Source organism: Ureaplasma urealyticum serovar 8 str. ATCC 27618 (assembly GCF_000169535.1).
GTDB classification, from domain to species: domain Bacteria; phylum Bacillota_I; class Bacilli_A; order Mycoplasmatales; family Mycoplasmoidaceae; genus Ureaplasma; species Ureaplasma urealyticum.
In genome coordinates this window covers 173,014-230,684 of sequence record NZ_AAYN02000002.1, presented here as the reverse complement: position 1 = coordinate 230,684, position 57,671 = coordinate 173,014, and the positions used below count along the sequence as shown (strand labels likewise).

Genomic DNA, 57,671 nt, shown 5'->3' with positions numbered 1-57,671 from the left:
TCCCTGTTTTGTCAAAAGCAATTGCATTAACTTTTTTAATCTTTTCAAAAATATTACTATTATTAAATGTAATCCCACTTTTAGCACCATGCCCTGCGCCAATTAAAACTGCTAAAGGAACTGCAATACCAAATGCACATGGACATGATATAACTAGAACAGAAACTGCTACATATGCTGCCTTTTCATATAAATTAGAATCATTATTAGATCCATGAAGATTTAAAAAAGCAATTGGTAACTCTTGAATACTTGGCACAAAAGCTTGTAATAAAAAAGCTAAAATGGCCATTAATAAGATAAATGGAGTAAATCATAATGAAATCTTATCAGCAACAACTTGAATTTTTGGTTTGCTGCTAGCAATTTGATTAACACCATTAATAATTTTTTTAATTGTTGAATCATTATAAAGTTTAGTAATTTTAAAAATAAAATTATCTCCAACATTAATTGATCCAGCAATAATATCATTATTAATTGTTTTTAGAATTGGACGAGCTTCGCCAGTTAATGAAGATTCATCAACTTCAGCAATTTGTGAATATAATACGCCATCTAATGGAACAATTTCACCTTTTTTAACAAGTGCGTATTCGTTAATTTCAGCTTGAAAAACAACTTTTTCACTAACTTGTTTTGTGTTCAAATCATAACTATTATATTTTTTGACTTGTAAATCATTTAAAGATTGTAAATCTTGATTTGCTTTTAGTTTAATACGATCACTAACTAATTGACCAACACTCATTGTTGCTATAATCATGCAAGCTGTTTCAAAAAAACCATGTAGTTTAGGTTCATAAATAATTGTGTTAGAAATTAAACTATAAGTACTATATATGAAAGCAACACATGTTGAAATAACAACAAGTAAAGACATTCCAGGTTTTTTTCATTTAAAAACTTCAAAAAAAGCACCTTTAAAAAAACTAAAACCTAAGCCAAAGACAATGAAAATACTTAAAGCAAAAACAATTCATCCATATATAAAATAACCATCAAGACCTAAAATTAAATTACTTTTGAACATAAATAGCATTTCAAAAACCATTAAAGGAATACTAATTAGAAGTGCTATTGATGTTTTCATCAAAGAAATTAAATATCTTCTTTTATTAATAGGTAGTAATTGAAATTTTTTAATTAAATTATTTTTTAACATTTTTTAGTATGTGTATTTTTCTAAAATATTTGTTTTGAAACCATTTTTATTGATTTCTTTAATTACATCTTGATCAGCAATTTTATTTTCTTCAAATTCAAAAGCAAATTCTGAATTTAAAATATTTACACTAATATTTTGTGCGCCAATCTTTTCAAGTACATTATATAAATTTGAAGAACATGACCCGCAATGTAAGTCACTAGATGTTAATAGCATATAAGTCATAAATAAAACCTCCAAGTAAAATAATTGGTACACTAATATTAAAACACAAAAATATAAATTTGTTCCATTTTTTTCACTTTTTATGTAAAATTTTTGGAACACTTATTTTTTAGATAAATAAAAAACTAGGTCAATACCTAGTTTTTGCTAATGATTTATTAACGACTGGTAATGTGCACATTACCAAAGTTCTGCACAATATTTATACCATGTTCAATATTTCGTTCAATATGACGATACATTAAAATTAATTTAATATAATTTGAATTTTCATCTAATAGTTTTGATTGATCATGTAAGGACTGAATTAAATTTTTATTGATTTTCATAATTGATTTAGAACGTAAATCTTTAATATGTTCAATTGTATTAACACTAAATTCATTTTTATCAAAAAAATCATATAAATCAGAAAGAATTTGATTAGAAATCTCAAAGCTAGTTAAAAAAATATTTTTTTGTTCTTCATCAAATTCAGTTTCTAAAAAGTATTCACAAATAATTTCAGAGTGATCAGAAATTCTTTCTAAATCTTTAATAGAATTAATTCCTGCAATAAAAAAACGTAAATAACTAGCACGTGGTTGGTCACGTTGAATAATTCACATAATTTCTTCTAACATATCAGCGTATGTTGTATTAACTTTTTTTTCTAAAAAACAAGCTTTTTCATATGTTTCTTTATATGATGATTGATCGTTTTTTAATAAATCACAAATCAATTTTTGATTATCAATTACCATTTGAAAAAAGTTTTTAAAATCATTTAGTAAATCACATTGTGATTCCTTCATTAAAAAATAATTAGTAGCCATAAATATATCACCAGTTCTTTTTATTAACCAATCTTTCCAGAAATATAATCTTTTGTTCTTTTATTTTTAGGATGGATAAAAATAGTTTTTGTTTCTCCTGCTTCTTCAATTCATCCTTGATAAAAAAACACAGTTTCATCACTTATTCGCTGGGCTTGTGCCATTGAGTGAGTCACAATAATAATAGAATATTTCTTTTTTAATTCTAATATTAATTCTTCAATTTTAGCTGTTGCAATTGGATCTAAAGCACTTGTTGGTTCATCCATTAACAACACCTCTGGCTCTAAAGCAATTGCTCGCGCAATACATAAACGTTGTTGCTGACCACCTGATAAAGCGTTCCCAGCTTTATCTAAATCATCTTTAACTTCATCTCATAAAGCTGCACTTTTTAATGATTTTTCAACAATTTTTTCTAAAATTTTACGATCGTTAATTCCATTATTTCGTGGACCATATGCAATATTATCAAAAATACTCATTTCAAATGGTGTTGGTTTTTGAAAAACCATCCCGATTCGTGTTCTTAATTCTAATGATGATATTTTTTTTGAACGTGTATTAGTTCCTAAAAAATAAATTTCACCTTCGTGACTAGTCCCTTCTATTAAATCGTTTAATTGATTTAAATTTCTTAAAAAAGTTGATTTACCACAACCACTTGGGCCAATAAATGCTGTTACTTTATTTCTTTTAATATCCAAATTTAAATCATGTAGAACATGTTTTGTTCGATTCATATATCAAAAATTAAAGTTTCGAATTTCAAAAACATTTGCGTCATTAAAATCTTCTTTTAGCAAATCAACTTGCGTTTTTTTCTTATTTAAAAATTGCTTTAATTCAGCTTTTTTTTGTTTTGGAAGTTTTAGTCAAGCAAAAGCTCTTTGGTATTTATTTAATTTTTGAAATTCATCATAAATTGCTTTAGCATCCAATTCATTTAAATTAGTTTTTTGATTTAAAGGAACAATTGTTTGAATTTCTTTATTGTCTTTTTGATCATTCATATTTTTATCCCCTAACTTTTAATAACTCTTTTTGAATTTGTTCATCATCAACATAACGAATTTCATATAACTTTAAACCAATTTTAGCAACTTTATTTACTGATTCATTATATCCCATGATTTTGGCTTGATTATGTGTTAAATAAAGATGTTTTTGATAAATTTGTGGTTTGAAAACTTTAATATCACGCATGTAAGGTGCGCGAAGATAATTTTTTAAAATTTTAAACCATTTTTTAATATCATGTTTAATAAATTCAAAATAAGGAACAATAACGTGAGCAATGATGATTAATGCAATAACTAATCATAAAGTAATAAAAGCAGATTCGTACATTACATTATGAGCAATATTTGTATTATTTTCATATAATTGAGCATAAATACGTGTTGTTAATGTTTGTCCAGGATTTAAAATTGTTATGCTTTGAGCTGATGATAAACCTGCTGTTAGATACAATGGTGCAGTTTCAGCTACAATTCGACCAATTGTTAATACAATCGCAGAAATAATTCCTTTTTTTGCTTGTGGTAAAACTAATTTAACAATCGTTTCTCACTTTGAACATCCTAATCCATAAGCATTTTCACGAATGCTCATTGGTACTGCTTTTAAAGATTGTTGAATTGAACGTGTAAATGTTGGAAGGACTACTAAAGTAATTGTTAAAGCACCCGCTAATAGTGATTTACCAATATTACCCATTGAAGTAAAACCAAAAATTTCAATAAAAATAACTAAACCAAACATCCCAAAAATAATCGAAGGCGTTGATCCAAATGAATCAATAAAAAATAATAAAACTTTTTTTGGTCATTTATTTTTAGCATATTCATTAATATAAATTGCGACAAACAATGAAAATGGTAAGCCAATTAAAATTGCGACAATAATAATTATTAAAGTATTAATTGTTGCTTGTCCAGTTGTGTTTTTTGTATAAGCTACTACTGTTGATGTTGGTAAATTAATTGCTTTAATTCCATTAACTAAAATATCTAGTGAAATTCAAGCTAAAAAAGCAAAAGCAACCATAAACGCTAATGATTCAAAAAATAATTTGTGAATAGTATATAAACGTTTTAGTTTTCGATTTTGAATACGATCTGTAATATAGTTATTTAAGTTATCCAAATTGTTTACATGTAATTTATATTGGGAACGATGCGTAATTTTCTCATATAAAATTTTTAATTGATCTGGTATAAAACAAACTATATAAGCTAAACTTTTTTCTAATTTAATAAATCAAGCATATGTTTTCTTTGAACGTTTTCTTGTTAAATAAGTTACAAGGCCATTTAAAATCATAATCGCTACAAATAAAACGATCCCATAAACATATAGTAATCCTCTTAAACCTTCGCCACCATTTTCAGCGAACATGTTAGCTGAAATTACAGCACCTAATGGACGAAGAGCAGAGTGCATAATTTGTAAAAAACCAGTACCAAAAATGTTTTGGTAACCTTGATCACTTAAAATCATACTAATGGCCATTGTTTCGCCGATCGCACGACCTAAAGCAATAATAATGGCAATAATGATACCACCACGAGCTTCTTTTTTAAAAATCTTATAAATTGAACGTGTATAAGAACTTCCCATTCCTATCCCATTTTCAATTAAACGCATATCAATACCATCATATGTGCTTAGCGTTAAAGAAATAATTGTCGGAATAATAATAAACGCTAACATAAACATTGACGTAGTAATGTTTTGAACAGTATCAATGTGGAAAACAAACGAAATTGCAGGACCTAAAGACTGAATAGCAAATAATCCAAAAATAACTGAAGGAATCCCAGCTAATGCTAAAATCGTGACTCTAAAAAATTTTTGTAATCTTTTGTTTTTAATTCTAAACTTAATAAAAGTAGCTGTTTTAATACCAATTGGAGCAGCAATTATAATTGCACCAAACGAAACAAGCAAAGTAATTGCTAATGGAAATCAAACTGATGAACCAACAGCATAATCAGCTAAGTTAAAATTCTTGCTTCAAAAAATGTTTTTTAATCCATAAGCTTCAAAGCCAGGTATTGAACGAATAATAATAAAAACAACTAAACCAATAAAACAAATAGAAAATAATCAAGCAAAACTAATAACTAACGTTTTAGCTAGTTTATCTTTTATTTTTTTGTTAAAAATGATTTTTTTAGTCTGTTGCGAATTAAGATTTAAAATACTCATTATGCTGATTTTGCTCCTAATATATTAATTCTATTCGATTCTATTAATTCAAAATCACTTACAAAAAAATTGTTTTTTGCGCTTTGATTGTTAATGGCTTCTTGAAAAGATTGTTCATCTTTATAAGGTTTTAAGAACATTGAATTTTTTTGTTCAAAAGTAAGGGGAATAAACCCTGATTCTTGAATGATTTTTTCAACTTTTTTATTGGTTAATAATCATCAAACGAATTCTTTAGTATTTTTAATTCCTTGCATATTTAAACTAAAAACTAAATTAAAAGGTCGATATCATCCATAAGTTTTAGCAACATTAATAATTTCTTGTTTGTTTTCATTAATTTCAAAAGGTAAATAATTTTTTAAATCTTTATTTTGTAAATAAGCAATCTTATATCCTTTAGCAATAATTTGATCATAATTTTTAAGAATAAAACCTGTTGATAAATAAGTTATTGATCCATCTACATTATCTTTAGAAATATTTGTTCAAGCTTGAGTATTTGATTCTTCAGTACTTCTTATTAATTTGCCATAAGTACCAGCTTCAATAACCTTATAAATATCATGATATTTTTTTTTAAATTCTTTTTTAGAAATTAATGGATTAGAAGTCAAAAAAGCCTCGGCTGTCCCTGAGGCATTTGCTCCACCTGTACGTGAATAAGCTAAAATTGGTGTTTTTGGTAATTGGGGATCAAGATCATAATAACTTACTTGTTCATTCCCAGTAAAAGCTTTAAACAATTTAATAATATTGTCTTTTGTTAAAACTAATTCATGATTAGTTTTATTGAGTTTATAAATAATGCCTATACCATCTCAAGCAATTGTATAAGTTTTCAATTGATTTTGTTTTCACCTATCATAAACTACATGACTTTTTTCAACACTTTGTTGCTCAAAATCAATATTTGGACTACGTGAACTTACGCCTATATTAGTTCTTTGTTCAACAGCTTCAATTATTCCTAACGAAGAACCTCCAGCATTAGAAATAATATCTTGTTTATGATGTTTTTCAGATAAGGCCTGAATTAAGGGTAATACTGATGAACTACCATTTGCATAAACAATTGGAATTTGTTTATAATCAATTGATATTGCAGCAATAACACCAGCAACACCAACCACTCCTAAGCTAGCGCATAAGATTTTATATCTTAACCTCATTAATTCCTCAACTACTATTAAATGTTAGTCTTATAAATTATATAAAAAAAGCTTAATTATTTTAATAATTACAAAGAATTAAAGATTTTATTGTTTTTCTACAATGATTCTTGCAAAAATTGGTTTTGAATCATTAACTTTGTGGTAGTTTAATATATCATAAGATGCTAAACTAGCTAAAGTTAAGAAAGATTCATCAAAATTTAATTGTTCAACTGCTTTTTTACTTCCTTCAATTAAAATTGGTGATAATAAAGTAGTAGTTACTTGAATAACTTTTACTAAATGAACTAAAAGTGAATCTAATTCTTGCTCTTGTTGATTTTTAGCTAATTCTCAAGGTTTATTATCCTCAACATATTTATTTGCTTCAACTAAAATTTCTTGAATGCAATTAAGTGCTTTATCAATACTATATTTATTAATATTTTCTTGAACTAATTCAATATTTTTATTAATTAAATTTTCTAATTTTTCATCATTTTTTAAAACACAACCAACATATTTTGGAACTATATTATTTCGATATTTTTTTAACATTCCCAATGTTCTTGAAATCATGTTACCATAGCTATTTGCTAATTGAGTATTATAAGTTTCAATCAAATTATCTTCACTAAAAATAGCATCTCTAAATAAACTTAAATCAGCCATTAAATAATAACGAAGTGCATCCACACCATAAGTATCAATTAAAACATTAGGATCAATTACATTACCTAATGATTTAGACATTTTACCTTCTTTTGTAATGATTCATCCATGTGATAAAATTGTTGATGGAAAACGAATTTGTAAATCATTTAAAAAGATTGGTCAATAAATGCAATGAAAACGTGCAATTTCCTTTGATAATAAATGAACAATTTCAGTTTCATTATCACATCAATATTTTTGAAATAATTCATCATTATTTGATAAATAACCAGTTGCAGTTAAATAGTTCATTAATGCATCTAATCAAACATAAATCACATGTTTTGGATTTTCAGCAATAGGAATCCCTCAATCAAAAGTAGTACGTGAAATACTTAAATCTTCTAAATTATTTAAGAAGTTATTAATCATTTCATTTGCACGTTCATTTGGAATAATAAAGTTTGGATGGTTTTGATAGTAAGTTTTTAAAAATGGTGCTTGATCACTCATTTTATAAAAATATGATTCTTCAGACTTAGTTTCTAATTTATGACCCATGCGGCACAACATTATATTATCTTGACTTTTAATAATTTCAGCAGGATTATAATTTTCTTCGCATGATACACAATAATAACCTGTCCATTGGCCTAAATAAATTTTGCCTTGTTTATATAAGTAACTAAAAACTTTTTGTACAGACTCTTCATGATCCATTTGCGTTGTACGAATAAATTTTGAAAAACTAATATGTAATCGTTTTCATAAATTTAAAAAAATAATTGAATTACGATCGACCAAAGCTTTGGGAGAAATGTTTTCTTCAAAAGCTTTTTGTTGGATTTTTTGACCATGCTCATCCATTCCTGTTAAAAAGAAAACATCGTATCCAAACAAGCGTTTATAACGTGCTAAAACATCAGCAATGATCGTTGTATAAGCATGACCAATATGAGGATTTCCAGAAGAATAGTAAATGGGAGTAGAGATAAAAAATTTCTTTTGTTTTAACATATTTTTCTCCTTAAAATTTTTAATTATTATTTTTAAATTTTTGTTGGTTTTGGTTTAATTTAAACTCTTGTTCGTTATTTTGGGGAACATAATATTTTTTGTTTGCTAATTCACGTGGCAAATATTGTTGATTAACATAGTTATTTTTAAAATCGTGTGGATATTTATAACCATGAACACCTAATTTTATTGCTGATGCATAATGAGCATCACGAATATGATTTGGAATTGAATATTGTTTGCCATTAGCAGCATCTTCAAATGCTTTATGATAAGCAAGATACACAGAGTTTGATTTATTTGATAAACAAATTTGTAAAACTAAATTAGCTAAAATTACTTGATTTTCTGGATATCCTAAAAATCGACAAGAATTAATTCCTTGATCAACACGTAAACATAGATTAGGATTAGCTAAACCTATATCTTCATGAACACAAACACTAATTCTTCGATAAATCGCTTCAAAATCACCTATGATTATTAAACGTGCTAAATAATATAAAGCTGCATCACAATCACTTCCACGCATTGATTTATGAAAAGCTGATTTTAAGTCATGAATTTCATCGCCATCACTCGCTCCTAATGCATATGATTCTTGCATAATTCGTTTTAATAATACATAATCAACTTTATGTTCTTTATATAATAAGTGAATAATTTCTAGCGTATTAATAACAGCTCGTAAATCACCATTAGTTTTAGTAATTAATAAATTAAAAGCTTGTGGTTCAAAAACTTCTTCAACATTAATCAAAGTTTTAATTCGTTCACTAATTTGTGAACTCGTTAATGGTTTTAATGATAATAGTTGGCAACGACTTCTTAAAGCAGGGTTAATAACAAAAAATGGATTTTCAGTTGTTGTCGCAAATAATTTAATTTTATTTGCTTCAATAATTGGTAATAAAATATCTTGTTTATCTTTATTTAATCGATGAATTTCATCAATAATGATAATAAAGTTATTTAAATCTAATGCTTGTTCAATGATTTGCATTAATTGCTTTTTTGAATCAACAACAGGATTAAAAAAAGCAAATGGAACCTTTAAATCTTGTGCTAAAACTTTAGCAAGCGATGATTTTCCTACACCTGGGGGGCCATAGAAAATTAAATTGAATACTTGATGGTGATTAACCATTTTTCTAATTATACCAATTTCATCTAATAAATCTTTTTGACCAACAATGTCATCAATACTATGAGGATTTTTTAGAGTTTTAATTAATTTATCTAGCATACTATTTTTGGTTAACCATTAATTTATATAGCTCTTTACTATCAAAACCAGAAGTCTTACTTACTTCTTTGCAAGCATCTTTTAATTTAAAGTTTTGTTTAATTAAAGTACGAATTTCATTTAAACATTCATTAATATCATTGTTTTTAATAACATCAAAATTCGTTTTATTATCAATAACAATTACAAATTCACCTTTTTCAGTAATTGGAGGTAATTGTGAAAGATAACCATAGTAGTGGCTTTCATTTTTCTTTGTTAATTCACGACCAATAAAAACTAAAACATCTCCTCATGTTTCATAAACATCCATTAAAGTTGTTTGTAGGCGATGTACAGCTTCATAAATAACAAAAGTTGTTTGTAAATTTTTGTATTGTTTTAATTTCTCAACGCGTTGTTTTTGTGTTTTACCTAAAAAACCTAAAAACATAAAATCTTGTGAACACATTCCACTAGCAACTAAAGCATGCATTAAACTCGATGGTCCATTAATAACTTGAACTCCAATATTTTGGCGATGACATTCATTAATTAATTTATAGCCAGGATCTGAAATTGTTGGATAACCCGCATCACTAACTAAAGCAGTTGGGTATTTTTTAATATAATTAATGGCTTCATTTAATTTTTCAACTTCATTAAAATTATGAAAACTAACAAGTTTTTTATAATCATAGATATTTAATAAATGTAATAGTTTAGATGTCATCCGTGTATCTTCGCATAAAATAACATAAGCTTCATTTAAAGATTTAATAACACGTTCACTAGCTTCTTCAAGATTACCAATAGGTGTAGCAATGATAGATAAGATATATTCTTTATCACATAATTTCATAAGTTAAAATTCCTTAATAATAGCTTTAATTTGTTCTAATGTTTTTTGCATCATATTTAATCTTTTAAATAATTGTTTATGATTACAATAACTAATATTTAAATAATCACAAAGCATTAAACGCATTTTTTTATTATTTAAATTAAGTGTTAAATATTCTAATCAACTAATTGATTCAATTGGATTAATAATAAAAGTTGCTTGTGATTTTAAAGCTTTTAATAAAGCATCGTTATTAGCTTCTGCAATTCCAATTTTTTTAGCATTATCTAACATACTATCTTTACTAATAAAACATTGCTTTGTGATACCATATTTTAAATAATTAGTAATTGTTTTACGAATTTTTTCACCTTGATAATCAGGATCTAAAAACAAAATAACCCCTTTTGATAATTGTGCTTGTTTAATTAAAGCTAAAGTTTTTTTACTAATTTCTGATCCATTAGTAGTAATAATTTGTGCATTAACTAATTGATCAATTTTTTGGGCATCTGTTTTACCTTCAACAACAATAACTTCTTGAATAATTGGTTTATTCATTAATTACTTATTATTCTTTTTAGTAAATAAGAATTTTGAATTCTCATCATGAACAAATGACATTGAACCAGCACCTTTTGAATAAATTTCAATACATTTAGCAATTGCTGGAGCAATACTTACGATTTCAAGACCTTCAAAAGGTTCGTTTTCAATTGTATCAGCGATGCAAACTTTATTGATAATTTTATCTTTAATTGCTTGTTCAAAACGTTCGCGAGCATTGTTATTAAATAAACCATGCGTTGCAATAATTGTTATTGATTTAGCACCCTTTTCACGCACAATTTTAGCAGCTCCTAAAATTGTTCCACCAGTATCAATCATATCATCAACAATTACGCAATCACGTCCTTGAACATCACCTAAAACATTATTAATTTCAACTTGATTTTTGCCAGATCGACGTTTATCAACAATTGCTAATGTCGCACCAGTAGCTATTGAAATTTCACGTGCACGTTTTACACCACCATAATCTGGTGAAACAATCGTTATATTTGATGAATCTTTATAAGCATCAAAATAATGTTTCATTAAAACTCACACAGCTTCTAGTGAATCAAAGGGAATATCAAAGAAGCCTTGTGTTTGTAAAGAGTGGATATCTCAAGTTAATACACTTGTTGCTCCTGCACTCTCAATCATCTTAGCAACTAAACGTGCTGTAATTGGTTCGCGTGGTTTAGCTTTTCGATCTTGACGAGCATATCCATAATAAGGAATTACAACACTAATTGCTTTAGCACTAGCTCGTTTAATTGAATCAATCGCAATTAATAATTCCATTAAACTATCATTAACAGGTTTTGATGTTGATTGAATAATAATTACACGACGTCCACGCACTGGTACTTGAGGAGCTACAATGAACTCACCATCAGCAAATTTATCAATTCTAATTGGTGATAATTCAATTTTAAGTAAATTAGCAATTTTATTAGCTAATTGATGGGAATTCGATAAACTAAATAATAATATATCATGATTTTTTGGCATTGACTTTTACCTACTTTAATTACCTTATTTCAAATTACTATAAACTTTTGTAAACAATTGACCAACTTGATATTGTTCGTTAAGTTCAACAATTCCTTGTGAATTAAAACCTTCAATATTTAATTCTTTTTGTGAACATAACATCCCAAACGAATCATAGTTCATTAATTTTGACTTTTTAATCTCATTGCCATTTGGCATTAATAAATTAGGTGTTGCGACAACTGTTTTTAAACCAACACGTGCATTTTGAGCGCCGCATACAATTTGTACTTGTTGATTACCAATATCAACTAAACAAACATGTAAATGCGTGTTAGGAATTAAATTAGCTTCTAAAATTACACCAACAATAAAACCTTTAAAATCATCATTTGGCACTAATTTTGTTTTTGTTAAATTGCTTAATTTTTGCATTAATTCTAAACTAGGATATAAATACCCCTCGCTTAAATTTTCTAGATATTTACTTGCATTTCATAAATTAAATCCAATTAATTCTTTATTGCGATAAAAAAGCAATAAGTCATCATTTAAAAATACTTGATGATCATATTGCTCATTATTTTTTAAAAATATTAACGTATCATTTAAACTTGTTCTATTATAATAAATATACATTTCAACTCCAATTTTTTAAAGAGATGGATCCTCTTTATTAATAAATTATAATATTAAATTAAGCTTATCTAACTTTTAATCATAGTTAATAATGAAGTTTTTATTATAATTTTTAAATAAGTTTTAGTTAACTAGAGGTAAATACATGAAAACAGCAATTTTAATCGATACTGGCGCTAATGTTTTAGATATTAAAGATGATAATGTGTATTTTGTACCCATTCAATTAATTGTTAAAGAACATCAAGTTGAACAACAATTAAAAGATGTTATTGATGTTAGTCAAGAACAATTAAAACAAATATTAATTAATAAAACAAGTATTCATACTTCATTACCTTCACCAGGCTTTGTTATGAATAAATTAGACGAGTTATTTACAAAATACGATCGTGTTGTTATTTTAACGTTATCAAGTGGTTTATCAAGTTATTTTGAGTCTTTAAGTATTATTAAAGAAGATTATAAAGACAAGCATCTAGTATGTATTGACTCACGTTCTGTTTCCATTGGTATTTTATGATTAGTTGATGAAATCAATTCGCTACTAAAAAATAATCCAAGTGATGAAGAATTAATAGCATTAGTTAAAGAACGTTCACAAAAAATTATTGGTGGTGTTATTGTCAATAATTTAGATCAATTAATTGCGGGCGGGCGTGTTAAGAAAACTAAAGGAATCATAGCAAAAGCATTACGTTTAAAATTAATTGTTCGTTGAAATGGTCAATTAGATTTTATGGATAAAACACCAAATTTATCAATCGCTATCGATAAACTATTAGATATTATTAATGACCAAAATCAATGACGTACTAATGGTATTAAAAACATTGTTATTCTTACTGATTTAGAAAACGAATCACAAATCAATTCACTAAAAACATCATTACAAGAAAAAATCCAGCAAGATGTTGAAATTAAAGTTTCATATCTACCTGGATGTATTTATGCCCATGTTGGTTTAAATAATTTTGCTATTTTAATTGAAGCTAACTAAATTTTTATTTTAAATAATTAATATGACACAAAAAAATCTGATGCTAATTAAAAAGTCATCAGATTTTTATATCCTATTGTTTATTATGATTTAATTATTATTTATTTGCTTTTGGTACTGGTGGTAAAGGAGTTGGATTTTCTTTATTATCTTCTTTTGTAACGCTTAATGCTACTTGTTTTTGTTCATCACTTAAAGCAATTTCTTTACCATTAAGTGTTAATTTAGCGACAGTGTATTTTTGCCCTTGTGCTAAATTACTAATTTCAACATTAATTTTTTTAGTTGTTTTATCTAATACTGCTTTTGCTAAAGTTGGAGCAATAACATCTTTAGTATCAGATGCATCAACTTTTTTAGTAGATAATTCAACACTAATTTCAACTTTTGCTTCATCAGCTAATTCTAATGTACTTAATTCAAAACTTAAAGTTGATTTTGCATCAACAACTTTTGAAAATACAACTGTTTTAACAAGTAAATTGTCCTTCTTTTCAACTGCTGGTTTGCTTGGTGTTGTTTGTACTTCACCTTTTTTGTTAATTTTAACAAATTTTAAATTTTCGTTTACAACAACAAAACCGTGTGTTTTTAAAATTGAATCACTTGGTAAAATAATAATACTTTCACCAAGTTCTGGCTTACGGACTAATTTAATGTAGAATGTTTTTGTTTGTTTATTAAATATAATACCATCATTTACTTTAGCGTTAAAAACTTGTGAGTTTTTTGTTTTATCAACTGGTGTAATTGAAGTTGCAAAGCTAATTTTTTCTAATTGTGCTTTTTCACTATCTTTTAGTTTGTCATAGTTAGTGATTTCATATGCTACATAGTAATTATTATTTTCGTCTTCAACTAATTTATCGCTTAATTTAGATTGTACGTTTGAACCATAACATGAAGCTACTGATGCAATAACACTCACACCAATTAAAGCACTACCTATTGTTAATGCTCAAAATTTCTTATTTTTTAATATCTTCATCTTGTTTTCTCCTATTTTTGGATTATTTACTCTTTAATAAAAATAGAATACAATAAAAACATATAAATAAAACGTAAATGTGTGCAACACATCTACGTAAATATTATAGTGCTTTTGTGTAATTTTTTAATAAAAGGGTTTAGTATTGTTTTTTATACATTTCTTCACCGTAAGCAATCACTTCTTCAACGTCTTTTAATCCAGTTCCAGCAGGAATTAGGTTTCCTAAAATAACGTTTTCTTTTAGACCAATTAACATGTCTTTTTGTGAACGTGCAGCAGCATCGGTTAAGATTTTCTTTGTATCTTGGAATGAAGCAGCAGATAAGAATGAACCTGATTTACTTGGTGCATGATCTAAACCAAATACTTGGTTAATTGCACTTGGTGGTTTTTTCTTATTAACAAGCATACTTTGAGCAACTTCAGTAAATTCATTAATACTAATTGTTTCCCCAACAAACAATCCTGAATCACCTGGATTAGTAATTGTTACTTTATTTGTAAGTTGTGAAATAATTACTTCAATATATTTATCTGAAATTTCAATCCCTTGCATACGATAAACTTTTTGAACTTCTTTAATAATGTAATGACGTACATTTTCAATACCTGCATATTTTAGTAAATCATTAACATCGATTGACCCTTCAGTTATTTTTTGACCAGCAACAACATTATCACCTGTTTTAATACGTAAAACAGCGTTTGGACGTGTTGGATAACTTACAAAGTTATCTTTATTGTATTTAATTACAACATTATAACCATTAGTGTTTGAATCTTTTTCAATTCGATCAACAGTGCCTTTAACTTGTGAAATAATTGCTTTTTCATTTTCTTGTGGTTGGATGCAATCAAATAATTGTTTAATTCTTTCAAAACCTTGGGTAATATTAGTATCACCAGCAACCCCACCAGTATGGAAGGTACGCATTGTTAACTGTGTACCTGGTTCCCCAATTGATTGAGCAGCAATAACCCCAATTGCTGTACCAGTTTCGATTAATTTGTTTGTTGATAAGTCTAAACCAAAACATTTTTGACAAACACCATAAAGTGATGAACAATGCAGTGGTGAACGAACTTCAACTTCACGAATACCTGAATTTTGAATCATATTAGCGATTTCATTAGTAATTAATTTATCACCTTCAATAATCAATTTATTTTTTGTATCATAAATTGGATTAATACTAAATCGTCCAACAATACGATCTTTTAATGATTCAATTGAAGTATTATCTTTTGTATTTCGAATTTCACGAACAATAATACCTTCTTTTGTACCACAATCATTACCTTTAATAACAACAGCTTGTGTTGAATCAACTAATTTACGAGTCATGTATCCTGATTTCGCAGTTTTCATCGCTGTATCGGTCATCCCTTTACGAGCACCAAATGATGAGTTGAAGTATTCACTAACTGATAATCCTTCAATAAATGAGTGTTTAATTGGAATTTCAATTGTATCTTTAATAACACCACTATTATTTTTTTGATCATAATTATATGATTTTGACATTAACCCACGCATCCCTGCTAATTGAGTAAAGTTTGATGTATTACCACGAGCTCCTGATTTAGCCATGATTACGATTGGATTGTCTTTATATTCATCAGAATTAATTAACTTCTCAATATCGTGAGTAACTTTGTCTTTTGTTTGTGATCAAGCTTGAACAACTTTTGTATATCGTTCATCATCAGTTAATTTTCCATCTAAATAAAACTCGCGAAGTTTTGCAACTAGTTCATCAGTTTCTTTGAAGTATTCATATTTTTGATCATAAGATGGAATGTCAAAAGCAGAAATACTTGTCGCTGAAATCATTGAGTATTTAAACCCTAAAGCCTTAATTTTATCCATTGTTTGAGGTACAACTTCAATTTCAGAAACTTTGTATAAATAATCAATTACTGTTGATAAAGTCTTTTTAGTTAAAGGTTCTTTTAGGTTGTAAGCTTTTAGATAATCTAAAATGCTTTCATGCATTCCAATAATTTCGAATTGGTTATCACCATATAAATTTTTAACATCATTAATATATGGGAAATTTGTTGGGAATGCTTGGTTGAAAATAATCTTTCCAACTGTTGTAACTAAAATACCTTCTTTGCTAAATGATTTATTATCAAAAGCTTTTGTTGTAATTCCAATTACATCATTGATTCGTATTGTTTTTAGTTTATAAGCACGAATGGCTTCATCTTGTGTTGCAAAGATGTGGAAATGATTAATAAATTCAATTCTTGCTTGAACTGGATCTTTAAGTATCATTTCTTCAATTGGTTGAGGGAATTTTTCTTTTGTTAAATAGTAAATTCCTAAAATCATATCTTGAGTTGGAGTAATAATTGGTTTTCCATCTTTTGGTCCAAGAATATGTCATGAAGCTAAAAGAATTGAACGTGCTTCAGCTACTGCTTCTTTTGATAAAGGAATGTGAACAGCCATTTGGTCCCCATCGAAGTCCGCATTAAAAGCAGTTGTAACTAATGGGTGTAAACGAATCGCTTTTCCATCTACCATTTTTGGTTCAAAGGCTTGAATACCTAAACGGTGTAATGTTGGGGCACGGTTTAAAATTACAGGACGTTGTTTAATAACTTTTTCAACAACTGGTCAAATTTCATCATCTTGTGCAAGAATTTTTTGTTCAGCTAATTTAATATTGGCACAAATTGGTTGAATTTCATTACCAAATTCATCACGTTTACGAATTAATTCAGAAATAATGTATGGTCTAAATAGTTTTAAAATCATTAAAGCAGGAATACCTACCTCATACATTTTTAACTCTGGACCAACAACAATTACAGAACGACCTGAGTAATCAACACGTTTTCCTAATAAGTTTTGTCTAAATAACCCTTGTTTTCCTTTAAGATGATTTGATAATGATTTTAAAGGACGTTTATCTTTACCAACAACTGGTTTTTTACGTGAGTTATTATCAAATAATGAGTCAACTGCTTCTTGTAATAAACGTTTTTCATTATCTAATAAAATTTCTGGAGCATCTGTTGCTTGCATTTGTTTTAAACGTTCATTACGGATAATAATTTTACGATAAAAATTATTTGTATCAGAAGTTGTAAAACGACCACCATCTAAAGAAATAATTGGTCGTGTTTCAGATGGAGTAACAGGAATTCTTGTCATTACCATTCATTCTGGTTTTGAACCTGAATCTTTAATTCATCTTACACATTCTAAACGACGTAGTAAACGTTTTGTTTTTTGATCATAAGCATTAGGTGAATTTTGAATAGCTTGTTTAATCTTTTCGTGTTCTTCTTCAAGATTTAGTTTTTCTAATAATTCATGAATAGCTTCAGCACCAATTCCAAAACGTACACCAGTGTGTTTTTCAATGAAAGCCATTACATCTTTCACTGAAAAAGGAATATTAGAATCTTTTAACATTTGATCATATGTTACAGCTAAACGATAATCAAAATCTTGAATTAATGCTTCACGTTCGTGATTCAATTCTTCTTCAATTCTTTCTTGAATATTACGTAATGTACGACGTAATTTATTACGTGATCTAATTGAATTCTTTGGTGATGTTAAATCTAAAACTTCTTTTTTATTAAAAATTGACTTACCATCATATTCGTTGTTTCCTTCATCTAAAACGATGTAATTAACAAAATAAACTACTTGGTCAACTTCTTTGTATGTAATATCTAATAATAATGAAATTTTTGATGGAGAAGGTAATTCTTTTGTAAATCAAATGTGGGCAACAGGTGCTGCTAATTCAATATGACCCATTCGTTCGCGACGCACGATTGATTCAGTAATTTCAACGTGACAACGTTCACAAACTTTACCCTTATGTTTTACTTTACGATACTTTCCACAGTAACATTCATAATCTTTTGAAGGCCCAAAAATACTTTCATCAAACAACCCATTTGGCTCTGGTTTTAATGATTTGTAATTAATCGTTTCAGGCTTAGTAATTTCACCTTTTGATCAACTTAAAATTTGTTCTGGTGAAGCAATGGAAATCGTTAGTGATTTAATCCCTTTTTGACTCATATTATTTTACCTTTCTATCACTTAGAAGTTTTCTTCATCATCATAATCGTTATCATTAAAGTCTGTATTAAATACTTGTTGATTATTTTCATTAATTTCTTTAATACTTTCATCAAAAATAACTTCATCATCGTCATTATTTAAACGATTTTGGTTTAGTGTGTACTCGTTAATGTCGATCATACGATCATCTTTTGTTTCAACAGTAATACACAATCCTAACCCTTGCATTTGTTTTGTTAGTAATTTAAATGATTCTGGCATTCCATCAGCAACAACATCATGACCTTTTATAATTGCATTATATGCTTGATTACGGCCTTGAACATCATCTGATTTAATAGTTAGAATTTCTAATAAGTTATAGGCTGCACCATAAGCTTCTAAAGCTCAAACTTCCATTTCACCAAAACGTTGACCACCATTTTGTGATTTACCACCTAATGGTTGTTGTGTAATCTTACTATATGGACCAACAGAACGACTATGAATCTTATCATCAACCATATGGTCTAGTTTCAACATGTATGTTAATCCAACTGAAATTAAACCATCAAAAGCTTCTCCAGTTCTTCCATCATATAAAACTTGTTTTCCTTTATTGTTTTCAATATCAATGTTTGCTTCATTCATAATATCAACAATGTCATCATGGTTAGCACCATCAAATACTGGTGTTGAAATTTTAATTCCAATATCATCATATGATAGTCCTAATTCTTTTAAAACAATAGTAATATCGATTAGATCAATATCTTTTGGTTGTTTTGCTTGTTTATGTTTAATTAAATTAGTAATCTTTTCATAAAGCTTTTTAGCGATAATTTCATTAATTCCAAATAATGAAATATATTTTTCATAACCTAATTGATCAATAGCAATTTGAATTAATTGTTTTTTACCAATTTCAGCAGCAGCATAACCTAAGTGTAATTCTAAAATTTGGCCAATGTTCATACGACTAGGTACACCTAATGGGTTTAGCATGATATCAAGTGGTGTTCCATCTTTTAAGAAAGGCATATCTTGGATTGGTACAACTTTTGAAACAATCCCTTTGTTACCATGACGTCCAGCCATTTTATCCCCAACTTGGATTTTACGTTTTTGAACAATATAAACTTTAATAATTTCGATAACGTCATCTGGTAATTCGCTACCATTTTCATCAGTTGATTTAATTCTTTTAACAGCTGCAACAATACCTTCTTGACCATGTTTTACTTTTAGAGATGAGTCTTTAACTGTTTTTGATTTATCACCAAAAATTGTTTGTAATAAACGATCTTCTGGAGCAGTTTCAACATTTCCACGCGGTGTTGTTTTTCCAACTAGAACATCACCTTCATGTACTTCAGCACCTACTAAAACAATCCCTTGGTTATCTAAGAAACGTTTGGCAGTATCAGAAACGTTTGGCATATCACGTGTAATTTCTTCATCACCATTTTTTGTTTTCATACATTGAATTGTATGTTCATCAATATGGATTGATGTAAACACATCTTGGTCAACTAAACGTTCAGAAATAATAATTGCGTCTTCAAAGTTATAACCACGTCAAGTTGTATAACCAACTAGAATGTTACGTCCTAAAGCTAATTCTCCATTTTGCATTGCAGGTCCATCACCAATCGTTTCAGATTTGTGAACTTTTTGACCAATTTTTACAATTGGAATTTGGTTATTACATGTGTCTTGGTTTGACTTACGATATTTAATTAATTTATATTCATCTAATTTATCATTATCGTTTTTAATAACAATTTTTTGACTATCAACAAATTCAACAACACCATCATTTTTAGCAACAACAGCCATTCCTGAGTCGTGTGCAATTTTGAATTCTGTACCTGTTCCCACAATTGGTGCATATGGTTTAATTAAAGGTGTTGCTTGACGTTGCATGTTTGATCCCATTAAAGCACGTGCCCCATCATCGTTTTCAATGAAAGGAATTGCTGAAGCAGCAATTGACACAACTTGTTTTGGTACGATGTCAATAAAATCAACTTCATGCGGACTAAATAAACCTGTTGAACCACGATAACGAGCAACAACTTGTTCATCTAAAATTCGTTTATTTTCATCTAATTGAACTGATGATTCTGCAATAATATAGTTGTCATCTTCATGTGCTGTTAAATATTTGCATTCTTCTTTTACGACACCATCTTCAACAACGTAATAAGGAGCAACAATAAAACCATTTTCATCAACTTTAGCAAGTGATGCTAAAGACATAATCAACCCAATATTCATACCTTCAGGTGTTTCGATTGGACAAATACGTGAATAATGAGAGTGGTGAACGTCACGAATATCTAAGTTAGGGTCTTCACGACTAATTCCCCCAGGTCCCATCGCTGAAATACGACGTTTATTAGTTAACTCTGCTAAAGGGTTTTGTTGATCAATAAATTGAATTAATTGGTGTGAATTAAAGAAGTCTTTAACAAGACTTTGGAATTGCTTTGTATTAATAATTGATTTAACACTAATTGCTTTTTTCTTTTCTTCATCACTCATATCGCTTTCTTCAACTTCACGATCAAGTTCTGTGTCAATTCCTTTATCATTAACATTAGTAATGTTATTGCTTGAACCATCTGAAATAGCTAATTTTTCGTTAATGAATTTTTCAATACGAGCCATACTTGTAGCAATACGTGCACGTAGTAATTCGTGAATTAATTTAAGTCGTTTATTACCTAAATGATCAATATCATCAAATTCACCAATTTCATAATTTAAATTGTAAATGTAACTTGTAGTTGCTACTAAATCAGCTACAGTTAATGTTTGTAGTTTGCAACCTGGTGCTAAACCAACAATTTCTGTTGTTTCATCTCTTAAATCATTATCTTTATAAACTGCAATACTTTCGTATTCTAAAAATTGTTCAATTTCAGTTTCTAAAGCGATTGGTAATAAATTAATTTTTCTTGTTCACTTAATGTTTTTATCTCGTGATTCTTTTTTAATTAATTCAATATGTTCTTTAGTAATTAATGTATCTTTTGGAATTAAAATATTGTTCTTCTTGTCAATAATATCACGTGCAATTACTTTTTGATATAAACGTTCACTTAATAGTAATTTCTTTTCAAATTTATAACGTCCTGCACTACTAATATCATATAGACGTTTGTTAAAGAAATGCTGTTGTAAAGCAAGTTGATATGAAGCTTTACCTAAATGTCTTAGTGTTTCAACATTTTTAATATTAATACCTAATAATTCAACAATGTCTTTAGCTGCTTTTTCACTAATAATGCAATTAATGATTTCTTCTCGTTCATCATATAATTTTTTGTTATTTTTAATGAAATTAGCGTCTTCAACATCTTTATTTTCGTGTAATAAAGCATCAATTTCATCACTTTTTTCAACATAATCAAAAATTAATTCTTTTAATTTTGATAAAAGTGGTGAACCTTGTTCAATATATTCTTCTCTTAATTTGTTATTTGATTCACGACGATCAGCTTTTTCATGAATATCGTGTGCATCACTATAAATTTTAAAAATAATTTCATTTTCTTGTGAATTTTCAAAAATATATTCTGGAGAGTATTTTTCAACTTCTAATGACTCACGAATTTCTTTTTCGTTATTAAAGATTTTTAAAATTTCAGCACTTGTTAAACCAAAAGCTTTTAATAAAGTAGTTATTGAAAAAGTTTGCGCATTGTCCCCTGATGAATCACGGGCAACAATTTGAATGTTATGACGATCTTTTGGAATATATCCAAGCATTAAAGTTCCTTTTGAAGGGTAAATTTCACAAATTTTACCTTCAAACAAACGTTTACGTGAACCATTTAATTTAATACTTGATTTACCAAGTACATAAATCCCTGGCGATCTAACAATTTGTGAGATAACAAACTTTTCAATTCCATTAATAACAAAAGTTCCCTTTTCTGTCATTTTAGGAATTGCCCCTAAATAAATACCATCTTCACCAGTTTTAGCATTTCGTTGTGCACGTTTTACTTCACCAGTATAATTATCTGTTAATTCTAAATCGATATAAATTGGTGTTTCAAATGTTTTACCTTCATCACGACAAGCACTTTCATCTTTTGTTGGTTGTTTAATTTTTAAACCTTTAAATGCTAGTGTATACTTACCTTGAGGAGATTTTAATGGAAAAATACCAGAAATTACTTCCTTTAAATCTTTTTCCATAAAACGTTTAAAAGATTCGACTTGGATTTCAAGTAAGTTTGGTCCTTCAAAATTAGATTTAATTTTTGAGTAATCTCTTCGCGTTACTTTATCAGTAATAAATTTCTCAGTATAATTTTTATTATTTTGCATATTCTAATTAGTACCTCACAAAAATAGAAAAAAGCCTATTTATTACACAATTGTGCTTAAATAGACAGAATATTTTATAATTATACTATATAGAGGCATTAATAATAAAATTATTTTTATTTTAAATAAAAACAAATAAAAGCTCATATTTTTTAAAATCAAAATCAAGAAATTCTAGCAATTCTTTTTGATTTGATATTTTGTTTTGGCTAACGATAAAATTAGTATTTTTTAATAACAAATCATGGTTTCGATCTTCGTTAACGACAAATAAAATACTAAAATTAAAATTACATTTTAATAAGTCATAAATTGTTTGTTCATAATTTTTATCAACTAAATTAACAACTAATAATTTATGAAGATTTGTTTTTAAATTGTGAAAATCTAATATTTTTGATTTAATTTCATTTGGAATTAATAATTTGACACTTGCAAATTCTATTTCTTGTTTAATATCATTGTTTTCTGTTTCTAAAATAATTGATTGCATTACACTAACAGCGTTAATAGGATCAATTCCGGCTGCTGTTTCACCAGATAACATTGTTGCATTTACTTTTTGATTAACAGCATAATATACATCAGTGACTTCAGCGCGTGTTGGAAGAAGATTACGTTCTAATGAATCTAACATTTGTGTTGCTATAATACAATATTTATTGTATTTATGACATAATTCAACGATTTTATTTTGATAAATAGGAATCTTATAAAAAGGTACTTCTAAACCTAAATCACCACGTGCAACCATAACTCCATTAGTGTTTTTAATAATTTCTTCTAAATTATCAATGGCTTCTTGTGTTTCAATTTTTGCAATTAATTTAGGAGTAAATGATTGATCTTTTAAAAGTGCTTTAACTTCATTAATTTGTTTAACATTAGAAACAAAAGATAATGCTAGATAAGGGATTTTTAAATTAGCTGCTAAATTAATATCATCTATATCTTTTTTTGATAAAAAAGGCAAACTATAATTGCTATCAGGTAAATTTAAACGTTTATTTGTTTTTAGTACATGATTATTTTTAGCAATTGTATAAATAATATTTTTTGAAGAATCAATTTTTTTAACAACTAAAATTAGTTTGCCATCGTCCACTAAAATTCGATCATTAGCTTTAACATCGTTGATCATATTATATTTTTTGCTAGCATCAATAACACTAAATTCATTACGTTTACCTATAATTTGTTTTTGACAATGTATTATAACTTCACTATCTTTAGCAATGAAATTATCTTCGCTCATTTGACAAACACGAATTTCAGGTCCTTTTGTATCAAATAAAATTTCGACTTTAATTTTTAAATCATGAGCAATTTCTTTAATTAATTGTGAACGAAAAATATGAATTTCTTGTTCGCCATGACTTAAATTCATACGAAAAATATTAACACCATTTAAAATTAAGTTTTTAATATGTGAATTAACTTGTTGTGCTTCATTTTGATTTTTTAAATCATTAAACTCTGCTCAATTAGAAAACGATTTTGTTGTTGCAGGACCAACTGTTGCAATAATGCGTGTTTTTGAAAACATTAATTTTCCCCCTAATCATTAAATTTAATAACTTGTGGTTTAATGTCATTTTTATTAACAACTACATACATATTACTTGTATTTTCAATTTCGTTTTTATTAATAATAAAATCAACTAATACACTAGCACTATCTTTTGCTAATTGTAGATCAAAATCAATTACTGGAGCTCCTCGTTGTAAATAATTTAAAATTGTCACTCGTAAGGTTTGATGTAATTTTTGAGCAAAGGCTTTTTTTAATGCTTCATATCATTGTTGATCATAAATTAATTCTTGAACAATAATTAATGGATCATATTCTTTAGCTAAAGTTATTTTAGTTTTAACTAAATCAATCACTTGATCAACACTATATTTTGGATCCTGATTAGTTAAAGTTAAGATTGGTTTTAGTTGTCCAATACTATTATTAACTAATCATGGACATTGATGGCCCATAATTTCAACTAAACTAAAAGCATTATGAGCTTTTGCTGTGTAATTTAAACATGTTAGTAATTGTTGATTAAAATGTGCAGCACTTGATGCACCAATACACATTTGTGTTTGGTTAAAATCATTATCAATTGTATGTAATATACCATAAACTTCAAAACCTAAATCTGTTAGTACCAAACCTGCTTGCATACTTCCTTGACCACCTAAAATAATGATCTTGTGTATGTTATGTTCTAATAAATTCTTTTTAATTACTTGTGTTTTTTCATCATTAACATTTAATTTAATAAAACGACTTGTTTTAATAATTGTTCCTTGTTCTTTAAAATAAACATCAAAGATATGTTTATTTTTAATTGGTTCAATTAAATTATTATACAATCCTAATAGTCCTTCAATTCCTACAAAAACATTGAAATTACTATCCATTAATTCATGAATTAAAGAAACTAAAGAAGCATTCATTCCTGGTGCATCACCACCTGAAGTAATAATTAAAATATTTTTAGTTGAATTTAAAAAACTTGTTTGGCTCATAAACTAATTTATCCTTTAATTCTTGTTCAATTTCTAAAATACGATTATATTTTGCAATTCGTTCAGAACGTGATAATGAACCTGTTTTAATTTGTCCAGCGCCCACACCTATTGCAAAATCAGCAATAAAAGTATCTTCGGTTTCCCCAGAACGATGTGAAATAATAGTGTTAATATTATTTTCTTGTGCATATTTAATAACATCTAATGTTTCACTAATTGTTCCAATTTGGTTAGGTTTAATTAAAATAGCATTTGTAGCTTTAAAATTAATTCCCTTTTGTAAATATTTTAAATTTGTGCAATATAAATCATCGCCCACTGATTGAATGTGTGGATTGTTTTTTAAAAATAATGAAAAACCATTTCAATCATTTTCATCAAAACAATCTTCAATTGAAATAATTGGGAATTGCGATGCTAAATCACTTCAATATTTTGCTCATTCATCACTACTAAATGAAGTTTGTTCAAGATTAGTGTTGTGTGATAGTGCTTTTTTAAAAACATATTTTTCGTTTTCATACAATTCACTAGATGCTACATCTAAAGCGAGACAAACTCCTTGTTTTTTTGAAGGAAAATAATGTGCTTTTTTAATGGCACGAACTAATAATTCTAAAGCTGCATAATTATCATTTAACATTGGTGCAAAGCCACCTTCATCACCTTTCGCTGTATTTAAATGATTAGCTTTTAAAATTTTAGCTAATTCATGAAAAATTTCAGATCCTGTTTGGATTGCTTGCGAGAACGAGATTGCATTTAATGGAACAATCATAAATTCTTGAATATCTAAATTATTATCAGCATGTGCTCCTCCATTAATAAAATTCATTAATGGAATTGGTGCATAATAGTGTTCATCATAGTTGTGCATTAAATCTTCTTTAATGTATTGATATAATGGTTTAGAAGCAGCAACTGCACCACCCTTAACAATTACAATAGATACCCCTAATAAAGCATTAGCACCTAGTTTTGTCTTATTTTCAGTTCCATCTAAATTAATTAATAAATTATCTAATTCAAAAAAATTCAAGACATTTTTATTAAGTAAGTGAGGACGAATAATATTATTAACATTTTGAATTGCTAATTTAACTGACTTACTAAAAAAATAATTTGCATCACCATCACGTAATTCTAGTGCTTCTTTTGTCCCTGTTGAAGCTCCAGATGGTACCATTGCAACTACACTTTGATCATTTTCTAGAAATAATTTAACAGCCACTGTTGGCTGACCACGCGAATCAAGAACTTGATAGGCTAATAAATCAACTATTTTCATATATTTAATTCCTTATTTATAAAACCTTATTTAATTTCTAAAAACTCATACATTAATTTTATGTTAAAAATTAAAAAAATATTAAGACAAATAATTAAATAAATGCCATTAATATTTTTTATAAATCTAATTCTTTAAAAATTTCTTCTAAACTTGGATCTGGAGCGACGATTTCTTGTTTAGTTTTTCTTTTTCTTATGTTTAAACCATCTTTACGTTGGCGTGGTTTAATTTTTCAATTATCATTAACCGTTAAACATAATTTAATAACTTCACTTAGATAATAAACAAAACTAATAATAAATATAATTCCAGCAATTGTATAGGTGAAATAAATTAATTTTGCTTTTGTAAAATAAAGATCACTATTGTAATTATATGAAGGATTGAAAGTTAAATTTTCATTATTAATTTGGTGTTTACTAATATCTAGTAAACTAACTTGTGGATCATTAATTACTGGTAAGTGATAGTAATTAATATAAGTATTTAAGATTTTAACTTTTTGAGTTGGATTTAGTGTTTGATTATTAAGAACACTTGCTTTTAATCATGCATAATAGCTATTATTAATAATTTGATTAAAGTTTGGCGTAATCATAATAATGATAAACAAGTATAAAACAACAAATAAAATTAATCAAGCAACTATTAAGTGTAATAAACTCAATTTTCATGCACGCATAACACCAATCATACTTAAATTAAATGTAAATGTAAAAAGATAACAAATAAATAAAACAATGCTAGATATCCCGCTTGCATTTAAGGTTACATTAAAATTTAAAGTTTGATTTAAATACAATAATGATTGCGAATCAATTTTATAAATATAAGTGCTTGATGCATTAGTTCATTGATCAACTTTATTAATTAAAAAACCGATTTGGTGTGGAGTTGTAATTGCTAAAATAAAAAATCAATGTAAACAAACTAAGCTAAAAATAATTAAAAGGATGTGCGAACAAGTATAAATTTTAGCTTTTTTTTCCATATAAAACTCCTTGATATACCAAATTATTATAATAACATAAAACTATTTATGAATCTTTTTTATCATGCTAGAAGCTGCCATTTCTATTGGTTTTTTAATATTTAAATATTCTAAAATTGTTGGAGCAATATTTGCTAAACTAAATTTTTGAGTTTGATCAAAAACTATATTGTTATCAGTAATAATAAATCAAACATCATTAATACTATGAGAAGTAATTATTTGTCCATTAGCATCAATCATAGTTTCAGCATTACCATGATCACCTGTAATCATTAATACACCATTGTTTTTTTTAAAAAAATCATATAATTTTTGAATTTCACTATCAACACTTAAAATAGCTTGAATTGTTTGTTTCATGTTCCCACTATGACCAACCATATCAGGATTAGCATAATTAACAATAAAGACATCGTGATCAAAATAGTGATCAATAATAGTTTTTGTAATCAAACTAGCTGACATTTGTGGACATAAATCATAAGTAGCAACTTTTTGTGAAGGAATTAAATATTGCGTTTTTGATGCATAATGTTTATTAATCCCGCCATCAAAGAAAAAAGAAATATGTCCATATTTTTCTGTTTCAGCAACTCGTGCTTGTTTTATGTGATGATCATTTAAAACATCGCCTAATGTATTATTTAAATTTTGTTTTTCAAATAAGGTTATAGCATCAACATCAGGAAATGGCACTAAAGTAATTAAATGAATATCTTTAATTAAAAAAGGATTGTGGTAATTAAATTTTCGGTTTGGTTTAAGTAAATGCGCTAATTGGCGCATGCGATCTGAACGATAGTTGGTTAAAATCACTTTTTGATATGGTTTTAAATTATATTTTTCATCATTATTAAAAACAATAGGTTCAACAAACTCATCACTTTCATAATGATTTGCAATTGATTGTGCAACTTCTAATAAACTTTGCTCACAAATTTTGTCTTGTTTAATAAACATCGTATTAAACGCTTTTTGCGTACGTTCTCATCGTTGGTCACGATCCATTGCAAAATAACGTCCACTCAAACTTTTTATAATGACATTATATTGTGTTTTTAAGGCATTGATTTGTTCAATGAATTGAGCAAAACCATAAGGATAATCATCACGACCATCAGAAATTAAATGTAAAACAACTTGATTGTTGTTTTTAACTAATTCTTTAATAATTCAATGAATGTGTTCATAATTGCTATGAACTAAACCATTTGAATACATCCCTACAACATGAACAATTTCATTATTAATATCATTTAGAACTAAACTTTCATAATCAAGACGTTTAGTATAACTATTAATATTAGCATTATCATTTAAAATGATACGACCTGCTCCAATTGTTAAATGACCAATTTCACTATTTCCTGCTTGGTTTTCAAGTAAACCAATTGGTTGCTGTGCAGCACTAATTTCAAGTGTAGGATAATTTTTAATTAAATAGTTTAATGTTTTAGGATTAGCTAAATAAACTGCGTTTGTATCATCTTTTTTACCAATTCCTAATCCATCAATAATTATCAAAGCTAATTTTTTATTTAAACTCATATACAAATCCACTTATTTAACTAAATTTTATTATTTGCAAGCATTAATAATTTGATTAAAATTATTAACATCTAATGAAGCATTACCAATTAAAAATCCATCAATTAGTTTTTGTGTACACAATTCTTTAATATTATTAGCATTAACACTACCCCCATATAAAATAGGAATATTTAATCCAGTACAATTGTATAAATATGTTTTAATGCCTTCTATCATGTGATTAATATGTTTTAAATCAAGTGTTAAATTAGTACCAATTGCTCAAATTGGTTCATAAGCAATAATAATTTTTTTCAATCCCTTATAGTTAATAACATTAGCTAATTGACTTAAAACGAAACTAAGGGATTTTTTTTGTTCATAAACATCGAGTGGTTCACCAATACAAATAATTACTTGATCTAATAAATCCATGCAAATTTTTGTTTTTTGATCAATTATTGATTGCGAGCAATCAATACGAATCTCACTATGACCAACTAAAGTATTTTTGATATTAGAATCTAATAATTGTAAACAACTTATTTGACCAGTATAAGGTCCTTTAGAATAAGCTGATGGATTTTGAGCATATAATTTAACTTTTTTAGTTTGCGATAAATCAACAAATGTTTTTAAATATAAATCGCCTGGTGCTAAACCAATCGTTAATTTTTGTTCATCAAATGATATCAAGTTGTTTAAAAAATGATTAATTAATTCTTCGGTTGCATTCATTTTAAAATTAGCAATAATGTATTTCATTTTAACCATTCTCCCTTATAATCTTAAATAGATTATAATCAAAAAATGGGTTGTTTATTAAAGATGATAATAAAAATTATAAGTGTAGGTAAATTAAAACAAACTGGTTTTGTTAATTTAGTTAATGATTATTTAAAACGAATTAACTATTATTTAAAATGTCAAGAAATTGTTGTTAATGATGAGCCTGAGCCAACCCAAATTTCAACTAAATTATTAGAACAAATTAAAGATAAAGAAGCTAATAGAATTCTAAAAAACATTAATCAAAATGATTTTGTAATTGCTTTAATTATTGAAGGCAAAATTATTAGTAGTGAAATGTTAGCTGAAAATTTACAAAATTGATTAAATGCATCATATCCTAATATTTGCTTTGTAATTGGTGGTTCTAATGGATTGCATGAAAAAATTTATGAACGTGCTAACTATCACTTATCATTGTCAAAAATGACTTTCGCACATGGTTTAGCAAAAGTCATGGTTTGTGAACAAATATATCGAGCACTTAGTATTTTAAATAATGGAAAATATCATAAATAAATTATGCGTTTTGATCATATTCTTCAAATACTGAACACCCTTGTTGATCATATTTAATTAAATTAATAAATTTACCAATTTCAGGGATAATATTTTGTAAATCAAACTCGTAGATTTCAATTTCTTTTTCATCTTGATAATCGTTTTTTAAAGTGACAACGCTATCTTTAATGGAAATAATTGTATAAATTTTTTCGCTACGCTTGGCGGGCTTAATTAACATATTTTTCTTAAATGTCCTTTAATTAATAATTTGTAAACATAATAATGAATTTGCACATATTGCATTATTATGTATAAATTAACTATATAGTATACTATGAAAGTAAATCTTTTTTAATTAATTCTTTAAGTTCTAAACAAAAATCACCAAAAATAATAGAGATTTTTGTTTGATTACGCATAATTCCTTTTGCGCCTAAATGCTTTAATTCTTCATTATTTAATAAACTAGCTTCTTTCAATTCAATTTTTAGTGTATTAATTGTAGCATCAACGTTTGCTAAATTATCTTTTGAACCAACGCAATCATAAAATGCTGTTAAACTAAAAGGAATTTTTGATGATGTTGTTAAATGTGTATTTTTAATTTGTGATGTTTTTTTAGCTTTTGAAAAAAAGTAAATAGCAAAAATTCCAAGAGTAATAATACTTAAAAAAATGATTAATGATTTTTGTTTAGTGTTTAAATTTTTCATTTTTAACCTATTCTTCTTTAATAAACGATCTTCTTAATCTTTCAATATACTTTTTGTAATTATTTAAGCCATGAATTTGTAATGAGGCTTGGATTAATTTTACTTCAATAAAATCAATTTTATTATTAAAGTTAATATTATTTCCATCAACAACAAGATTTAAAGTTCTTTTAAATTTAATATTTGTCAAACTAATTTGATAATCTTTTCCAAAAACTACAGGAGCATTTAAACTTGAATATTTTAAATGATTAACAGGAAAAATTTCTAACATACTAAAACATGGTTGATTATTAAAAATAATTGGACCATGAGCAACTTTATTTTTACCAGTTGAACCACTTGGTGTTGCAAATAATAAACCAGATCCACGAAATTTTTCATAAAAAGTATTGTTTATACTAATATCACAGCTTGCTAATTCATTAGAAAAAATACTTAATTCATTTAAGCAATAAAATTTGTTTTCATTATTAATATTAACTTCGATTAAAAAAGCATTAGCATACATGCTTTCATCAACAATTTCATCTATATTAATTGTATTAATTCCATCATAAGAACTATAAAAACCTAATTGACCATAATTAATGCCAACAATTTTTCAATTTTGTTTTCATTGTTGGTTAACAAAATTAATAAATGAACCATCCCCACCTAATAAAAAAACAATTTGTGGCTTTTGCTCACTTCTTAAAAATGTTACCTTTTGATATTCTTTTAGTTTAGTTTCTAATAACAAAACACCTTTATCTTCTGTGCATTTATTTGGATTAAAACAATAAATATCATAAAAATAAACTGGTTTAACGTCCTTCATGAACAACTCGCTTAAAAATTTCAATTTCTTCTGAATCATAACCAATTTGTAAACGATATGGTTTATTATTTTTTGTTTGATAAATTAATGGCCGACGAATTAAATTCAAATCTTCTTGAATTAAATTTAATAATTCTTTTGTTGATAAATCTAAAAAGGTCTTTGATGTGATATTTAATCGCTTTGAAGATTCAGTTTTAAAAGAAATAATCGTTCCAAAACCATCTTCACAAAGTGATAGAATATCAATTAGCATGGAACGCTCAATTTTATCTTCACCGATAATAATTTTAGTGATTTCAATTTGGTTATTTCGAAAAAATCTAACAACCTTTTTGCACACCGCACAATTGGGACTATATAAAACGTAGATCATATTCCCTTATACTTTTATCTTCTTACAATTCTAAATTTACTTATATAATAAATAAGTATACAAAAAAAACATTAATTTTAAATGCTTAATTACAAAAAACAATTTAATAATAAAAGAGAGAACGTATGAAACGATTAATTTCAGGGATTCAACCAACAAATAATTTAACATTAGGAAATTATTTAGGAGCAATTAAAAATTTTGTAGATTTACAAAATGATTATGAAGTGTTTTTGTTTGTTGCAGACCTTCATTCACTAACACCAAACATTTTTGATAATACTAACTTTTTTGCTACTAAGCGTCAAATTATAGCTACATATTTAGCTGCAGGTATTGATCCTAAAAAAACATGTTTATTTTATCAATCAGATATTTTAGCAATTCCATTATTATCACATATACTACTATGTTCAACAAGTATTGGTGAACTTACACGTATGACTCAATTTAAAGATAAAAGTGCTAAAGCTACAAAAATGGCTAACAACACTGAAATGATTCCTTCAGGATTACTAACATACCCAGCATTAATGGCTGCTGATATTTTAGCTTTTAATGCTGATGTTGTTCCTGTTGGTCAAGATCAAAAACAACATTTAGAATTAACAAGAACGCTAGCTGATCGCTTTAATAAAAGATATGGACAAACTTTTAAATTACCTCAAGTTTATATTCCAAAAATTGGCGCAAAAATTATGGATTTATTAGATCCAAGCGTTAAGATGTCAAAATCCTCAAAAAATCCAAAGGGCGTTATTTTTTTAAATGATTCACGTGAACAAATTATTAAAAAAATTAAAGGCGCTTTAACAGATAACTTAAACCAAGTTAAATATGATGTTGAACAACAACCAAGTGTAAGTAATTTAATTACAATATATGCTTGTTTAACTAATTTAACTTTTGCAGAAATTGAAACAAAATATAATCAACAAAATTATGGCGTTTTTAAAAATGATCTAGCTAATATTGTTGCTGATTTTCTTGAAAACCTACAACAAAAAATTTCTTATTGATTAAATAGCCCAGAATTAGATATAATGATAGACAATAGTTGCGAGCGAGCTAATGATGTTGCAAACCAAAATGTGCAACTTGTCTTAAAACAAATGCAACTAAAATAATGGGTATATAATGAGGTAAAAATTAATGGGAAAAAACGATAAATATTTGATTGCTTGTGATTTAGATGGAACACTTTTAAATAATGAAAGTGATATCTCACAAAAAACAATTGATGGTATTAAAAAAATTATTGATCAAGGCCACATTTTTTGCATTGTTACAGGCCGACCTTTACGTGGTTCAATTCATATCTATGAAAAATTGGGTTTAAACACGTTGATGGCTAATTATAATGGGTCATACATTTCAAATCCATCTGATAAAAAATTTACACCAGTTAATATGACATTTAGTAAAAACATTGTGAGTGCAATTTTAAAAAATCGTTTTATTGCTAAAAATATTGTTAATGCTGTTGTTGAAGCCGATAATGTTGCAACTGTTTTGAATAGTAATATGGATTTAAATATTTGAAAATCATTTATCGATATTTTTCACGTGCCCATTCGTGATATGAACGAAAAAAATAATATACTAAATCAAACTAACAATGACATTAACAACCTCATTAAAGATGCCAATGCCCTTTTATTAAATGTAAATGATAAAGCCTTGTTTGATTCTATGGTTTATCATATCAAACAAATTGCCCCTACTTTAGCTGTTCGTAGTTGATCAGCTCGAATTGATGATAAATTCGAAGTTATTGAAGTTAATTCATCATTTGCTGATAAGGCAATGGCTATGAAATACTTATCTTCATACTATGGTATTCCATTAGAACGTTGTATTGCTTTTGGAGATGGCGAAAACGATTTAACAATGTTAAATAACGCTGGATATGGTTTTGCTATGAAAAATGGAACACGTCCTGCTAAATTGTTAGCACGTCACATTACAAAACACACTAACGTAGAAAATGGTGTTGTTTGAGAATTAGAATACGTTTTAAACGAAAAGAAATAAAAAATTAATTTAAATAATGTTCATCACGTGGGCATTATTTTTTTTATATAATTATTTTTAATTAATGATTTGAAAATGAGGTTATTGATGCGTACAAGTAAATACATTACTAAATATGATTACATTGGTTATTACACAAAACAAAAAGCAATGTGATTTTTTACAAATGCTGAAATTAAAGCAAAATTAGATTTAATGTTAAAAGATGTTAGTTCTTATGATTTTGAAGATTTGGATGATGAAGAAGATCATGATATTGAAATTGATGCTTATGAGATCTATAAAGAACAAACTGATTTTATTTTACAATTAGAAATCAATAAAAACATTGATAAAGATAATCCTAAAATTGCAGAAGGGATTATTTTAGACCAAGCTTCACAGGAAGATATTAAAAAAACTTATCCTAACATTACAAAAATTATTAACTTTGAAGCCGATGCTTTATATAAAAATAAATCATTAGAAGAACTTGCTGATTTAACTTTAGAATTACTTGATAAAAATGGTGAAATTATCTTATTTCAACCTGTTTTTATTAATAATCAATTAATCACAAAGCCTGACTGTTTCATTAAAGAAAACGAAGAATTTATCGTTATTGAGACAAAGGGAACAAGTTCAATTAAAAAACATCATCTTCTTGATATTTTTTATCAAGCGCAAGTTATTTCAAAACATCCTTATTTTGTAAATAAATGTGTAAGTTATAAGATGTGTATTGTTGATTATGTAAAACTAAAAAAGAATCAAGTGAGTTTTACAATTTCGCCTTTTTATAACTATCAAAAAAGTGTTGTACTAACACTTCCACCAACTGCAGCCAATGAATTTAATAAATTTGAAATTAATGAACTAAAACGTAAACGTAAACGTGGTGAAGCAATTTATTTAAAAAAAGATGAAAACAAAAAATACTACGAAGATATTGATGCTTATGAAATTTGCAAAGGAATTTTATTAGATGATTTAATTGATGGTACTTATAGTAGTATCGATGATTATAAAGAAGCAAAAAAAATCTATGATTATAAAACTGAAGATTTAAAAGATGATGTACGTTTTAATAAAACCATGGATGAAGTTGTTAAAAGTGTTGAAAAGTTACATAATGATTTTGATGATGTAATTAACGAATTATTAGCTCATAAACAAACCTTATTAAACTTACCTATTGAACAAAGAATTCCAACAAATTTTATTCCATCATATAATGACAAAGGTGATTATAAAGATAATGATTTTTGATTAGAGTTAAGAAATTTATACGCTTATATGGGATATGATGTTATTAAATATAGTGGAAAAATTTTAACAATTAAAAAATTTGGTTTAAATAATGTTACTAAAGATATATTAGGGATTGATATTTTAAAAACATATGCTAATCAAACCTTTTTTAATTTATATAAAAATAATCGAATAAAGATATATCAAGCTGCTGTTGATTTATTTGCTAAATTGAAATCAAAAAAGGTTTATTTTGATTTTGAATCAATTAATTCAGCAATTCGCGCTGTTGATAATTCGTTTCCTTTTACCCAAACTGTTACACAAAATTCTATTATTATTGATGATGGAAGTTGTGATATTAAAAATTTAAAATGCACTAATATGATTATTGATCCACGTGAAATTAATAATGAATGGTTTAAAGCAATTATTGATAAAATTCACCACGGATTAGAATATTCCTATATTGTATACAACAAGTCTTTTGAAGCTTCACGTCTTAAAGAAATGGCTGAATTCATTAATGAAGAAATATATGAATTAAAGGTTAGCGAAATAATTAAAAACATGTATGATTTAGCTGATTTTTTTATAGTTTCAATGGGAAAGCAATTAATTGTAATTCCTGAATTAAAAGGTTTTTATTCAATTAAAAAAGTCTTACCAATTATTGAAAAAGAATTTCCACAAATTTATCACGATGTTAATTGTTTAAACTACAAAGAACTAAGTGTGGGTAATGGTTTGGTTTGTCAAACAAAAACAACAAAGCGTTTTTTCAATACAATTACTGATCTAGAATGAGAACAATTTGTACATGACGCTCGTATTTATTGCGAAAATGATGTCCGTGCTATGATTGCTGTTGAATATTTTATTAAAAAACTTATTGATGAAGCTAAAATGAAAAATTTAATTTTAAGTTAATATAAAAAACTCTAGTGCTATTTTAAAGATACCAACTAGAGTTTTTATATTAATTATTTTTTATTATTTGTTTCTGTAAGTGATAAAGGAATGTAATTTGTATTTAAATTTGTTTGTGTTTTTTCATCAACTAGAGTTAAATTTGATTTAATTTTAGCACTTAATTCGTTTTGAGTATTATTGCCTTTATTTTCAATATTAAATGCTTTTAATAAATTAGGAATCAATTTATGACTAAACATTACATTTTTAACATGATATTTTTGTTCTTTATCTAAATTAAACACCTTGGTAAACACTAGTTTTGGTGATTTTAAAACTTCTGATTTTTTAAAATCAACATATGAATAATTTTGTGGATCTTTTTCACTTGTTTTTCAATCTTTTGGATATTCTGCAATTTGTAAACGCATTACTACAGGGTCTTCAATTATTTTATCAGTTTCAACTGGTTTGCCATCTTTTAATTCAACTTTACCTTCACTATCTTTCTTATATTCTTTAAATACAACATCTTTTAATAATGTTGGTCAGTCAAAACCATTGTATAAATTAAATGTTGCAGTAACTGTTTTGTCTTTTATTACATCCTTATCTTCTTTAATAATACGAATTTTATTAGATTCAATTTCTACTGATGGCTCTAAGTTATGCTCTTCAAACAAATTACTCATTGAGCCATAAAATTCATTAATAAAAATTGGATCATAATGAACTTTATCATTTACTTTGGTTGCTTTCATGATTGTTGTAAAGTAATCTTTAAATAATGCTAAGGCTTTATTTTTAGTTTCATTATTATCTTCTGCTAGTAATCAACGCAATCCTAAAATAATCTTTTCATAAATTTGTTTATCTTCTAAATTAAGGTCGTTGCTTTCTAATTTTTGCGCTAAAACATCAATTTCATCTAAAAATTTTTGAACAAAATTATGATTCTTATAATCTAGTGTTTTATTATTTGGATTTAAATATTGATACTCATTACTAATATATTTTTCTAAATTAGATAATGTAATTTGTTTTACATAATCTTCATCTTTAATTGCTTTTTCATAATCAACAGCTTTAGTTTGCTTTTCTTCTTTTGGTTCTGATTTTTGACTAGGAACTTGTTCAAAAGCTACTGTTTGATAATTCAAATTATCGTTATTTAAAACTAATGCTTCTGTTTTTAAAATATTTTTAGTTGGTACAACAAGTAATTTTTCATTTACTTCAGGTTTACGTGGTAATTTAACGTAAACCTTACCGTCTTTTTGAACTCCTTTAACTTTAATATTTACTGGATTTTTACCATCTTTATCTAAAACAGAAACACCAAACTCAAGATTTTCTAATGATTTCTTTTCTTCATCTGTTAGTTTAGTATAATTTTCAATTTCATAAACAGCAAAATAATTTTTTCCATCTTTTGTTTGTGCTAATTGTTTACTTAACTTAGATTTAATATTTGAATTTGAACAAGAAGCTGCAAACGCAACAATACTTGTACTAATTGCAATAGCACCTAATGACATTGCTCAAAATTTTTTGTTTTTTAATAATTTCATTTATATATAATCTCCTGATAGATTAATTTTTGTTATTTAAATCATTCTAATTGTCAAAATTTAAAAAAACATTGTATATTGTACATAAAACAATTTTATTTGTATAATTTATTTTAAGACACACAAAAATTGTAAATGCATTAGCACATTTACTAATTTATTTTACAATTTTATTTGATTATTGTCAAAAAATATCGTATAAATTTATCATTTTATCGAGTTAACTACTTCACTTCTATATATATATATATATATATTGAAATTAATATAAACGATAATTTGAATTATCAAACAGTAGCTTTTGAACAAGTTCCTAGTCAAAAATCTACATCAACACCAGAAAACCCATCAACACCAGCATCTACTAAAAAGGATGAGGTCGTTGCAAATAAAATAACAATTAATAAAATTCAAAACGGCACTGCTATTATTGAAGTTGCATTTAGTAAATTTGAATTAGCAGATCCTAATAAGAAAGATTTTGTTTTAGAAGTTAAAGATAGTGTTAATGATGGTGCTTCTGCTATTAGTGCTACTGAATTGGTATTTGATGCAAATAAAAAGATTCTTACAGGTAAATTAAATGGTTTAGTATCTAATATTAACTATAAAATATCAAAATTTACTCTAAATAATAATAAAATTAAATTTGATTTAAAACAAGAAGACCAACAAGAATTATTAAACCAATATATTAAACAAGCAAAATTAAATACAATCATTAATAAGGCCAATAAAAAAATTAATATTAAATTACAAGATTTTAGCATATTAAATTCTTTTCAAGACAATCAACCTGTATTAACATTTGATATTGAAATTAAAAAAGATAGTAGTTTACAAGTAGTTCATAAATCATTAACAAAGAATCAATTATTAAATCCTAATGGTTTAGAAATTGATTTAAAAGATAAAATGAATAAAGATAATGTAAATTATGATGTTAAATTAACTAATGTTAAAATTGCAAATGTTGCATTAAATAATGATAATGTTAATAATATCGAACAAAATCATATTTCATTTCGACATCTATCAACCAATGATATTAAAAATTCTAGTGATAAAATAGAAGCTAAATTTTCAGTTGGATTGGGTTTTGATATATCTGAAAAACTAAAAAATATTGCATTTAAAAAGTTAGATACTAATACTAATAAATTAATTGATATATCTGATCCAACAATTTTACGTTTAACTTTTTACGAATATAGTAAAGATCAAAAAGTAGAAAACAATCTTGCTGCACCAACAGATAAAACAAAAATTTCAGTTGTTGAAATTAAAAAATCACAATTAATAAATTCATCGGTTGTTTCTTTCGTAAAAGAATTAAATAAGAATGCTAAGTATCACATGGCTAATATCGCCTTTAACCAACAATTATTACCATATTTAAATAAACAATTCAATGTTAATGCTGATTTTCCAATTGATCTAGAAAAAAATCCAATCGACTTTAATGATAATAAACAAGCTGGTGATGAAAAAATTAAAAAGACAAAAGAATCTGCTATAAAAGTAGCTACAGCAATTGCTAAACAAATTGTTGGAATAGATTATAAAGGAAGAGATATTATTAAAAATTTTATTGAATTAGATAATGTAGTAAATAAAAAATAAAACCAAAAAACCTATAATTATTAATTATGGGTTTTTTAATCTTATTTAAGACAAGAAAAAAACCAAGCCTTTTTGGTTTGGTTTTTATAATTATAATGGTGGAGACGATGGGGGTCAAACCCACGACCTCCTGAGTGCAAATCAGGTGCTCTATCAATTGAGCTACGTCCCCAAATGGTGGAAATAAGTGGGCTCGAACCACCGACCTCACCCTTATCAGGGGTGTGCTCTAACCAACTGAGCTATACTTCCAATGTACCATATTATTATACAACAGACAAATTCAAAAAGCAATATTTTTTAAAATATTTTTAATTACACAAAATATTTACTCTTTATATAAAAAGATAAATGTTATTTTTATTATATTATTTTTAATTATGAAAGCAATTAAAAATAATAATAAAATATTTTAAAATATTTCAGATAAAATAAAAATATGAAAAGAATAAAAAACAAAAAATGATGAAAATTCGGTGGAGTGTTATTTTTACTCCCCCTTGCTTCTTTTTTAATCATGTGCAAAAATCAAGAAGCACCAAAAACAAATAAAGAAAATGTCTTAGATGTTTTTGATGAGAATATAATTAATATAGAAAATATTAGTAAACCTAAATTTATTAATCAAAATAAAACAATTATTAATTTAAAATTAAAAAAATTTAATTTTAAATCACCAAATACTACTATAACCTTAACTTATAAAGATAATAATGGTCACAAATTTACATCAGATCCCTTAAATATTAATGATGAGCAAAATTATGATTTTATTTTCTCTAATTTAACTCCTAATCGTAAATATCAAATTCAAAATTTAACTTTCAATAATCAAAAAAGAACAGATGTTTATTTAAAAACTAACCTAAATAATGCTATTTTTTCAATAAAGCCAATACCCATTAAAATCAATAATTTTAAAATAAAAGTTTTTAATCAAAATGCATTAATATCTTTTAGCATTCCTAAGAATTCTGATGTAAGAGTAAATGAAAAAATAGCATTAGAATTTGAAAATTTAAGTAATAATTTAGTGCCTAATAACGAAATAATTAGCAAAATTGATAATGATTTTAATGTAGAATTTAATTTAAATAATTTAAATTTAAATAATAAATATCGAATTGTAAGTCTTAGATTTTTAGATACTAATCCACCTAATATTAATCCAAATGTTTTCGAAAAGTTATCTAATCATGAAAGTATTTTTACAATATTAGATATTAAAACAAATACTCATAATCATAAAGACTTAAATACTAATGATAAAAAATATATTGATAGTCCTTATAATACTAAAATTGAACTTAATGATAAAAATAATTTTAATGATAAAGTGTTACCAGATGCATTTGAACAGCAAAACATTAATATACAAGAAGTTGAGAATCTTAATCAAGACATCTTAAATCAAAATGAGCTAGAATTACAAAAATATTTTAGTTTTGTTAGTGATCAAACAAACTTTAAAGCCAAGAATTTTCAAAACTATTCTTTTAATGATATTAATAAAAATTCAAAGCAAGAATTTAAATTTAAAATCAAACATATTAGCATTGATAACAATAATAAAAAAGCAATCATTGAATTAGATTCTTCTAATTCTAATGATAATACTAAACTTTTAGAAGCAAATAATAAACAATTATTAATTAAATCATACGATTATAATAATCCCTGATCTAAAATTCTTAGTTATGAAAAAAAAGATAATAATAAAATGATATTTGATTTACATGATTTTCCAAAAGATTTGAAAACATTTATTATTACTCATATTCGTTTTGATGATAATATAACTTCACTTGGTAAAATTAAAGAAAATAGTTTTGAATACTATCAAAATGACAAGGAATATTTATTAAAATCGCTTAAATACTACTTTGATATAAAAGAAAATCAACTATACGGTTCTGCTTGTTTTAATTTTAATAATAATGATTTTGAAATCCTAAAAAATAAAACCTTTATTTTTAAATATGAAATCGACACTAAAAATAATGTCTTAAATAAATATATACCGTTAAATAAATATATAAGTGTTGATTTTAAAAATCTAGCACAATTTAAAATTGTTAATGTTTTTGATGGATTAAATTATAAACTTGAAAGTATAAAAATAGTTAATAAAAACAGCTTGTTACCTTATAATGATCATGTTAAGATTCAAAATGCTAATAATACAAATTTTAGTGTTTGACATAAAGTTTATCCAAAGCAAAATATTATTAATAATTTTCTTGATGATTCATCAATAAAAGGTGAATTAAATTTATCAAAAATAGATTTTAATCACTTATGAAAAAATAATACTGATCAAAAAAATATCCCTTATTCTTTACGTAATTTAATATCATTAACTTTATATGAAAGAGAATATGCAATTTATAAGCATAATGCAACTAATGGTTTTTATTTGTATAACACAATAACAAGTAATAAAGATTTTAATTTAATTAAAAATAATAAAGAGTCATATCATCTAAATTCTTTAATTGCACACTTAGCAATTAAAGAGGAAGGATTAAAAAAGGATGCAACTGCTGGTTTCTTCTTAGAAAAAGATTTACATGATTTTGGTAATTTAAATAATTTTAAAGATGAAGATATTGTCTTTAATGTAGATTTAGAATTAGATCCTAATCTAATTTATGAATCACAACTTGCAGATAAAAACATGCGAAGATCACATGTGATGATTCCTATTTCATATAAAGTAATTAAAAAACAACACATTTTAGAAGATGTTGAATTTGGTTTAAATTATGCTTTAGGTTCTGAAACTTATGAAAATCACATCTATCAACAAATTAAATCACAATTAAAATTTAATGTCTTTTTAAATGGTTCAAAGATAAAAGTTGAAGTTAAGCCACGCAATGATAATATTAAGCTTTATGATTACGTTTGAAAACACAATAATTCAAATCAACCATCATATTTTATTGGAAGATATGATTTTATTGTTAATTGATTAACAAATAATAATGAAGTTATTATTGATAAAAAATTAGAGGAATTTAAAAAGAAATCTTATACCACAAGAATTTTAAAAGACAATGAAAATGAAATGTCAAAAGCAGCAATAAAACAAGTTCGTGAGCGTACGATTACTTTTAGTTTAACAAGTGATGGTACTTGAAATTTTTTAGGTAAGGTAAAACCAAATGATCCAAATGATTACCGTTATTATATGTTAACTGATCATCATGTTATTGGTAGTGGTGGTAGTTGATATAATCCCCAAATAAATTGGGCTGGAAAAGTGGAATATGAAAGTATTAATTTAAATAAAAAAACTATTTACGATGATGATGGAAATGAAAAATACACATATTCGAATTTTGCAGATTATACAGTTGTAATTCCCCAAGTAATTAGTCAAAATGATTTAAATAAGGATAAATATCAACCATATTATAATTATAATAATGTTAATGACCAAGATACTCCAGGAAAAAATCAACTTCAATATTTTGCTTTTCCATTTAAATTAAAATTTGAAAAAGTAATGGATTTTTGTTTACAAAAAAATAATATATATAAACACTATAATGCTTTGGGTAGATATGATGATAAAATAAGTGAATTAGATTGGTCAGTAGTTAGTATCGATCTAAAACCAATTTTTGAAGCTTTTAAAAATCAAGATTTAAATAAACCGTTTATTTACAATAATAAAACTTTGTCTCCAGAAGAAACTAGTGTTATAAAATATTTTTTAAGTTTAAAAAATATAAAACCATTAGAGGTTAGTCCACAAACAAGATATGTTAGAAGCAACCAAGATGTTGATTGGTATATTGGCACTTTCCCTCGTTATACAAATACTAACCAAAATTCAATGGGGGTTGGCGAACTACGTTATCGTGAATATAATATACAAAAAATCGATTCTGTAAATACTAATTTTGTCACAGGTGGTAAGGGCGTTTTATATAAATCAGATATACCATATACAACAATTAGTACTGACTATATAGATGCTGCGGGTGGTTCATCTGGAACTAGTTTATATGATGAACAAGGACGATTCGTTGGATCAATTGCAACTGGTAGAACTCCAAGTAAAAATGGTCATCCAACGTGAGAAACTATAGGTTGAAGTTTAATAGATAGTCAAATTAGTGGGTTTTTTGGTGATCGGGAAAATAGAGCTAACAATAGTTCGATTATCCAACAAATTAAACAATTAGCTTATTTATATCCAGAAAAATATGAGGATATCTATAAGTAATATAAATCCTTTTAAATAAGATTTATGTACATTCAAAATTAAAAAAAGAAAGAAACGTTGTTAATTTAATAACCGTTTCTTTCTTTTTATTTTAATAAGAAATTTATATATCTTTTAATTTTTTAACTAATTCAGAATCGTTGATTAATGTATATAAATCATTACGCTTTTTGTTTTTTTCATAAATTAAAAGTGCTTGTTCATATTTTAATAATTGGTCACACACTTTGTTTAAACAATCACTAATAGCGCTTTTTGAAACTTCTTTTAGTTCAGCAATTTCAGAAAACGACAAATCTTTAAAATAATGTAAATTAAAATATTCACACTGTTTTGTTGTTAATAATCCTTGATAAATATCATATAAAGCAATCAAATATCAACGTTTATTCTTATTTAACATCTAATTTCATTCCTAAAACTATGCTATCAACATACATTTCTAAATCAAATACACTTAAATCATCTAATTTTTCGCCTAAACCAATCAGTTTCACAGGTATATTAAAAGCATCTTTGATTGCTAATACAATTCCCCCACGACTTGTAGAATCCATTTTAGTTAAAATAATCCCTGAAATTTTCGTTACTTCGTTAAATGCTTTTGCTTGATTAATTCCTGACTGGCCTTGAGTAGCATCTAAAACTAATAAAGTTTCGTGCGGAGCATGTTCATCAAATTTATGAATTACATCATGAATTTTTTTTAATTCATTCATCAAATTAATTTTATTTTGTAATCTACCTGATGTATCACAAATTACTAAATCATATTTTTGTTCATAACCTTTTTTAACTCCAGCGTATATGACAGAGGCAGGATCTTGACCTTCTTTAATTGGTAATTCAATATCAACATTTAGACGCTGTGCTCAAACTTTCAATTGTTCAACAGCACCAGCTCTAAATGTGTCTCCAGCTACTAATAAAACTTTTTTATTTTCATTAATAAATTTTTTAGTAATTTTTGCAATTGATGTTGTTTTACCAACACCATTTACACCAACAACTAAAACTACATTAGTTTGATTTTGCTTTAAATTAATTTCTGTATTAATTTCTGTATCTTGAATGTAATAAATAAAAATTTTATCGATAATGATAGATTTTATTAATTCTGGATCATTAACTTTTTGATAAATCATTTCGTTTCGAATTGATTCAATAATTTTATTAGTTGCAACATAACCTACATCATAACCAATTAAAACTTCTTCTAAATGCTCATATCATTCTTCATTGATATCAATGTATTTGGTTGCTAGTTCGTTTATTGCATTAGTTAATGCTGAGGATGATTTTCTTAATCCCTCGTTAAATTTATTAATTGAATTATCTTCTAATTTTAAAATTCGATTTTCTTCATTCTTTTGAGAAATTTCCTCAGAAACTTGTCCAGTGTCTTTTTTACCTAAAATTTTATTAAATATTTTTTTAAAAAAACCCATTCTTATAATTCGCTTTCATATTTAATTTTTGGATCATTTAAATTAACTTCTAATAATGTTGTTACACCATTATTCATCATTGTCGTTCCTAATAAATAACCACAACTTTTCATAGTTCCTTCACGGTGTGTAATAACTAAAAATTGTGTTTCGTCACTATATTTATCAATAATCGTAGCAAATTTAGCAACATTACTTGCATCCAAAGCTGCTTCTGCTTCATCTAAAATGATTAATGGAAATTTAGCGATTTTTAATAAAGCAAATAATACTGCTAGCACTACCATTGTTTTTTCCCCGCCTGACAAAGCAGACAACGGTACATCACGTTTTCCTGGTGGATTAGCAACAATTTCAACTCCTGATTCCAAAATATTATTAGGATCATCAAGATTAATCGCACAAGAGCCACCACCAAATAAATATTAAAAAATTTCTGGCATTAGCTTATTAGTTTCACGAATAACTTTCATAAAATCAGCTTTTGCTTTTTTATCTAATTCATGAATTGAACTACTAATTTCATCAACAGCTTTTCTACAATTTTCATATTCAGCAAAATTAGCATCATATTCTGCTTTTTTTTCTTCGTAATCTGTTAATACATTTAAATTAATATCTCCATATTTTTGAATATCAATTTTTAAATTTTCAATTCTAAAACGAGCATCAGATTCACTCATCTCAATTTCTTGATCTTGATAAGTCTCAATAGCGTTTTCAATTGTTAGTTTATAATTTTCCACAAGTCGATTTTGTGCATTACTAATAGAAAAATTTAAATTATCAATACTAACTTCAAATTTATTGAGTTTAATTTTAAGGTCATTAAAAATATCCAACTCTTTTCCATATTCAATTTCTTTATTGTTTTTATTAATATTAGCATCTGATAAATTCTTTTTTAAAGAAGAAATCTTTTGTTCTAAATCAATTAATTCATTATTACTCTCATAATACCCATTATTAAGATCGTTAATTTTTAATTCAATTTTGTTATCATCTAATTTCATAGCATTTAAAGCTTGATACTGGTTATTATAATTAGCTAAATTATCACTAATACCATCATTTTTAGCTCTTAAACTATTGATAATAGAATTTAAACTTTGTTCGTCATTATAACATTCTTGTCATTTGCTTTTTGTTTTAATATTTAAGTTACGTAAATCAATTTCTTCCTTTTTTAATGCTTGAATCTTTTCGTCTAATTGTTTAATTTTTTCATCAAGATTTAAAATAATATTCTTCTTGCTATTACTTCCCCCAGAAATAGCCCCGCCACCAAAAACAACATCACCATCTAAAGAAACAACTTTATAGTTTTTATACGTATATTCACTCAAAATAATGGCATTTTTTAAATTATCAGCAATGATTGTATTACCTAGTAAATAATCAATTGAAATTTTATAATTTGTATCAATTTTTACTAATTCATTTGCAATACCTACAAATCCATCCAATTCTTTTAACACATCATAAAATTCTGGTTTAATGCTTTTAGCTTGTAAATTTTCAATCGGTAAAAATGTCGCAACACCAGCATTATTTTTCTTTAAAAAATCAACACAATTTTCTGCTGCTTGATTGTTCTTAACAATAATATTATTAATTCCTTTTGCTAAAGCAATACTAATCGCTACTTCATGTTCTATTTTCGTTTTAATATTTTGTGAAATAGTACCATAAACACCAGGTAATGATTTTTGAGCACTAATAATTGATTTTACACCGCGTTCGTTTTGTGTTTGGCGATTAAACTCATTTTCTAAAGATTCTTTTTCTAAATTTTTAGTACTAATTTTTGAAACAATGGTGTTTATTTTATTTTCTTGTTCTTCTTTGATTTTTTCTAATTCTCTTTTTTGTTCAACAACTTTATTAAACTCATCTATTTTTTTATTAATAATACTTTTGTTGTTTTCTAATTCTTTTTTTGAAGTGTTAATTAATTTAGCAAAGGCTTCAATTCGTTCTTCTGTATTAGTTGAATTAAAAGCTTTGTTTTCAAGACTACTCTTTGTTAATAATAATTGTTCATTTAAATTCTTTATTTTTTCTAATATTTTTTTATGTCTAAATTCCAAATCAGTTAATTCTTCAACATAATCATTTGCAATTTTACGTAAATTTAAAATTTCGGCTTTTTTAGTTTCAATTAAAGGAGCTTGCATATTGTAATTGTTTTTTGATTCTTTTAACTCATTTGTAATTTGCTCTAAATTTTTTTGTCAGTGAACAATATCACGCACTAAAATTACTAACTCTAATTTAGTCAATTCATCTTTAATTTGTTTGTATTCATTAAAACGTTGTGCTTGTTTTTCAAGTTTTGTCAATTCTTTTTTTAAATTAACAACAATATCATTTAAACGATCCAAGTTTTCATTCGCGCGTTCTAAAGAACTTAAAGCTTCTTGTTTACGTTTTGAATAACGACCAATTCCTGAAGCTTCTTCAAACATTTTACGTCTTTCAATTGGCTTAGCTTCAGCAAATCAAGAAACAGCGCCTTGACTAATAATTCCTAAAGAGCCTTTTGATAGTCCACTATCTAAAAACATGTCAGTAATATCTTTTAAACGCACTATTTCATCATTAATATAATATGTATTTTCATTTGTTTTAGTATTTAATACTCGTGAAATTTTGATTTCTTTGTGCTCTGTATATAAAACATTATTAACATTATTGAAATATAAATTAACCCTAGCAATATGTGCTTTTGGTGCATATCTTCCACCACTGAATAATAGTTCGTTTTTATGAGCTCTCATACTTTTTAATGATTGATCACCAATTACTCATTTAAGTGCGTCAACAATATTTGATTTTCCTGTTCCATTTGCACCAACAATTCCTGTCATTGGGTGTTTAAATTCAGCGACTATTGGCTCTCCAAATGATTTAAATCCTTGTGCTTCTATTTTTTTTAAAAAAATCATATAATCTCCAAACTAATTTATTATTAATTAAAATAATATGAATTTTGAGTCCATTATAATATTATAAATTATTCAATATTGATCACTAAATATTTGTGGTCTTTATCAAAAATTTTATACGTTTCATATTTTTTATAAAGTTCTTTTAAATATTCATCATTTAGATGGTCATCTAAATTTAAAACGCATTTTAAAATTTTATTTTGAATCTCTTGCGCTTTTAAAAAATTTTGAGATTTAGATTGTACAATAAAATCAACAAAGCCATAATTACGTAATAAATTAGTTTGAATTATTCCTTTTGTTTCATCTTCTTTAATTTTAAAAACATATTTTTTTCAATTATAATCAGTTAGGTATGATTTGTTAAAATTGTAGGTAACAAAATAAACTCAATTAATAGCGCTCATTTGAATTGTCCAAAAATTAACATATTTAATTAATCCTTGAATTTTTTCAATAATATAATTAACTAAATTAAATAAAACTAAATTGTTATCTTCGCTGTAAATATCATTTTTTTTATTAACGTTAACAATGTTATATTCATATGGTTCATTGGTAATTGATTTTGATATTAAAATTGTTTTATTATTAATTTTTAAAACGATATTGTTTATAGTATTATTGATGATCTTAGTTTCTTTATATTTTTCTAAAATTGAAGGTAATATTTTAAAAATATCATCTTTAAATTCCAATATTATGGGTAATGTTATTGATGATTTTAAATTTTTTTGTTTATTTTCTAATAAATGTATAAAAATTTGGTAATTCATTTTTTATCTTTTCCTTATCTATCTCTTATCAATTGCTTAATAAATCTTTATTTATTTTTTATATTTCAAATAAAAATGACATTTTATTATAGTTATAATACAAACTTGATTTTTTAAAACAATAACGTGTAATAAAATACATAAAAACAACATTTTTATTTATAATATAAGCAAGCCAACTTGTTTTTGGCTAATTTTTTAAAAAAGAGAATGATTAAATGTGAATTTTAAAAGAATGGTCGATGGTTATCTAATAATTTTTTTACCTTTTTTATCAATATCATTTATGGTATTTGTTTTTTTAGGTATTTTATTAGAAAAAGGTTGATCATTTTTTTACACTTACTTATTAGTTATTCCCTTTGGATTTGGAATTACACTTTTAAGAATTTTCATTATTTCTAAATTATTAAATAAACGTTTAAAAATGAATAACTTAGGTATTAATCCAAAAAAATATCGTCGATTGCCAGCAAATTTTTTTGCTTTTGGTACTATCTATATCTTATTTAATTTTTTAATATTAGTACCTTTGGTCATTGGTAATCTCGTCAATCTTTATCAACCTATTTTTGAAGTTATCTCATTATTTATTTTGACATTTTTTATGTTTTTTATTCAAATGGGAATGCAAATTTATCTAGGAGCTAAAAAAAGATAGAGAGCGACAAAAATAATTTTTATTTTATTGGAGGTGAAAAAATGGAAAATTATAACCCGCTTGATATTATGATCGCACTACCTCATATTGCAGCAATCATAATAGTAACTTTAATCATCGCGACAATTTCATTAATTTATTTTAGTATGATTAGAAAATTAACTGTGCATGATGTGCCAAATCGTTTTGTAATTATTATTGGAATGATTGTTGATTATTTTAGAGGACTAGTAGTTGATACAATGGGAGCTAAACATGTTAAACTGGCTCCTTATGTGTTATTTACATTTTGTTATATTTTTACAGCTAACTTAGTTTCTTTATTTGGTTTCAAAGAAGCAACAACAGCTTCGTCAGTACCATTAGCAATGGCTCTTGCAACTGTTGTTGGGGGGCAAATTGTCGCATTAAAATATCAAAAAGCATCATTCTTTTTGAAATTTACTTTTAAAATTAAAGGTTTTCCAATTATGGTAAATCCTTTAGAAATAGTTTCTAAACTAACACCTATTATCTCATTAACTTTCCGTTTATGGGGTAATATTTCTGCGGCGGCAATTTTGTTAAACATTACATATTGAGCATTTGCAGGATTTACAAATGTTGTTCCTTGAGTTGGTGTGTCATTAATCGCTGCTGTAATAATTTTGCCAATATTAATTGGTTACTTTACTTGTTTTGCCGGAACAATTCAAGCTTTCGTATTTACATTACTTACAAGTATTAACTGAGGTCTTGAAATTAAAGAAGGTGAAGAGCATTACGCTCATCTTGCGCATAAAAAAGCTGAAAAACTCGCAGCTAAAAAATTGGCAGAACTTGATGCTCAAAATCAAGCACAAAATAATGAAGTTCAAGTAGTTTTATAGACTAAATTAGAACGTAATTAATATTTAAATTTAAACAGATAAATTATATTTAGGAGATATTTATGTCATCATTTATTGATATTACAAATGTTATTTCATCACATGTTGAAGCAAATTTACCAGCAGTTAGTGCTGAAAATGTACAATCACTTGCTAATGGTGCTGGAATTGCTTATTTAGGTAAGTATATTGGTACAGGTATTACAATGTTAGCTGCTGGTGCAGTTGGTTTAATGCAAGGTTTTTCTACAGCTAACGCTGTGCAAGCTGTTGCTCGTAATCCAGAGGCTCAACCAAAGATTTTAAGTACAATGATTGTTGGTTTAGCATTGGCTGAAGCTGTTGCTATTTATGCGCTTATTGTTTCTATTTTAATTATTTTCGTTGCTTAATTGTATTTTCTTTTTTAAATAAATTTATTAAATAAAAATAATGAAAATTAATTAAGGGAGTAACGTTATGAAATTAAATAAAAAACATTTAGTGGCTACACTATCCGTTCTTTCTTTATCAGTTATGTTCATACCAATGTTGGCTTCATGTACTGGTGATATTCCAGAATTAAACCCAGCAGAAATCATTAATACACTTTTCCCAAACGTATGGGTATTTATTGCTCAAGTTATTGCAATGTGCGTAGTTTTCTCATTAGTATTATGGTTAGTATGAAAACCAACAAACAAAATGTTGGACAAAAGACGAGAATACATTGCTAAAGAAATTACAGACGCAGAAAACGCTAAACAAGAAGCTTTACAATATTTAGAAAATGCTAAATCTGAACATTTAGCTGCACAAGCAGAAACTGCTGAAATTATTGCAAAAGCTAAAAGTGAATCATTAACTTTACGTGAATTATTAGAAAAAGAAGCGCGTGAAGCTGCTGATAAAATTATTAGTTCTGCTAAAATTAGCATTGCTAATGAACGAAGAGAAAATCTTGAACGTTTACAAACTGAAGCTCGTGAAGCTGCTTATATTGCGGCTGAAGCATTGATGAAAAAAGAATTGTCTAGAGAAGATAATGATAAATTAGTTGATCAATTCATTAAAGAATTAGAAACAAACGAAAAATAATTTATGAAATCTTCATTAAAACCAGTTGAGAAATACGCTTATTCTATTTTTGAAATTGCTAAAGAAGAAAAAAAATTAGATTTATACAAGCACAATTTAGAAACAATTAATTCTATCATTGAAGAGGTCCCGGCTTTTTTTGAAGCTGTTGGCGATCCTGCTCGTGATCGTAATGAAAGAAAACAAATTGTAATTAAGAATCTAGAAGGTGAAATTGATATTTATTTAATTAGTTTAATTGATTTACTAATTGATGTTAAGTCAATAAAACTATTAAAAAAAATAGTGTTAAAGGCTCTGGATTTTGTTAATGAAGCTTTAAGTGTTAAAAAAGTTTTAATAACAACTGCTTATGAATTAACAAAAAATCAAATCGATCGCCTTGTACAATCTTTAAAAAAGAAATATGCGTGTGAAAAAATAGAACCAATTGTTGTTGTTGATAAATCAATTATTGGAGGACTTTCAATTAATTTTGAATCACAGGTTTTAGATAATAGTTTAAAAACTAAATTATTTAACGTTGTTAAAAAAACAAATTAGGAAGTAGTTATGCAAAGTAATACTAAACTAGTAAAATATTCAAAAATTATCGCTAATCGTTTAAAAGCATATTCTAATCAAACTCGTTTTATTGAAATTAAAACGGCTTTTGAATTAAATAATGAACAAAAACAAAGAATTGAAAAAACTATTATCAATCGTTTTGGCGATGAAAGACCCATTAAATTTATCGTTGATCCATCATTAATTGGTGGTGTATCATTAAAAATCAACTTGGAAATAATTGATTCTTCTCTAAAAACAAAATTAAATCAAATCATCAATATTAAAGAGAAAGAAGGTGCGTAAAAATGACAGATAATAAAAATCATTCATTAATTAGTGATATAAAATCACAAATTAAGAAATTTTCTGAAAAAGCTTTAACCTTAGAAGTTGGTAATGTAATTTCGTTAGGTGATGGAATTGTATTAGTCGATGGCCTTGACAATGTCATGTTAAATGAAATTGTTCGTTTTGAAAATGGCGTTGAGGGAATGGCTTTGAACCTAGAAGAAGATGCCGTTGGTGTTGTTCTTTTAGGTGATTATTCAAATATTAAAGAAGGCGACCGTGTTTATCGTACAAAAAAAATTGTTGAAGTTCCTGTTGGCGATATAATGTTGGGTCGTGTTGTTGACGCCTTAGGTAAGGCGGTTGATAATAAGGGTAACATTGTTGCAAATAAATTTAGTGTGATTGAAAAAATTGCGCCAGGGGTTATGGACCGTAAATCCGTTCACCAACCACTTGAAACTGGAATTTTATCAATTGACGCGATGTTCCCAATTGGTAAAGGTCAAAGAGAATTAATTATTGGAGACCGTCAAACAGGAAAAACAACAATTGCAATTGATGCTATTATCAATCAAAAAGGTCGTAATGTAAATTGTGTTTATGTTGCTATTGGCCAAAAAAACTCAACAATTGCAAACGTTGTACGCGATCTTGAAGCTCATGGTGCAATGGAATACACAACTGTAGTTACTGCTAATGCTTCAGAACTTCCAGCTTTACAATACATTGCACCATTCACAGGAGTAACAATTGCTGAAGAATGAATGCATCAAGGTAAAGATGTTTTAATTGTTTATGATGATTTAAGTAAACACGCTATTGCTTATCGTACTTTATCATTATTATTACGTCGTCCGCCTGGTCGTGAAGCATATCCTGGAGATGTTTTCTACTTACATAGTCGTTTATTAGAACGTGCATGTAAATTAAAAGATGAATTAGGCGCTGGTTCAATTACTGCTCTACCTATTATTGAAACGCAAGCTGGTGATATTTCAGCTTATATCCCAACAAACGTAATTTCAATTACTGATGGTCAAATTTTCATGATGACATCATTGTTTAATGCTGGGCAACGTCCTGCTATTGATGCTGGTCAATCTGTTAGTCGAGTAGGGTCTGCAGCCCAAATTAAATCAGTTAAACAAACTGGAGCTTCACTAAAATTAGAATTAGCTAACTATCGTGAATTAGAAGCGTTTAGTCAGTTTGGTAGTGATTTAGATGACGAAACTAAACGAATTCTAAAACTTGGTAAAGCTGTAATGGCAGTTATTAAACAAGAACCTAATAAACCATATAACCAAACTGATGAAGCAATTATTTTATTTACTGTTAAAGAAAAACTTATTCCTCAGGTTCCAGTAGAAAGAATTCAAGACTTTAAAGAATATTTGTTAAATTACTTTAAAGGTACAAAATTACGTGCTGATCTTGAAGAAAAGAAAGCTTTTGATAAAGAAAATACACCTGCTTTTAAATGTGCAATTCAAAAAGCAATTAATAATTTTTTAAACAACTCACAAGATTTTAAGCCTTGTGATGAATTAGAACAAACTGCTTATGATAAATTCTTTAATGAAAACGAACCTATTGTTGTTGTTAATGAAAATGAATTTTTTGATGAACAAATTAATTCATTACCAACATTTGAATCGATTCATCCTGTTCAAATAGAAGAAAAAGTTCAAGAATTAGCAGAACCTCGAGAGGTGTTTGAAGTTAATAAAATTGAAAAAGAACACTTATTTGAAGAAGTTGAACCTGAAAAAATAATTTGTGAGCATCATCAATTTGAAATTACTGAAGATCAAGAAGAAGTTGATGGTCAAGAAGTTTTAGAAGATGAAAATCATGAATATGCAATTTATGAAGTTGTTGAACAAAATGACACTATAGAAAATTGTAAAGAAGCTAATGATGAAGCAGAAATCCAAGTTCCAGTTGCTGAAGTTGTACAAGATGAAGAAATTTTAAATGAACGTGAAAATCGTAATTGAGTGTTTTCAGATTCAGCTGTTTCAGAAGTTGAAAAACAAACAATTATGATTTCAATTTCGCCAAATGAATCAGAACAATTGTTTGATAATGGTAGAAGTGTCGTTTTCTTTAAAGTAGCACCAAAATATCCAGTTGAAAAGGTCTTGGTTTACGTTACAAGTCCAATACAAAAAGTAATTGGCGAATTTGACTTATTGAAAATTGATGTTAATTCAGTAAACTCTTCTTGAAACAAATATCGTTCAAGTTCGGTAATTTCATCACGTAAAGAATATTTAGAATATTTTAGCTCACACAAAGAAGCACATGCCTTACTAGCATCAAAGGTTTACAAATATCGTAGACCAAAAGATTTAGCAAGTTTTAATATGAAAAAAGGACCAAGTGGTTTCACTTATCTTAAATAATGTCTCAAATTAAAATGAATAAAAGTTTTGAAGAATTCAGCAAGCTTCCAAAAGTTAAACAAATATTTACACCTTGGTTTATTGTGGCATTAGTTGTATTTATCGTAGGTTTAGTAATTGCTTTTACAATGGTTGGTTTATTAAATGAAGGTTTTGAAAATGCGCGAGCATTAGTTAATGATCAAGGACAAATTGTTGGTAAAGTCGCTGATGTTAATGCTAATGATCATTCTTTAATGTCATGATTGGGTTATGACCAACATGCTAACTATCAAGAGTTATATAAGACAATTAATAACCGTTTGATCGATGGTCAAACAATGGAATCATTAATGAATAATACTGATAAAAAAGTAGATCCAAAATTATATGAAGCACTTCACTATCATGCACATAGTAAACTTATTAACCACAATGGAACATGAGGTTTTACTACAAAAGTATTGAGTGATTGAGAAAATAGTTGATTCTACAAATACAATCAATTATTCTCACAATTAGCTGACTCAAAAGATTCTATATTAGCTGCACAAGGTGCAAAATCACTTAAAAAATTATCAACTATTATTCAATATCAAAACCCAAATTATATTGTATATAATTGAGTGTTTATTGTATTTATGATGCCACAAATGATTACCTTTGTGATTATTGTTGTCAAATTAGCAACTGTATTATCACCTAAAAAAAGCGCTGAAGAAAAACAAGCTTATAAACTTGCAAAACTTGAAGCTAAAAAACAAAAAAAAGCTAAAAATTTAAATAATTCTTTACAACAAACAAATTTGAATTTAGAGGCAAACTAATATGTCTTTAGATGCAATGAAGCGAAAAATTAGCTCAGTTCAAACGACTGCTAAAATTACAAACGCAATGAAATTAGTAGCAACAGCAAAATTAAAACGTCAACGTGATCGTTTAGCAGCAATTAAAGAATATTGTCATGATTACTATGATGTTATTGGTTTATTGTTGTCTGTTGTTAATGATATCGAATTCTTAAAAATCCCAAACGCAAAAAATCGTACATTATATATTACGATTAATTCAACAATGGGTTTGGCTGGTTCTTATAACTATAATGTTAATAAGTTAGTTTCTAAAATTATAAACGAAGATGATATTACATTTACTATCGGTAAAAAAGGGCATGATTTTATGCGTTTATCAAATCGTTTACACCAAGTTAATACTTACTTAAACTTAAATGATAATGATTTAACATTTGATATGAGTTTGCAAATTGCGCGTGAAGCGCTTGAATTATATTCAAACGGTGAAGTTAATAAAATTTGTATTATTTATACTAAATTTATCAATGCCATTACCTTTGAAGTAAATAATATCGATGTTCTTCCATTTGATAAAACTGTTTTAACTAAAGATAATCTAGCAGAAACTATTGAATTAGCAAAAGATAACATCATTTTTCAACCTAATAAAGTTGAACTTGTTAAAAAAATTCTTCCTACTTATATTGCCACAGTTTTATATGGTTCATTAATTGAATCAAAAATTTCCGAAAATGCATCACGTCGTAATGCAATGGATGCCGCAACAAAAAATGCAAAGGCTTTAGCTGAAGATTATAAACTAATCTATAACACATTGCGCCAAGGCAAAATTACTCGTGAAATTACTGAAATTGTTGCAGGTAGTGATGATTAAATATAAACAATAAGGAGCAAAATATGACAGAAGTTAAAAAAGGTAAAATTAACCAAATTTTGGGCCCTGTTGTTGACGTGCGTTTTCCCTCTGAATGATTGCCTGAAATTAATACTGCTTTAGAATTAAATAATCATGGTTCTAAATTAGTGCTTGAGGTTTCACAATTAGTTGGTGATAACATTGCGAGATGCATTGCAATGGACACAACTGATGGACTAGTACGTGGACAAGAGGTAATTAATACTGAAAAGCCAATTATGATGCCCGTTGGAAAACAAGTGCTTGGACGTATGTTTAATGTAACTGGTGATCCAATTGATGAACAACCTGCGCCAACAGGTAAGCGTATGCCGATTCATCGTCCTGCCCCTTCATTTGCTGAACAAGCAGAAGCAATTGAAATTCTTGAAACAGGAATTAAAGTTGTTGATTTACTTGTTCCTTTTGCAAAAGGTGGTAAAATTGGTTTATTTGGTGGTGCTGGGGTTGGTAAAACTGTTTTAATGCAAGAATTAATTCACAACATCGCTAAAAATCATGGTGGTTTATCAGTTTTTGCTGGAGTTGGTGAACGAACTCGTGAAGGAAACGATTTATACTACGAAATGGCTGAATCAGATGTTTTAGACAAGACAGCACTTGTTTTTGGGCAAATGAATGAACCACCAGGAGCGCGTATGCGTGTAGCATTAAGTGGGTTAACAATGGCAGAAGAATTCAGAGATGCTTTTGGTCAAGATGTTTTATTATTTATTGATAACATTTTTAGATTTACTCAAGCCGGTTCTGAAGTTTCTGCTTTACTTGGTCGTATGCCATCAGCAGTTGGTTATCAACCAACACTTGCTTTTGAAATGGGGCAACTACAAGAAAGAATTACATCAACTAAAAAAGGATCAATTACATCAGTCCAAGCGGTTTATGTACCAGCTGACGACTTAACAGACCCTGCG

At 26.7% G+C, this 57,671-nt stretch carries 46 protein-coding genes, 2 tRNA genes and 1 pseudogene (2 of these 49 only partly in view); 17 read left to right on the top strand and 32 right to left on the bottom strand.

The genetic code is table 4. The features are described from left to right. The 12 genes from UUR8_RS00975 to ytpR form a co-directional block, all read right to left on the bottom strand. Positions 1 to 1,165: the 5' portion of a heavy metal translocating P-type ATPase gene (locus UUR8_RS00975; RefSeq protein ID WP_004025609.1), read on the bottom strand. It extends 965 nt beyond the left edge of the window; the window shows 1,165 of its 2,130 coding nt (coding positions 1-1,165); it begins with the start codon at positions 1,163 to 1,165; the stop codon falls past the left edge of the window. A 3-nt stretch (positions 1,166 to 1,168) separates the two neighbouring features. After that, positions 1,169 to 1,393, bottom strand: a complete 225-nt coding sequence (locus UUR8_RS00970) for a heavy-metal-associated domain-containing protein (RefSeq protein WP_004026233.1) — start codon at positions 1,391 to 1,393, stop codon at positions 1,169 to 1,171. A gap of 158 nt (positions 1,394 to 1,551) precedes the next feature. Next, the gene (locus tag UUR8_RS00965) at positions 1,552 to 2,208 is read right to left on the bottom strand and encodes a phosphate signaling complex PhoU family protein (protein WP_004025927.1); all 657 of its coding nucleotides are present in this window, start codon (positions 2,206 to 2,208) and stop codon (positions 1,552 to 1,554) included. Between the two features lie 23 nt (positions 2,209 to 2,231). Further along, positions 2,232 to 3,221: a phosphate ABC transporter ATP-binding protein PstB gene (gene pstB, locus UUR8_RS00960; protein ID WP_004025971.1), complete on the bottom strand. Its 990-nt coding sequence runs from the start codon at positions 3,219 to 3,221 to the stop codon at positions 2,232 to 2,234. Between the two features lie 4 nt (positions 3,222 to 3,225). Continuing rightward, positions 3,226 to 5,421, bottom strand: coding sequence for a phosphate ABC transporter permease PstA (gene pstA / locus UUR8_RS00955; RefSeq protein WP_004025699.1), 2,196 nt, complete (start codon positions 5,419 to 5,421; stop codon positions 3,226 to 3,228). Then, positions 5,421 to 6,593 (bottom strand): PstS family phosphate ABC transporter substrate-binding protein, encoded by a 1,173-nt coding sequence (locus UUR8_RS00950; RefSeq protein WP_004025804.1) that lies wholly within the window; start codon positions 6,591 to 6,593, stop codon positions 5,421 to 5,423. Before UUR8_RS00950 ends, pstA begins: the two co-directional genes overlap by 1 nt. 87 nt (positions 6,594 to 6,680) lie before the next feature. Next, on the bottom strand, positions 6,681 to 8,246 hold the full coding sequence (gene metG / locus UUR8_RS00945) for a methionine--tRNA ligase (RefSeq protein WP_004025641.1): 1,566 nt from the start codon (positions 8,244 to 8,246) through the stop codon (positions 6,681 to 6,683). A 19-nt stretch (positions 8,247 to 8,265) separates the two neighbouring features. Then, positions 8,266 to 9,492 carry a replication-associated recombination protein A gene (locus UUR8_RS00940; RefSeq protein WP_004025650.1) on the bottom strand — a complete coding sequence of 409 codons (1,227 nt, stop codon included), beginning with the start codon at positions 9,490 to 9,492 and terminating at the stop codon, positions 8,266 to 8,268. Position 9,493: 1 nt separating this feature from the next. Continuing rightward, on the bottom strand, positions 9,494 to 10,333 hold the full coding sequence (gene rsmI / locus UUR8_RS00935) for a 16S rRNA (cytidine(1402)-2'-O)-methyltransferase (protein WP_004025806.1): 840 nt from the start codon (positions 10,331 to 10,333) through the stop codon (positions 9,494 to 9,496). A 3-nt stretch (positions 10,334 to 10,336) separates the two neighbouring features. Then, entirely contained in the window at positions 10,337 to 10,876 is a 540-nt protein-coding gene (gene rnmV / locus UUR8_RS00930) for a ribonuclease M5 (protein WP_004025879.1), read from the bottom strand. 3 nt (positions 10,877 to 10,879) lie between these two features. Further along, on the bottom strand, positions 10,880 to 11,875 hold the full coding sequence (locus UUR8_RS00925; RefSeq protein ID WP_004025552.1) for a ribose-phosphate pyrophosphokinase: 996 nt from the start codon (positions 11,873 to 11,875) through the stop codon (positions 10,880 to 10,882). A gap of 24 nt (positions 11,876 to 11,899) precedes the next feature. Then, positions 11,900 to 12,496: a YtpR family tRNA-binding protein gene (gene ytpR, locus UUR8_RS00920; RefSeq protein ID WP_004025570.1), complete on the bottom strand. Its 597-nt coding sequence runs from the start codon at positions 12,494 to 12,496 to the stop codon at positions 11,900 to 11,902. A gap of 145 nt (positions 12,497 to 12,641) precedes the next feature. On the opposite strand from ytpR, the gene UUR8_RS00915 reads away from it, so the two are divergent. Beyond that, positions 12,642 to 13,496 (top strand): DegV family protein, encoded by an 855-nt coding sequence (locus tag UUR8_RS00915; RefSeq protein ID WP_004025599.1) that lies wholly within the window; start codon positions 12,642 to 12,644, stop codon positions 13,494 to 13,496. 97 nt (positions 13,497 to 13,593) lie between these two features. Here UUR8_RS00915 and UUR8_RS00910 read toward each other — a convergent pair whose 3' ends face one another. From UUR8_RS00910 to UUR8_RS00870, 9 genes are all read right to left on the bottom strand, one after another. Continuing rightward, on the bottom strand, positions 13,594 to 14,484 hold the full coding sequence (locus tag UUR8_RS00910; RefSeq protein ID WP_004026130.1) for an MBA family surface membrane protein: 891 nt from the start codon (positions 14,482 to 14,484) through the stop codon (positions 13,594 to 13,596). 139 nt (positions 14,485 to 14,623) lie between these two features. Further along, on the bottom strand, positions 14,624 to 18,541 hold the full coding sequence (rpoC, locus tag UUR8_RS00905) for a DNA-directed RNA polymerase subunit beta' (RefSeq protein ID WP_004026159.1): 3,918 nt from the start codon (positions 18,539 to 18,541) through the stop codon (positions 14,624 to 14,626). A gap of 21 nt (positions 18,542 to 18,562) precedes the next feature. Next, the gene (rpoB, locus tag UUR8_RS00900; protein WP_004025875.1) at positions 18,563 to 22,867 is read right to left on the bottom strand and encodes a DNA-directed RNA polymerase subunit beta; all 4,305 of its coding nucleotides are present in this window, start codon (positions 22,865 to 22,867) and stop codon (positions 18,563 to 18,565) included. Positions 22,868 to 22,988: 121 nt separating this feature from the next. Beyond that, positions 22,989 to 24,413, bottom strand: coding sequence for a pyruvate kinase (pyk, locus tag UUR8_RS00895; protein ID WP_004025999.1), 1,425 nt, complete (start codon positions 24,411 to 24,413; stop codon positions 22,989 to 22,991). 11 nt (positions 24,414 to 24,424) lie between these two features. Next, positions 24,425 to 25,390 (bottom strand): 6-phosphofructokinase, encoded by a 966-nt coding sequence (locus tag UUR8_RS00890; RefSeq protein WP_004025669.1) that lies wholly within the window; start codon positions 25,388 to 25,390, stop codon positions 24,425 to 24,427. Beyond that, positions 25,359 to 26,681 carry a phosphopyruvate hydratase gene (gene eno / locus UUR8_RS00885; protein WP_004025800.1) on the bottom strand — a complete coding sequence of 441 codons (1,323 nt, stop codon included), beginning with the start codon at positions 26,679 to 26,681 and terminating at the stop codon, positions 25,359 to 25,361. The genes UUR8_RS00890 and eno overlap by 32 nt, the downstream gene beginning before the upstream one ends. A gap of 118 nt (positions 26,682 to 26,799) precedes the next feature. Further along, positions 26,800 to 27,675 carry a hypothetical protein gene (locus UUR8_RS00880; RefSeq protein WP_004025633.1) on the bottom strand — a complete coding sequence of 292 codons (876 nt, stop codon included), beginning with the start codon at positions 27,673 to 27,675 and terminating at the stop codon, positions 26,800 to 26,802. Between the two features lie 42 nt (positions 27,676 to 27,717). Next, positions 27,718 to 29,226, bottom strand: coding sequence for a 2,3-bisphosphoglycerate-independent phosphoglycerate mutase (gene gpmI, locus UUR8_RS00875; RefSeq protein WP_004025622.1), 1,509 nt, complete (start codon positions 29,224 to 29,226; stop codon positions 27,718 to 27,720). Positions 29,227 to 29,256: 30 nt separating this feature from the next. Then, a complete protein-coding gene (locus UUR8_RS00870; RefSeq protein ID WP_004027413.1) occupies positions 29,257 to 29,973 on the bottom strand; it encodes a triose-phosphate isomerase in 717 nt (238 codons plus the stop codon). Positions 29,974 to 30,036: 63 nt separating this feature from the next. Between UUR8_RS00870 and rlmH the strand changes: the two genes are divergently transcribed. Next, complete coding sequence (rlmH, locus tag UUR8_RS00865; RefSeq protein ID WP_004025892.1) at positions 30,037 to 30,516, top strand: 23S rRNA (pseudouridine(1915)-N(3))-methyltransferase RlmH; 480 nt, start codon at positions 30,037 to 30,039, stop codon at positions 30,514 to 30,516. 1 nt (position 30,517) lies between these two features. Here rlmH and UUR8_RS00860 read toward each other — a convergent pair whose 3' ends face one another. The 4 genes from UUR8_RS00860 to UUR8_RS00845 form a co-directional block, all read right to left on the bottom strand. Then, positions 30,518 to 30,739: a hypothetical protein gene (locus UUR8_RS00860; RefSeq protein WP_004026104.1), complete on the bottom strand. Its 222-nt coding sequence runs from the start codon at positions 30,737 to 30,739 to the stop codon at positions 30,518 to 30,520. A gap of 94 nt (positions 30,740 to 30,833) precedes the next feature. Then, positions 30,834 to 31,214 carry a DUF4234 domain-containing protein gene (locus tag UUR8_RS00855; protein WP_004026170.1) on the bottom strand — a complete coding sequence of 127 codons (381 nt, stop codon included), beginning with the start codon at positions 31,212 to 31,214 and terminating at the stop codon, positions 30,834 to 30,836. A 7-nt stretch (positions 31,215 to 31,221) separates the two neighbouring features. Beyond that, positions 31,222 to 32,034: a diacylglycerol kinase catalytic domain-containing protein gene (locus UUR8_RS00850; RefSeq protein ID WP_004025577.1), complete on the bottom strand. Its 813-nt coding sequence runs from the start codon at positions 32,032 to 32,034 to the stop codon at positions 31,222 to 31,224. Next, the gene (locus tag UUR8_RS00845; protein WP_004025691.1) at positions 32,021 to 32,410 is read right to left on the bottom strand and encodes a Spx/MgsR family RNA polymerase-binding regulatory protein; all 390 of its coding nucleotides are present in this window, start codon (positions 32,408 to 32,410) and stop codon (positions 32,021 to 32,023) included. Before UUR8_RS00845 ends, UUR8_RS00850 begins: the two co-directional genes overlap by 14 nt. A gap of 125 nt (positions 32,411 to 32,535) precedes the next feature. On the opposite strand from UUR8_RS00845, the gene trpS reads away from it, so the two are divergent. The 3 genes from trpS (at position 32,536) to UUR8_RS00830 (ending at position 36,604) form a co-directional block, all read left to right on the top strand. Beyond that, positions 32,536 to 33,537 carry a tryptophan--tRNA ligase gene (trpS, locus tag UUR8_RS00840; RefSeq protein ID WP_004025822.1) on the top strand — a complete coding sequence of 334 codons (1,002 nt, stop codon included), beginning with the start codon at positions 32,536 to 32,538 and terminating at the stop codon, positions 33,535 to 33,537. 25 nt (positions 33,538 to 33,562) lie between these two features. Beyond that, the gene (locus UUR8_RS00835) at positions 33,563 to 34,444 is read left to right on the top strand and encodes a Cof-type HAD-IIB family hydrolase (RefSeq protein ID WP_004025938.1); all 882 of its coding nucleotides are present in this window, start codon (positions 33,563 to 33,565) and stop codon (positions 34,442 to 34,444) included. A gap of 87 nt (positions 34,445 to 34,531) precedes the next feature. Then, positions 34,532 to 36,604 carry a DUF2779 domain-containing protein gene (locus UUR8_RS00830; RefSeq protein ID WP_004025973.1) on the top strand — a complete coding sequence of 691 codons (2,073 nt, stop codon included), beginning with the start codon at positions 34,532 to 34,534 and terminating at the stop codon, positions 36,602 to 36,604. 53 nt (positions 36,605 to 36,657) lie between these two features. Here UUR8_RS00830 and UUR8_RS00825 read toward each other — a convergent pair whose 3' ends face one another. Continuing rightward, on the bottom strand, positions 36,658 to 38,157 hold the full coding sequence (locus UUR8_RS00825) for an MBA family surface membrane protein (RefSeq protein WP_004026079.1): 1,500 nt from the start codon (positions 38,155 to 38,157) through the stop codon (positions 36,658 to 36,660). Between the two features lie 279 nt (positions 38,158 to 38,436). Here UUR8_RS00825 and UUR8_RS00820 point away from each other — a divergent pair, with 279 nt between their 5' ends. After that, positions 38,437 to 39,780 carry a DUF1410 domain-containing protein gene (locus UUR8_RS00820; RefSeq protein ID WP_004026221.1) on the top strand — a complete coding sequence of 448 codons (1,344 nt, stop codon included), beginning with the start codon at positions 38,437 to 38,439 and terminating at the stop codon, positions 39,778 to 39,780. A gap of 96 nt (positions 39,781 to 39,876) precedes the next feature. On the opposite strand, the gene UUR8_RS00815 is transcribed toward UUR8_RS00820, so the two are convergent. Both UUR8_RS00815 and UUR8_RS00810 read right to left on the bottom strand, forming a co-directional pair. After that, positions 39,877 to 39,952, bottom strand: a tRNA-Ala gene (locus UUR8_RS00815). Between the two features lie 3 nt (positions 39,953 to 39,955). Further along, positions 39,956 to 40,032 (bottom strand) — tRNA-Ile (locus tag UUR8_RS00810). A 187-nt stretch (positions 40,033 to 40,219) separates the two neighbouring features. Here UUR8_RS00810 and UUR8_RS00805 point away from each other — a divergent pair. Further along, positions 40,220 to 44,017, top strand: coding sequence for a DUF1410 domain-containing protein (locus tag UUR8_RS00805; protein WP_004026835.1), 3,798 nt, complete (start codon positions 40,220 to 40,222; stop codon positions 44,015 to 44,017). Between the two features lie 103 nt (positions 44,018 to 44,120). Here UUR8_RS00805 and UUR8_RS00800 read toward each other — a convergent pair whose 3' ends face one another. The 4 genes and pseudogenes from UUR8_RS00800 to UUR8_RS00785 form a co-directional block, all read right to left on the bottom strand. Then, positions 44,121 to 44,420, bottom strand: coding sequence for a putative DNA-binding protein (locus UUR8_RS00800; RefSeq protein WP_004025510.1), 300 nt, complete (start codon positions 44,418 to 44,420; stop codon positions 44,121 to 44,123). Further along, positions 44,410 to 45,465: a signal recognition particle-docking protein FtsY gene (ftsY, locus tag UUR8_RS00795; RefSeq protein ID WP_004025767.1), complete on the bottom strand. Its 1,056-nt coding sequence runs from the start codon at positions 45,463 to 45,465 to the stop codon at positions 44,410 to 44,412. The genes UUR8_RS00800 and ftsY overlap by 11 nt, the downstream gene beginning before the upstream one ends. A gap of 2 nt (positions 45,466 to 45,467) precedes the next feature. After that, positions 45,468 to 48,413: pseudogene (locus tag UUR8_RS00790) on the bottom strand (AAA family ATPase). A gap of 68 nt (positions 48,414 to 48,481) precedes the next feature. After that, entirely contained in the window at positions 48,482 to 49,192 is a 711-nt protein-coding gene (locus UUR8_RS00785; protein WP_004025885.1) for a hypothetical protein, read from the bottom strand. Positions 49,193 to 49,427: 235 nt separating this feature from the next. Between UUR8_RS00785 and UUR8_RS00780 the strand changes: the two genes are divergently transcribed. The 10 genes from UUR8_RS00780 to atpD all read left to right on the top strand — a co-directional run. Continuing rightward, positions 49,428 to 49,853 carry a hypothetical protein gene (locus UUR8_RS00780; protein WP_004025560.1) on the top strand — a complete coding sequence of 142 codons (426 nt, stop codon included), beginning with the start codon at positions 49,428 to 49,430 and terminating at the stop codon, positions 49,851 to 49,853. A 41-nt stretch (positions 49,854 to 49,894) separates the two neighbouring features. After that, positions 49,895 to 50,722, top strand: a complete 828-nt coding sequence (locus UUR8_RS00775) for a F0F1 ATP synthase subunit A (protein ID WP_004025612.1) — start codon at positions 49,895 to 49,897, stop codon at positions 50,720 to 50,722. 62 nt (positions 50,723 to 50,784) lie between these two features. Continuing rightward, the gene (locus tag UUR8_RS00770) at positions 50,785 to 51,114 is read left to right on the top strand and encodes an ATP synthase subunit C (protein WP_004026138.1); all 330 of its coding nucleotides are present in this window, start codon (positions 50,785 to 50,787) and stop codon (positions 51,112 to 51,114) included. Positions 51,115 to 51,181: 67 nt separating this feature from the next. After that, positions 51,182 to 51,799 carry a F0F1 ATP synthase subunit B gene (gene atpF, locus UUR8_RS03725; protein WP_004027286.1) on the top strand — a complete coding sequence of 206 codons (618 nt, stop codon included), beginning with the start codon at positions 51,182 to 51,184 and terminating at the stop codon, positions 51,797 to 51,799. Positions 51,800 to 51,802: 3 nt separating this feature from the next. Then, positions 51,803 to 52,342 carry an ATP synthase F1 subunit delta gene (atpH, locus tag UUR8_RS00760; protein ID WP_004025884.1) on the top strand — a complete coding sequence of 180 codons (540 nt, stop codon included), beginning with the start codon at positions 51,803 to 51,805 and terminating at the stop codon, positions 52,340 to 52,342. A 9-nt stretch (positions 52,343 to 52,351) separates the two neighbouring features. Continuing rightward, positions 52,352 to 52,651 (top strand): F0F1 ATP synthase subunit delta, encoded by a 300-nt coding sequence (locus tag UUR8_RS00755; protein WP_004025548.1) that lies wholly within the window; start codon positions 52,352 to 52,354, stop codon positions 52,649 to 52,651. Positions 52,652 to 52,653: 2 nt separating this feature from the next. Continuing rightward, the gene (atpA, locus tag UUR8_RS03830; RefSeq protein ID WP_004026090.1) at positions 52,654 to 55,047 is read left to right on the top strand and encodes a F0F1 ATP synthase subunit alpha; all 2,394 of its coding nucleotides are present in this window, start codon (positions 52,654 to 52,656) and stop codon (positions 55,045 to 55,047) included. 14 nt (positions 55,048 to 55,061) lie between these two features. Continuing rightward, on the top strand, positions 55,062 to 55,853 hold the full coding sequence (locus UUR8_RS00745; protein ID WP_004025763.1) for a hypothetical protein: 792 nt from the start codon (positions 55,062 to 55,064) through the stop codon (positions 55,851 to 55,853). Between the two features lies 1 nt (position 55,854). Next, positions 55,855 to 56,715 carry an ATP synthase F1 subunit gamma gene (gene atpG, locus UUR8_RS00740; protein ID WP_004025531.1) on the top strand — a complete coding sequence of 287 codons (861 nt, stop codon included), beginning with the start codon at positions 55,855 to 55,857 and terminating at the stop codon, positions 56,713 to 56,715. A gap of 23 nt (positions 56,716 to 56,738) precedes the next feature. Beyond that, positions 56,739 to 57,671, top strand: partial view of a F0F1 ATP synthase subunit beta gene (gene atpD / locus UUR8_RS00735; protein ID WP_004025634.1) — the 5' portion only. It continues 462 nt past the right edge of the window; only the first 933 of its 1,395 coding nucleotides appear in the window; the start codon lies at positions 56,739 to 56,741; its stop codon lies off the right edge, out of view.